General features: G+C 33.3%; 57 protein-coding genes (2 of these 57 cut by a window edge). 26 read left to right on the plus strand and 31 right to left on the minus strand.

Annotated elements, in window-relative coordinates:
• From fabV to BM289_RS20505, 9 genes are all read right to left on the minus strand, one after another.
• Positions 1-560, minus strand: partial view of an enoyl-ACP reductase FabV gene (fabV, locus tag BM289_RS20465; protein ID WP_091496992.1) — the 5' end (the start) only. It extends 631 nt beyond the left edge of the window; only the first 560 of its 1,191 coding nucleotides appear in the window; the start codon lies at positions 558-560; its stop codon lies beyond the left edge, outside the window.
• 22 nt (positions 561-582) lie between these two features.
• Positions 583-1,104: a tetratricopeptide repeat protein gene (locus BM289_RS20470; RefSeq protein WP_091496994.1), complete on the minus strand. Its 522-nt coding sequence runs from the start codon at positions 1,102-1,104 to the stop codon at positions 583-585.
• 9 nt (positions 1,105-1,113) lie between these two features.
• Positions 1,114-2,766 (minus strand): DNA repair protein RecN, encoded by a 1,653-nt coding sequence (gene recN, locus BM289_RS20475; protein ID WP_091496996.1) that lies wholly within the window; start codon positions 2,764-2,766, stop codon positions 1,114-1,116.
• Between the two features lie 63 nt (positions 2,767-2,829).
• Positions 2,830-3,714, minus strand: coding sequence for a type IX secretion system protein PorD (gene porD, locus BM289_RS20480; protein WP_091496998.1), 885 nt, complete (start codon positions 3,712-3,714; stop codon positions 2,830-2,832).
• A gap of 71 nt (positions 3,715-3,785) precedes the next feature.
• Entirely contained in the window at positions 3,786-4,997 is a 1,212-nt protein-coding gene (coaBC, locus tag BM289_RS20485; RefSeq protein WP_091497000.1) for a bifunctional phosphopantothenoylcysteine decarboxylase/phosphopantothenate--cysteine ligase CoaBC, read from the minus strand.
• Between the two features lie 7 nt (positions 4,998-5,004).
• Positions 5,005-5,322, minus strand: coding sequence for a DNA-directed RNA polymerase subunit omega (locus BM289_RS20490; RefSeq protein WP_008463064.1), 318 nt, complete (start codon positions 5,320-5,322; stop codon positions 5,005-5,007).
• Between the two features lie 9 nt (positions 5,323-5,331).
• Complete coding sequence (locus BM289_RS20495; protein ID WP_091497002.1) at positions 5,332-6,126, minus strand: outer membrane protein assembly factor BamD; 795 nt, start codon at positions 6,124-6,126, stop codon at positions 5,332-5,334.
• Between the two features lie 136 nt (positions 6,127-6,262).
• Positions 6,263-7,144 (minus strand): 4-hydroxy-tetrahydrodipicolinate synthase, encoded by an 882-nt coding sequence (dapA, locus tag BM289_RS20500; protein WP_091497004.1) that lies wholly within the window; start codon positions 7,142-7,144, stop codon positions 6,263-6,265.
• Positions 7,145-7,159: 15 nt separating this feature from the next.
• A complete protein-coding gene (locus tag BM289_RS20505) occupies positions 7,160-7,672 on the minus strand; it encodes a DUF6913 domain-containing protein (protein ID WP_091497006.1) in 513 nt (170 codons plus the stop codon).
• Positions 7,673-7,719: 47 nt separating this feature from the next.
• Here BM289_RS20505 and BM289_RS20510 point away from each other — a divergent pair, with 47 nt between their 5' ends.
• A complete protein-coding gene (locus tag BM289_RS20510) occupies positions 7,720-8,499 on the plus strand; it encodes a 5'-nucleotidase C-terminal domain-containing protein (RefSeq protein WP_091497008.1) in 780 nt (259 codons plus the stop codon).
• A gap of 43 nt (positions 8,500-8,542) precedes the next feature.
• Positions 8,543-9,454 carry a bifunctional metallophosphatase/5'-nucleotidase gene (locus tag BM289_RS20515; protein WP_091497011.1) on the plus strand — a complete coding sequence of 304 codons (912 nt, stop codon included), beginning with the start codon at positions 8,543-8,545 and terminating at the stop codon, positions 9,452-9,454.
• Here BM289_RS20515 and BM289_RS20520 read toward each other — a convergent pair.
• From BM289_RS20520 to rpsF, 9 genes are all read right to left on the minus strand, one after another.
• Positions 9,441-10,133: a hypothetical protein gene (locus BM289_RS20520; RefSeq protein ID WP_091497013.1), complete on the minus strand. Its 693-nt coding sequence runs from the start codon at positions 10,131-10,133 to the stop codon at positions 9,441-9,443. The two genes, BM289_RS20515 and BM289_RS20520, sit on opposite strands and share 14 nt — an antisense overlap.
• Entirely contained in the window at positions 10,120-12,126 is a 2,007-nt protein-coding gene (gene ligA / locus BM289_RS20525) for an NAD-dependent DNA ligase LigA (RefSeq protein ID WP_091497015.1), read from the minus strand. The genes BM289_RS20520 and ligA overlap by 14 nt, the downstream gene beginning before the upstream one ends.
• Before the next feature lie 235 nt (positions 12,127-12,361).
• A complete protein-coding gene (locus tag BM289_RS20530; protein ID WP_091497017.1) occupies positions 12,362-14,299 on the minus strand; it encodes an OmpA family protein in 1,938 nt (645 codons plus the stop codon).
• A gap of 12 nt (positions 14,300-14,311) precedes the next feature.
• The gene (locus BM289_RS20535; protein WP_091497019.1) at positions 14,312-15,244 is read right to left on the minus strand and encodes a PorP/SprF family type IX secretion system membrane protein; all 933 of its coding nucleotides are present in this window, start codon (positions 15,242-15,244) and stop codon (positions 14,312-14,314) included.
• A gap of 47 nt (positions 15,245-15,291) precedes the next feature.
• Positions 15,292-24,987: an Ig-like domain-containing protein gene (locus BM289_RS20540; RefSeq protein WP_091497021.1), complete on the minus strand. Its 9,696-nt coding sequence runs from the start codon at positions 24,985-24,987 to the stop codon at positions 15,292-15,294.
• 1,119 nt (positions 24,988-26,106) lie between these two features.
• Positions 26,107-26,580: a DUF6495 family protein gene (locus BM289_RS20545; protein ID WP_091497023.1), complete on the minus strand. Its 474-nt coding sequence runs from the start codon at positions 26,578-26,580 to the stop codon at positions 26,107-26,109.
• 127 nt (positions 26,581-26,707) lie between these two features.
• The gene (gene rplI, locus BM289_RS20550) at positions 26,708-27,148 is read right to left on the minus strand and encodes a 50S ribosomal protein L9 (RefSeq protein ID WP_091497025.1); all 441 of its coding nucleotides are present in this window, start codon (positions 27,146-27,148) and stop codon (positions 26,708-26,710) included.
• 64 nt (positions 27,149-27,212) lie between these two features.
• Positions 27,213-27,509, minus strand: coding sequence for a 30S ribosomal protein S18 (gene rpsR, locus BM289_RS20555; RefSeq protein WP_002987043.1), 297 nt, complete (start codon positions 27,507-27,509; stop codon positions 27,213-27,215).
• Positions 27,510-27,514: 5 nt separating this feature from the next.
• Positions 27,515-27,856, minus strand: a complete 342-nt coding sequence (gene rpsF / locus BM289_RS20560; protein WP_068842999.1) for a 30S ribosomal protein S6 — start codon at positions 27,854-27,856, stop codon at positions 27,515-27,517.
• A 178-nt stretch (positions 27,857-28,034) separates the two neighbouring features.
• Between rpsF and BM289_RS20565 the strand changes: the two genes are divergently transcribed.
• Positions 28,035-28,733, plus strand: a complete 699-nt coding sequence (locus tag BM289_RS20565; protein ID WP_091497027.1) for a LytR/AlgR family response regulator transcription factor — start codon at positions 28,035-28,037, stop codon at positions 28,731-28,733.
• Between the two features lie 6 nt (positions 28,734-28,739).
• Here the strand turns inward: BM289_RS20565 and priA are convergent, their stop codons facing one another.
• The 7 genes from priA to nadC form a co-directional block, all read right to left on the minus strand.
• Positions 28,740-31,190, minus strand: a complete 2,451-nt coding sequence (priA, locus tag BM289_RS20570) for a replication restart helicase PriA (RefSeq protein WP_091497029.1) — start codon at positions 31,188-31,190, stop codon at positions 28,740-28,742.
• Between the two features lie 46 nt (positions 31,191-31,236).
• Complete coding sequence (locus BM289_RS20575; RefSeq protein ID WP_091497031.1) at positions 31,237-31,641, minus strand: type II toxin-antitoxin system VapC family toxin; 405 nt, start codon at positions 31,639-31,641, stop codon at positions 31,237-31,239.
• Positions 31,641-31,877: a hypothetical protein gene (locus BM289_RS20580; RefSeq protein WP_091497033.1), complete on the minus strand. Its 237-nt coding sequence runs from the start codon at positions 31,875-31,877 to the stop codon at positions 31,641-31,643. Before BM289_RS20580 ends, BM289_RS20575 begins: the two co-directional genes overlap by 1 nt.
• A gap of 78 nt (positions 31,878-31,955) precedes the next feature.
• Positions 31,956-32,699, minus strand: coding sequence for a subclass B1 metallo-beta-lactamase (bla-B1-FLAV, locus tag BM289_RS20585; RefSeq protein ID WP_091497035.1), 744 nt, complete (start codon positions 32,697-32,699; stop codon positions 31,956-31,958).
• Between the two features lie 13 nt (positions 32,700-32,712).
• Positions 32,713-33,141: a DUF2147 domain-containing protein gene (locus tag BM289_RS20590; protein WP_091497036.1), complete on the minus strand. Its 429-nt coding sequence runs from the start codon at positions 33,139-33,141 to the stop codon at positions 32,713-32,715.
• 1 nt (position 33,142) lies between these two features.
• Positions 33,143-34,066, minus strand: a complete 924-nt coding sequence (locus tag BM289_RS20595) for a YihY/virulence factor BrkB family protein (RefSeq protein WP_091497039.1) — start codon at positions 34,064-34,066, stop codon at positions 33,143-33,145.
• 101 nt (positions 34,067-34,167) lie between these two features.
• Positions 34,168-35,025, minus strand: coding sequence for a carboxylating nicotinate-nucleotide diphosphorylase (nadC, locus tag BM289_RS20600; RefSeq protein ID WP_091497041.1), 858 nt, complete (start codon positions 35,023-35,025; stop codon positions 34,168-34,170).
• A 436-nt stretch (positions 35,026-35,461) separates the two neighbouring features.
• On the opposite strand from nadC, the gene BM289_RS20605 reads away from it, so the two are divergent.
• From BM289_RS20605 to rlmH, 7 genes are all read left to right on the plus strand, one after another.
• On the plus strand, positions 35,462-36,562 hold the full coding sequence (locus tag BM289_RS20605; RefSeq protein WP_091497043.1) for a DNA alkylation repair protein: 1,101 nt from the start codon (positions 35,462-35,464) through the stop codon (positions 36,560-36,562).
• 242 nt (positions 36,563-36,804) lie between these two features.
• Positions 36,805-37,686 (plus strand): pirin family protein, encoded by an 882-nt coding sequence (locus BM289_RS20610; protein WP_091497046.1) that lies wholly within the window; start codon positions 36,805-36,807, stop codon positions 37,684-37,686.
• Between the two features lie 2 nt (positions 37,687-37,688).
• Positions 37,689-38,084: an OsmC family protein gene (locus BM289_RS20615; protein ID WP_008463013.1), complete on the plus strand. Its 396-nt coding sequence runs from the start codon at positions 37,689-37,691 to the stop codon at positions 38,082-38,084.
• A 5-nt stretch (positions 38,085-38,089) separates the two neighbouring features.
• On the plus strand, positions 38,090-38,374 hold the full coding sequence (locus BM289_RS20620) for a GNAT family N-acetyltransferase (RefSeq protein ID WP_091497048.1): 285 nt from the start codon (positions 38,090-38,092) through the stop codon (positions 38,372-38,374).
• A 184-nt stretch (positions 38,375-38,558) separates the two neighbouring features.
• Positions 38,559-39,974 (plus strand): amidohydrolase family protein, encoded by a 1,416-nt coding sequence (locus tag BM289_RS20625; protein ID WP_091497050.1) that lies wholly within the window; start codon positions 38,559-38,561, stop codon positions 39,972-39,974.
• 159 nt (positions 39,975-40,133) lie between these two features.
• Positions 40,134-40,436 (plus strand): antibiotic biosynthesis monooxygenase family protein, encoded by a 303-nt coding sequence (locus BM289_RS20630; protein ID WP_091497052.1) that lies wholly within the window; start codon positions 40,134-40,136, stop codon positions 40,434-40,436.
• Positions 40,437-40,580: 144 nt separating this feature from the next.
• Positions 40,581-41,054, plus strand: a complete 474-nt coding sequence (gene rlmH, locus BM289_RS20635; RefSeq protein ID WP_091497140.1) for a 23S rRNA (pseudouridine(1915)-N(3))-methyltransferase RlmH — start codon at positions 40,581-40,583, stop codon at positions 41,052-41,054.
• Positions 41,055-41,091: 37 nt separating this feature from the next.
• Here the strand turns inward: rlmH and BM289_RS20640 are convergent, their stop codons facing one another.
• The 3 genes from BM289_RS20640 to folP are packed head-to-tail and all read right to left on the minus strand — an operon-like array spanning position 41,092 to position 43,040.
• Positions 41,092-41,724: a hypothetical protein gene (locus tag BM289_RS20640; protein ID WP_091497054.1), complete on the minus strand. Its 633-nt coding sequence runs from the start codon at positions 41,722-41,724 to the stop codon at positions 41,092-41,094.
• A gap of 23 nt (positions 41,725-41,747) precedes the next feature.
• Complete coding sequence (locus tag BM289_RS20645) at positions 41,748-42,203, minus strand: hypothetical protein (protein ID WP_091497056.1); 456 nt, start codon at positions 42,201-42,203, stop codon at positions 41,748-41,750.
• Positions 42,204-42,218: 15 nt separating this feature from the next.
• Positions 42,219-43,040, minus strand: coding sequence for a dihydropteroate synthase (gene folP, locus BM289_RS20650; protein ID WP_091497058.1), 822 nt, complete (start codon positions 43,038-43,040; stop codon positions 42,219-42,221).
• 217 nt (positions 43,041-43,257) lie between these two features.
• Between folP and BM289_RS20655 the strand changes: the two genes are divergently transcribed.
• The 11 genes from BM289_RS20655 to BM289_RS20705 all read left to right on the plus strand — a co-directional run bounded on the left by BM289_RS20655 (position 43,258) and on the right by BM289_RS20705 (position 51,643).
• Positions 43,258-43,797: a DUF1599 domain-containing protein gene (locus BM289_RS20655; RefSeq protein WP_091497059.1), complete on the plus strand. Its 540-nt coding sequence runs from the start codon at positions 43,258-43,260 to the stop codon at positions 43,795-43,797.
• Positions 43,798-43,877: 80 nt separating this feature from the next.
• Positions 43,878-44,978: a BT_3928 family protein gene (locus BM289_RS20660; RefSeq protein ID WP_091497061.1), complete on the plus strand. Its 1,101-nt coding sequence runs from the start codon at positions 43,878-43,880 to the stop codon at positions 44,976-44,978.
• 287 nt (positions 44,979-45,265) lie between these two features.
• Positions 45,266-45,793 (plus strand): alpha/beta hydrolase, encoded by a 528-nt coding sequence (locus BM289_RS20665; protein WP_317043582.1) that lies wholly within the window; start codon positions 45,266-45,268, stop codon positions 45,791-45,793.
• A 328-nt stretch (positions 45,794-46,121) separates the two neighbouring features.
• Positions 46,122-46,619, plus strand: a complete 498-nt coding sequence (locus tag BM289_RS20670; RefSeq protein ID WP_091497065.1) for a TlpA family protein disulfide reductase — start codon at positions 46,122-46,124, stop codon at positions 46,617-46,619.
• A gap of 87 nt (positions 46,620-46,706) precedes the next feature.
• Positions 46,707-47,459, plus strand: a complete 753-nt coding sequence (gene tpiA / locus BM289_RS20675; protein ID WP_091497066.1) for a triose-phosphate isomerase — start codon at positions 46,707-46,709, stop codon at positions 47,457-47,459.
• Positions 47,460-47,633: 174 nt separating this feature from the next.
• A complete protein-coding gene (gene prmA, locus BM289_RS20680) occupies positions 47,634-48,467 on the plus strand; it encodes a 50S ribosomal protein L11 methyltransferase (RefSeq protein ID WP_091497068.1) in 834 nt (277 codons plus the stop codon).
• 37 nt (positions 48,468-48,504) lie between these two features.
• Complete coding sequence (locus BM289_RS20685) at positions 48,505-48,780, plus strand: ATP-dependent Clp protease adaptor ClpS (RefSeq protein WP_091497070.1); 276 nt, start codon at positions 48,505-48,507, stop codon at positions 48,778-48,780.
• Positions 48,781-48,844: 64 nt separating this feature from the next.
• A complete protein-coding gene (locus BM289_RS20690) occupies positions 48,845-50,116 on the plus strand; it encodes a sterol desaturase family protein (protein WP_091497072.1) in 1,272 nt (423 codons plus the stop codon).
• A 9-nt stretch (positions 50,117-50,125) separates the two neighbouring features.
• Complete coding sequence (locus tag BM289_RS20695; RefSeq protein ID WP_091497074.1) at positions 50,126-50,809, plus strand: lysoplasmalogenase; 684 nt, start codon at positions 50,126-50,128, stop codon at positions 50,807-50,809.
• A gap of 16 nt (positions 50,810-50,825) precedes the next feature.
• Positions 50,826-51,275, plus strand: coding sequence for a 2-dehydro-3-deoxyphosphooctonate aldolase (locus BM289_RS20700; RefSeq protein ID WP_091497076.1), 450 nt, complete (start codon positions 50,826-50,828; stop codon positions 51,273-51,275).
• 2 nt (positions 51,276-51,277) lie between these two features.
• Positions 51,278-51,643, plus strand: coding sequence for a hypothetical protein (locus BM289_RS20705; RefSeq protein ID WP_143102110.1), 366 nt, complete (start codon positions 51,278-51,280; stop codon positions 51,641-51,643).
• Between the two features lie 64 nt (positions 51,644-51,707).
• On the opposite strand, the gene BM289_RS20710 is transcribed toward BM289_RS20705, so the two are convergent.
• Complete coding sequence (locus BM289_RS20710) at positions 51,708-51,965, minus strand: hypothetical protein (RefSeq protein WP_143102111.1); 258 nt, start codon at positions 51,963-51,965, stop codon at positions 51,708-51,710.
• Positions 51,966-52,232: 267 nt separating this feature from the next.
• On the opposite strand from BM289_RS20710, the gene kdsA reads away from it, so the two are divergent.
• The 5 genes from kdsA to BM289_RS20735 all read left to right on the plus strand — a co-directional run bounded on the left by kdsA (position 52,233) and on the right by BM289_RS20735 (position 55,600).
• Positions 52,233-53,051, plus strand: a complete 819-nt coding sequence (kdsA, locus tag BM289_RS20715) for a 3-deoxy-8-phosphooctulonate synthase (protein WP_091497082.1) — start codon at positions 52,233-52,235, stop codon at positions 53,049-53,051.
• 18 nt (positions 53,052-53,069) lie between these two features.
• A complete protein-coding gene (locus tag BM289_RS20720; protein ID WP_091497084.1) occupies positions 53,070-53,975 on the plus strand; it encodes a hypothetical protein in 906 nt (301 codons plus the stop codon).
• Positions 53,976-54,073: 98 nt separating this feature from the next.
• The gene (locus tag BM289_RS20725) at positions 54,074-54,748 is read left to right on the plus strand and encodes a YiiX family permuted papain-like enzyme (protein WP_091497086.1); all 675 of its coding nucleotides are present in this window, start codon (positions 54,074-54,076) and stop codon (positions 54,746-54,748) included.
• A gap of 88 nt (positions 54,749-54,836) precedes the next feature.
• Positions 54,837-55,289: a hypothetical protein gene (locus BM289_RS20730; RefSeq protein WP_091497089.1), complete on the plus strand. Its 453-nt coding sequence runs from the start codon at positions 54,837-54,839 to the stop codon at positions 55,287-55,289.
• Between the two features lie 5 nt (positions 55,290-55,294).
• Complete coding sequence (locus tag BM289_RS20735; protein ID WP_091497093.1) at positions 55,295-55,600, plus strand: hypothetical protein; 306 nt, start codon at positions 55,295-55,297, stop codon at positions 55,598-55,600.
• A 185-nt stretch (positions 55,601-55,785) separates the two neighbouring features.
• Here BM289_RS20735 and BM289_RS20740 read toward each other — a convergent pair whose 3' ends face one another.
• Together BM289_RS20740 and BM289_RS20745 are read right to left on the minus strand one after the other, a co-directional pair.
• Positions 55,786-57,177: a M20/M25/M40 family metallo-hydrolase gene (locus BM289_RS20740; RefSeq protein ID WP_091497096.1), complete on the minus strand. Its 1,392-nt coding sequence runs from the start codon at positions 57,175-57,177 to the stop codon at positions 55,786-55,788.
• 166 nt (positions 57,178-57,343) lie between these two features.
• Positions 57,344-57,671: the 3' end of a discoidin domain-containing protein gene (locus tag BM289_RS20745; RefSeq protein WP_091497098.1), read on the minus strand. Its footprint extends 1,592 nt past the window's final position; only the last 328 of its 1,920 coding nucleotides appear in the window; the start codon falls outside the window, past its right edge; the stop codon is at positions 57,344-57,346.

A 57,671-nucleotide genomic window follows, 5' to 3' on the forward strand; every position in this document is an offset into this window, starting at 1 on the left:
TCTTCTTCGTTTGCTGGAGCAATTGAAACTTCAGAAACTTTTCCTGTATGGAAATCAACTGTTTTATTTGTAAAAGTTTGTCCAATTGGTTTTAAAACTGAACGGTGCGTTACTCCTGTATTTGGATTTGTACGCACAGGAGAAGCTAAACTATAGATTACAAGATCAACTTGTCCTAAATCAGCTTTAATTAAATCTAAAGTTTCTCTTTTAATTTCATTTGAGAACGCATCTCCGTTAATGCTTTTTGCATATAAACCTGCTTTGTGAGCTTCTTTTTCAAATGCTGCCGAATTGTACCATCCTGGAGATGCTGTTTTTCCTTCAACTGGCGGTTTTTCAAAAAACACTCCAATTGTCGATGCACCAGAACCAAAAGCACTAGTAATTCTTGAAGCCAATCCGAAACCAGTAGAAGCACCAATTACTAAAACTTTTTTAGGTCCAGCAATTTCTCCTTTTGATTTTACGTATTCGATTTGATTTTTTACATTTTGCTCAGCTCCCGTTGGGTGGGCAGTCAAACAAATAAATCCTCTCATTCTAGGTTCTATAATCATCTTGCAATTATTTTTTTTTGTATTATTTCAATTTCAGTTTTAATTTTTCAAAAATAGACATTTTATCCTTAACCCTTTTCATATTGGTATTCATATTCTCAATAAAATTTGGGTTTAAAGCATTTTTCTTAGCCTCTTTATAATAATTATAAGACGCTCTATATTGCCCTTCATACTCCGCCATTCTAGCTAATTCACTGTTATAAGAAGAGTTATCAGCATTTTCCAAATTAGACAGCGTAAAATCTATATGTTGTTTTGCCTCTGCATATCTACCAATATCAATAAGCAGATAAGTATAATTTAAATATGGCGCAGCGTATTTGGGATCAAATTTCATTGCTAGTTTATAATGATAAATCCCTTTTTCATAATCACTTAACTTATTGTAGTAGATCCATCCTAAGTGATTATGAGCTTTTCCAAAATCGGGATATTGCGATAATATTTCTTCTAAAAGTTCTTTAGCATCGGCTGAATTCCCTTCAGAAATTAATGAGTCTGCTTTTATAAATTGATTTTCGTAAAAACTTAAACTTTCCATTGTGGTATTTTAATTCAACAATTCTTTTGCGTGATTCAGCGCCGAATCAGAAATATTAGCTCCAGACAACATTTGGGCAATTTCTAGAATTCGATCTTGTTGTGACAAAAGTTTTAACTCTGATTGTGTATCATCTCCAACGGTTGATTTAGAAACTTTGAAATGAGAATCGCCTTTCGCCGCAATTTGCGGTAAATGTGTAATAGCAAAAATCTGCATCGTATTACTCATTTCTTTCATAATTTCTCCCATTCTAATTGCAATTTCTCCAGAAACACCAGTATCAATTTCATCAAAAATCAAAGTTGGTAGTTTTGAATATTTAGCCAAAATCGCTTTTACAGCCAGCATAATACGAGACATTTCTCCTCCTGAGGCTACTTTTTTCAATAAACCAAAATCAGTTCCCTTATTGGCAGAAAATAAGAATTGCAACTCATCTTTTCCGTTTTGAAAATACGTTTCTGAAGTTGTTAATTCCATTTTAAAGCGAACATTCGGCATTCCTAAAGTTTCCAAAATCGAAATTAACTGCTCTGATAGTCTTGGAATAGCATTTATTCTATTTTGATGAATTTGATCTGCATAATTATCCAATTCAACCGCTTTTTGTTCAATAATTTTAGATAAAGAAGCTATTTCCTCATCCATATTATCCAATTCCAATAATGCATTTCCTAAATCGGACTGAATTTGAAGCAACTCATCAACAGAATCTACCTGATGTTTTTTCTGAAGATTATAAATCAATTGTAATTTTTGATTTACCAACTCCAACTGTGCAGGATCGTTTAATAATTTCTCTGAACAATTTTCCAATTCCTTTGAAACATCATCAAATTCAATAGTCAAACTTGATATTCTTTCAAATAAACTTTGATATTCTGCTGAAAAAGGAGCTACTTTTTGCAAAGCATTTTTAATCTCGTTTAGATTATGAAAAACACCAAACTGTTCTTCATTCGCAATGGCTAAAGATTTATCTAAAGATTCTTTGATTATTTCAACATTATTCAGCTTTTCATAATCGGCTTCCAGTTCTTCCTGTTCACCCGATTTTAATTGTGCCGCCACTAATTCATTCAGCAAAAATGTATTGTATTCCAGTTCTTTTCCAGAATCACTCTGCTTTTTAATCAAAGCATTCCATTTTGATTTATCTGATTTATAAGATTTCAAAAGCTTTTGATATTCTGAAATAATATCCGAATTAGCAGCAATAGCATCAATAATCTTAAACTGAACACTTTCGTCAGATAGTTCTTGTGTTTGCTGTTGCGAATGAATATCAATTAAATACAAACTTAAATCTTGCAGTTCCTGAAGATTAACCGGACTGTCATTTATGAAAGCACGGGATTTTCCAGATGGAAGAATTTCACGTCTAATGATTGTTTCGTCTTCATAATCCAAATCATTAGCTTCAAAAAAATCTTTTAGATTGTATTTTGAAATTTCAAATTGTGCTTCAATAACACATTTTTCTTCTTTATTTTTTAATGAAGTAAGATCTGCTCTTTTTCCCAAAACAAGACCGATAGCTCCTAAAATAATCGATTTTCCTGCACCTGTCTCACCTGTTATTATAGAAAAACCTTTAGAAAAATCTATGGCTAGCTTTTCGATAAGAGCATAATTTTTAATTGACAGCGATGTAATCATAGGGCAGTTTTGTAAAAATAAAAGTTATAGTGATAATAAAGATTGCAAAGACAGGAAACGAGATTAATATTTAATCTGTGACCATTTAGTAGAGTTTAACGGTGAAACTTTATTCAAAACATCAGTTAAATCTGTAATTGGAATACTTGGTCCACCAGAAAAAATAGAAACAATTTCATCTGATTTTGCGTCAAAGAAAACTCGAGTTATAAAAGCATTTGGTTTTACTGAATTTAGTTTTCCTATTAACAGTAAAGCATTTTTTATTTTTTCTTTTGCTGCTTTTTGATCCAAAGTCATTGCATCCAATCCTGTATGATAAGCATAAGTTGTTTGACGTAAATCACTATAAGTTGGAGCAATCATATCATTAATCAAATAGTAACGATTCTGAAGTCCGTCTGACTGATTCCATCCTCTAAATCCACCTTGCTGTGCAACATTGGCAATATTTTGCGCAGTTTGAAGATATTGATTGCCTGCTCCCATTTGAAAAGTATCGGCATCCATTCCTAAAATCAAATAACAATAAAAAGAGATAACAGAAACTAAATTAGAATCGTAAGTCGTCGGATTGAACAACAATGGTTCGTATTCAATATACCTAAAATTAAAATCTTTATCGTTGTAATTTAAAACAGGTGAAGAATAAGTAGAATTAAAAATCAATCGGGACGATTGAACCTGAATAGTTCCTGTAAACTGATCTGAGCTGTTCGAAGATAAAGTAATATACATGGAACAGTTTATTCTTTCATTTTGCTTTAAAGGAGATCCTGTCCAGTCTGTTTTATTTATAAATTCAGATAAAGAAGTCTGAAGTGTTTTAAAAACCTGATTATTGGGATTTGTAAGTCGCTCTGTATTAATAGTTACCGTACAGTTTAGCTGTTGTGCTTGCACAAAACCAAAGCTTAAAAACACCAATAGTGTAACTATCTTATTCATACTCATTTAAATATTTAATTTTACAAACACAAACAGTTCCCTATTTCTGCTTCCGGCGTATATTTTAAATTTTATTCTGAAAAATGCAACATCACCTTATTCAAAATATCAGCCGCTACCGATTCTTTTGATTTTAATTCCATTGGTTCTATTTCAAAATTCTTATCGATAAAGGTTACTTTATTCGTTTCTTTTTTAAAACCTGCTCCTTTATCTTGTAAGGAATTTAAAACAATCAAATCTAAGTTTTTTTTCTGAATTTTCAACTTAGCATTTTCAATTTCATTTTCAGTTTCTAATGCAAAACCAATCAAAAACTGATTTTTTTTGATAGCTCCTAAGGAAGACAAGATATCTTTTGTCTTTTCAAGTTCTATCGAAAACTCAGCGTCCGATTTTTTAATTTTTTGAGATGCAACAACTTTTGGCCTGTAATCCGCTACAGCCGCTGCAGCTATCGCCGCATCAACATCATTAAAATATAAATGACAAGCATCATACATTTCTTGAGCAGATACAACATCAACCACTTTAATTGAAGCGTTTTTTGCTTTATAATGTGTTGGACCGGCAATCAAAAAAACTTCTGCTCCCAGATTTGCTGCTTCATTAGCAATATCAAATCCCATTTTGCCTGAAGAATGATTTCCTATAAAACGCACAGGATCTATCGCTTCGTACGTTGGTCCAGCGGTAACTAGTATTTTTTTTCCTTTTAAAGGCAATTTGCTTTCTAAATCAGCTTCAAGAAAAGCGACAATATTTTCTGGTTCCGCCATTCGGCCTTCTCCAGACAAACCGCTTGCCAATTCTCCTGTTTCAGCAGGAATCATAATATTTCCAAAATGTTTTAAAGCATTAAAACTAGCTACTGTTGAAGGATGTTTGTACATATCCAAATCCATTGCAGGCGCAAAGTATACTGGACATTTAGCAGATAAATAGGCTGCGATTAAAAGATTATCGCAGTTTCCTGTAGTCATTTTAGACAAAGTATTGGCAGTTGCAGGCGCAATCAGCATAATATCAGCCCAAAGAGCTAATTCTACGTGATTGTTCCAAACTGCTTCTTCATCATCTTGATTAAAGAAACTTGAATGTACTGGATTTTTTGATAAGGTAGATAATGTAAGTGGGGTTACAAAATCCTTAGAAGCAGGTGTCATGATCACTTGGACATGTGCACCTGCTTTTATAAAAAGTCGTACTAAAGAAGCCGTTTTATACGCTGCGATTCCACCGGAAACTCCCAGTAAAACCTTTTTCCCGTTTAAAACTGACATTGTACTATTATTTGTTTGAACTTCTGTGGTAAGTTTTACCGTCTAACCATTCTTGAACAGCTAAAGCGTGTGGTTTTGGTAATTTCTCGTAGAATTTAGAAACTTCGATTTGTTCTTTATTTTCAAAAACTTCTTCTAGACTATCGTTATAAGTAGCAAACTCTTCTAATTTTTCAGTCAATTCTTTTTTAATCTCTGAATTAATTTGATTTGCTCTTTTAGCCATAATGGTAATTGCCTCATACACATTTCCTGTTGGCTCTTCAATAACCGTTTTGTTGTAAGTTATTGTGTTAACAGGAGCATTCGTCTTTTTTAAATCCATGACTTTTATTTATTTAGTAAATTTTTGTAAATCTGTTTCAACTCTAGCATACATTTCGTCTGCTTTTGCTTTGTATTTTGTATCGCTTTTAAACTTCATTAGGTTACCGTAAGCTACCTTAGCAACATTTAAACGCTCTTCCATTTTTGAAGGAACACTGTTAATTGCCAATTGATAAGCCGAATCATATTTGTAAAATAATGCATCTTCTTTAAAAGGCGTTCCAGGAAAATCAGCGATAAAATTATCAAATGCAACTAAAGCTGATTTATAATCTGAAATTGTATTATATCCTTTAGCATTTTCATATGCTTTTTTCTCCAATTTACCATTTAACATCTGAACTGTCTCATTTGCTTGAGCCAAATATTCCGAGTTTGGATAATTATCAATAAAAGCTTGTAATTTTTCTAATGCTTTTACAGTATCAGTTTGATCTAAACTATACACTGGAGCTAATTTAGAATAACTATATGCACCTAAAAATGCTGCTTCTTGTACTTTTTCACTTCGCGGATAACCCGAAACAAAACTTTCAAACTGATAACCAGCTAAATAATATTGCTTTGTTTTATAGTAAGACTGAGAAAACATATAAAAAAGCTTTTCTGCCTGCGGTTTACCTCTATAAGAAGGTGCTAACTGCTCAAAAAGACGAATTGCCTTGTTATATTTACCAGCATCATACATTTTAGTTGCCATCTCAAATTTAGCTGCAACATCTTCATTTTTTAAAGCTTTTTGATATTCTCCACAAGAAGCAAAAAGGGCAACAACAATTAACAATGATACTATTTTCTTCATTTATTTACTTTTATTATGATCTCTTAGACAATTTGCCAAAACAAAATCACACCGAAGTTTCGGTGGCAAATTTAGTTATTAATTTAGCGACTGCAAAATAATTTTTTAGTATCTTAAAATACTAACACTTTAACAATTATTTAATGCTGTTTTTTACAAACTCATTCAGTCGCTCTGCTAAAGAATCATCTACAGAAACTAATGGAAGTCGAACAGTATTATCAGCAATTCCAAGAGCTTGGAAGATTTGTTTGATTCCAGCTGGATTTCCTTGCTCGAAAATCATATCGATACTGTCTGATAAAAAGTAATGTGTTTTGAATGCATCTGCCACTTTTTTGTTTAGTCCTAAACGAATCATTTCTGAAAATTCTTTCGGAAAACCTTGACCAATTACAGAAATCACTCCTGCTCCACCTGCCAAAACGATTGGTAATGCCAGCATATCATCTCCAGAAATCACTAAGAAATCTTTTGGAGCATTTTTAATAATCTGCATTGCTTGAGCCATGTCTCCTGCTGCTTCTTTTATTGCAACAACGTTTTCAAAATCATTAGCTAAACGAATTACCGTTGAAGGAAGCATATTGCTTGAAGTTCTTCCTGGAACATTATATAAGATTACAGGAATTGGAGATGCTTCAGCAATTGCTTTAAAATGCTGATAAATCCCTTCTTGCGTAGGTTTATTGTAATATGGAGAAACAGACAATATTGCTTCAAAAGCACTAAAATCTCTTGTTTTTAATTCTTCAACAATCTGCATAGTATTATTCCCTCCAACTCCTAAAACTAGAGGTAATCTTCCCTTATTCACATCAATCACTGTCTTTATAACCAGCTCTTTTTCTTCTGATGTAAGGGTAGCATTTTCTGCTGTTGTCCCCATAACCACAAGATATTCAACCCCTCCATCGATAGAGAAGTTTACAATTCGCTGTAAAGCCTCGATGTCAACTGAAAAATCTTTTTTAAATGGTGTTACTAGCGCAACTCCAGTTCCTATTAATGATTGCATATTTTAATTTATAATTTATTGTATATTTTTTAAATACCTAAACAATTCCGACACGAACAGTTTATAGTTTTCTAATTCCGTATTAATCATCAAACGATTCAAATTATTATCTACAGAGGCAAATCCAACTTTGAATTGGGCCTTTGATTGGTTTGTAATCATCATTAAGAATCTATTCTCTTCATTATAATAACTCAGCAAAAGATCAAATTTTGAATTTACAAATTCATTCACAAAGTCTTCTGCAATTTCCCCCTTCCAATTAATATGACTTTTGCCAAAAGTAGGTCGCAAATACGTTTCTTTTTTCTTGAATTTTGCATTGTAAGCCAGAACTTTTATGTTTTCTGGAGCAATTCCTTGAAGTGTTAGCTCTTTTATCAACATTTCTGAATGACTTAAACTACTCTCATCTATCAATAAACCAATTGTTTGAACGTTCTTTGAAAAGTCCGTTTTTTTTTGATTACTCCAGTTATTTTTTAATGATTTTTTTACAAAAAATTCCTTTATATAATTCAAAAACATAGTACTTTTACCAGATTACAAAATTAATTATTTAAGTTTCATTTAAAATGGTAAAACTAAAAAAGTATAACGGATTTTTAAAACTTTTTGTTATATTCTTAACACTTTTTTCAATATTTTCTTGTAGCCCAAAAAACTACAACCTAACCAAGATAGAAGGAAAACAGCTTCCAGTTACTGAAAAAGCTGGCGAAACTCCCACAATCGAAGCTTTTATAAAGCCTTATCGCGATCATATCAACCAAGACTTAGACAACGTTTTAGCCTATTGTCCTGAAACGCTGGATAAGAGTACTGGAAAATGGCAGACCAACATTGGAAGTTTGTTGGCCGATGTGTGTTTACAAAGAGGCAATCTAGTTTTTAAAGCTCGTGAGAAAAAAGATATTGATGTATGCCTTTTAAATCACGGCGGTATTCGTGCTATTCTCCCAAAAGGAAATGTAACCACAAGAACGGCTTTTGAAATTATGCCTTTTGAAAACAATTTGGTTGTTATTGCTCTAAAGGGCGAACAAATCTTAGACATTGCTGCTTATATTATAAAGGAGAAAAAACCGCAACCTTTGTCTGGAATGACTTTTACAATTGCAAAAGACAATACGGCAAAGAATATTATGGTACAAGGAAAACCGCTTGACTTAAATAAAACGTATTATGTTGCTACAAATGATTATTTGGCAAATGGCGGCGACAGTATGACTTTTTTCGCAAAAGGAACTGAGAAATTTGATTTGAACTATAAGCTTAGAAATGTTTTAATCGATTATTTTAAAGAAGTGGACACTGTTGTAGCTCCTAAAAACGTCAGAATTACCGAAGAATAGATCAACAAAAAGAATATTAGCATTCCTGCAAAAAATATAAAAAATGAAAAGAAGAGAGTTTATCGAAAAAACAGCAGCGAGTACTGCCCTACTAAGTTTAGGATTGTCTTTGAGCAGTTTTGGAACAAACGATATTAAACATTTAACAATTCTACATACCAACGATGTGCACAGTCATATCGATCCCTTTCCTGCTGATGATCCGCGTAATCCAAATAAAGGAGGTGTTTCTCGTCGTGCGGCATTGATTGAATCTATTCGAAAAGAAAATCCTAATGTTCTTTTATTAGATGCCGGAGACATTTTTCAAGGAACTCCTTATTTTAATTATTACGGAGGCGAATTGGAGTTCAAATTAATGAGTATGATGAAGTATGATGCATCTACTATTGGAAATCATGATTTTGATAATGGCTTGGACGGATTATACGCTCAGCTTCCGCACGCTACTTTTGATTTCATCAACTCCAATTATGATTTCAAAAATACCGTTATGGACGGACATGTAAAACCTTATAAAATTTTCAATAAAAACGGAATTAAAGTTGGCGTTTTTGGTGTTGGAATTGAATTACAAGGTTTAGTAGATAAAAAATTGTATTTAGAAACGGTTTACAACAATCCGGTTGAAATCGCTCAGGATATGACCAAACTTTTAAAACACGAACAAAAATGTGATTTGGTAATTTGTCTTTCGCATTTAGGTTATAAATACAAAGATGATCCGGAAAAAATCAGTGACTTGAAATTTGCTGAGCAAACTCAGGATATCGATTTAATTATTGGTGGTCACACTCATACTTTCTTAGATAAACCAACCGTTGTAAAAAACAAAGCCGGTAAAGATGTTTTGGTAAATCAAGTGGGTTGTTACGGAATCAATTTAGGTCGTATTGATTTTTACTTTGATAAAGATAAAGCTCATACCAACCAAGGTACCACTATTGTTGTATAGGTTTCTTTTGAATTCTGGCTTTTTCTAAAAAGTATTCTACCATAAAGAAATAAGCCAGAATTTGGGTTACATCTCGTATTAAAACCAAAACGATAGAATACGAGAAATATTCGTTGAAAATATAAAAGATGTCTGAGAAAATGTAGCTTATCGCCATTAAAGACATTAATAGTGTAATATGAGTTCCTTTTGTGATGTAACTTACAAAACAGAAATAACTCATTATACTTAAAACAATACCATAAAAAGTATACAGCAAGTTGAATTTCTTCATATTATCAAGCTGTAAACTCAAAACAGAAATCAAAAGATAAACAATAAAAACTACCACTATAGAAATGGGCAGAATATCTCGTTTTGTCAATTTTATTCTGTCATGCTCAGTAATAAAAATTTTTACAATTAGAAGATAAACAATTAAGAAACTAATTACTGCTCCTAATTCAGAGCTTTCTATATCCATTAAATCGTAAACTTGTCCGATAAAGCAGAAAAAGAAAATTGCTCCCTCGGTTTTTCCAATTTGAAATTCACTGCTGATTAAAAAGTAGATAAAAATAGCCGGAAGAACAATCGCTTTGGCATAAGTCGCAAAAAAGTCCTGTTGTGCCCAATCAAAAATAATGGTACACAACAAGGCGAAAAAAAACAAAATTAACGACGGTTTATTCGCTTTCATTTAATTTGTTTATAAAATCTTCTTCCGATAATATAGGTATATTTAATTTAGTTGCTTTTTCTAATTTAGCTGGCCCCATATTATCTCCCGCAACGACAAAGTCGGTTTTTGCAGAAATAGAACTTCCTACTTTCCCCCCATTATCCTCTATCGCTTTCTTTAATTCATCTCTTGAAAATTGGCTGAAAACTCCTGAAACTACAAAAGTTTTACCAATAAATTTCTCGGTAGCATTTGGGTTGATTTTTTCTACAATTTCAAATTGTATTCCGTAACTTTTTAGGCGTTCTATAATGATTTTATTTTCTTCATTTTCAAAGAATTCGATAACGCTTTTTGCAATTCTTTCTCCAATTTCATCAACCAAAATCAAATCCATCAAAGAAGCTTGGCTTAAAGCATCTATATTTTTATAATGTTTCGCTAATTTTTTAGCTACTGTTTCGCCGACAAAACGAATTCCTAATGCAAACAGTACGCTCTCAAAAGGAATTTCTTTTGATTTTTGAACTCCATTCACCAGATTTTCAGCAGATTTCTGAGCCATTCTTTCTAAATGCAGAATGTCTTCTACTTTCAATTCATATAAATCAGCATAATTATGAACCAAACCATTCTTGAATAATAACGCAACGGTTTCTCCGCCAAGCCCTTCAATATCCATTGCTTTTCTGGAAATATAATGCTGAATTCTACCAATAATCTGCGGAGGACATCCGTAAAAATTTGGGCAATAATGATTCGCTTCTCCTACATTTCTAACCAATTCCGTATGACATTCAGGACAATAAGAAATATAATGCGTTGGTTCTGAATTTTCAGGACGTTTTTCTAAATCTACTGCAATAATTTTTGGAATAATCTCTCCTCCTTTTTCTACAAAAACAGTATCATTAATTCGGATATCTAATTTTTCAATTTGATCTGCATTGTGAAGAGAAGCTCTTTTTACAATTGTACCTGCAAGCTGAACCGGTTCCAAATTAGCAACGGGCGTGATAGCACCAGTTCTTCCCACTTGATATGAAATTGATTTTAATTTAGTTGAAGCCTGCTCTGATTTGAATTTATAAGCCATTGCCCAACGAGGCGATTTTGCTGTATATCCTAATTCTTCTTGATGCTGAATACTGTTTACTTTTATTACAACACCATCTGTTTCATAAGGAAGATTATGACGATGCGTATCCCAATAGTCAATAAAGTCAAAAACTTCATGCATATTATTGACTAATTTGGCTTCATTTGGTACTTTGAATCCCCAGCTTCTAGCCGATTCCAGTCCCTCAAATTGAGATTTAAATGGTAGATTATTTCCCGTAACAAAGTATAACAGACATTCTAATGGACGTTTCGCAACCTCAGCGCTGTCTTGTAATTTTAAACTTCCTGAAGCCGTATTTCTTGGGTTTGAATAAGGAGTTTCACCAATTTCAATTAATTCTTGGTTCATTTTTTCGAAACCTTTAAAAGGCAGAATAATTTCGCCTCGAATATCAAATTTATCAGGATAATTACCTTTTAAATGTAACGGAACCGATTTTATTGTTTTGATATTTGTTGTTACCTCATCACCCTGAAAACCGTCGCCACGTGTTAACGCCTGAACCAATTTTCCGTTTTCATAAGTAATACTGATAGAAGCACCATCGTATTTTAATTCGCAGGTATATTGCAAACTCACATTTCCTAAAACTCTTTGAATACGGTTTTCCCAATCCAAAAGGTCTTCTTTAGAATAAGAATTATCCAAAGAATACATTCTGTATTGATGTGCAATTGTTTTAAAATTCTTCGTAACCGCTCCACCCACTCTTTGTGTCGGCGAATTTTCGTCAAAAAACTCTGGATGCTTATTTTCTAAATCCTGAAGCTCTTTTAGTTTTATATCAAAATCATAATCAGAAATTGTGGCATTGTCTAACACATAATAGTTGTAATTGTGTTGGTTAAGTTCATTTCGTAATGTTTGAATGGTTTCTTGAATGCTCATAAAATTCTGCAAATTATAATTGTGATAAACTGATTATCAAAATTAGAATATTTTTTGTTCAAAAGCATAAAATATAAAAGTTTTAAAAAATCAAAAATCAGACTGCAAATTCATGCAATCTGATTTTCTCCTTGTCCATTATTCTTAAAAAAGAATTAAAAAAACCAACTTCCAAATGGTTTTGACGTTTTATATTTTTATCTGAAAATCAATAATTTACAGAACAAATATAAGACTATTTTTGAATAATGATAAAATCTGAACGTCTATTTAAAAGATGTTCTTCTTCTGTACATTTTACACCATTTTTACATTTATTTATTAATCGGCTTTCACCATAACCAATGGCACTTTCGATACGAGAAGAATCAATACCTTGTGACAAGATGTAATCTCTGGTTGATTTAGCTCTATTGTCAGACAATTTCAAGTTATAAGAATCTTTTCCTCTTGAATCGGTGTGCGATTCAATTTTGATTCTGATGTTTGGAAATTTCTGCATAATGAAAACTACCTTGGTCAATTCTTCAATTGCTTTTGGCGTAATATCGTATTTATCGTAATCAAAATAAATTGGATTAACATCTACTTTTTCTACTCCTTGTTTTTTTACAACTAAGTCATCGTAGTTGCTTAATTCGAAATTAACATTCGTAATCTCTCCTCCGTTATTCCCAGTCGTCTCAACTGTTTTGTCGTCACTGCTGTAATTTGGTTTTGCAGCAATCATTTTGACTACTTTATTACAAGGAACTTCTATCGCATATTTTCCATCAAAATTTGTTTTGGTTTCACCTAAAACTTCACTGAAAGAATTGTACGCTAATATTGTTACATCTGTCAAAGGCTTTTTGGTTTTACGATCTACAGCAATCCCGGAAATACTTTGGTTACAAACCGGTTTTCCTTTTACAAAAGAGTAAATATCATCATCACCTTTTCCTCCTGCTCTGTTAGAAGAAAAATAGCCGTAAGTACCTGCTTTGTTAATTATAAAAGAAAAGTCGTCTTTGTTACTGTTAACTGGTGCTCCCAGATTTTTAGGAACAGTGAAGTTTCCATCTGCAAGGAATTTACTTTCGTAAACATCTAAATCTCCCATTCCATAATGTCCATCAGACGAGAAATATAAAACACCGTTCTGATAAAATGGAAACACTTCATTACCAATTGTATTAATCGTTGGTCCTAAATTTAATGGAGAACTCATTGTTCCGTCGGCCGCAATTTTGACCACATACAAATCTGTTTCTCCAAATCCGCCTGGCATATCTGAAGCAAAGAAAAGCCATTGTCCGTCTTCACTTAAAGAAGGATGTCCAACTGAATAATCATCATTATCAAAAAATACTTTCTCTGGATTTTCTAACTTATTATCAACAATTGATCCTTTGATAATCTGGAAGTTGTTGATTTTTGCTTCATCTACAACCAATTTATTTTTCTTTACAATATTTGTTGAATAATAAATCGTTTTTCCCTGACTATCAAAACTTGCTGTTGCTTCATGATACTTCGTCATTACGTTTGGCATAAAAACAGTTTCGTTGAACAGACTTCCATCAGCAGGATTTCTTTCAGCGATATACAAGCTCAAAAAAGGCTGATTGTTCCAAGTATACAATTTTTCGCTAAACTTCGTGGTATCACGAGCTGAAGAAAATACAACCTGATCTTTGAAAAAAGTAGCTCCAAAATCTGATTTACTAGTATTGATGTCCAAATTTTTGATGGTATAAAGAGATTTTGCTTTGGCTAAACTGTCCATATATTGTTTTTGGGCAACATAGCGGTTGATTTCTTTTTTATCACCTTTTTTATCTAAATATTCTTTGGTAACTCTATCTGCTTCATCATAATCCATGACGGCTTTCATAGATTGGATGTAACGCAGATAGTAAATATCAGTCAAGTTGTTTCCTTGTGCTTCATATAACTTTCGATACCATTTTAACGCATTTCTGGAGTCTGAAATGAAATAATAGGAATCGGCGGCATTCTTTAAAGTCTGAGCTGATGGATTTTTGATGTTTTGCAAACATTCCTCATAAGCTTTGGAAGCATCTAAGTAGGCAAAGTTTCTAAACAAAGCATCAGCCTGCTTCAAATTAGTTTTTTGAGCGAAACTAAACGTAACGCTCAAAATTAAACTCAGGATATATAGTTTTCTCATAGGTTTTATTTTTTAGAAGAATCGAGGAGATTTGATTTTGCTTTGATTTTTCACGAATTGATAACGCAAGATGATCTCATGCGAACCATCATTGTATTTATTCAATTGACTTACAGTGTAATCAAATGCATATCCGAGATAAAAACTTGGTGCAATTTGAAAACCTGCCAGTATACTCACAGAATCATCTGTTCGATATGCTCCTCCTATGACAAATTTTTCCTGAATCATAAAATTTGCTGATATATCTGCGGAAATTGGTGCTCCGCTAACTGCTTTTACTAAAAATGCTGGTTTGAATTTTAAATTTGGATTCAAATCAAAAACATAACCTCCCATTAAAAAGAAATGCATACGATCATAATCAATAGATTCCTGAACATCGTCATAATAATCATTTCTAATAAAATTTGGAACAGAGGCACCTACATACCATTTATCTGTATAGTAATAAATTCCGGCTCCAATTGCCATTTTCATCTGATTATTAATATTTTGATTTAACAAAACATCATCGTTGTCATAATATCTTCCTTTTGACCAATCGATGTTCAGCATTCTTGCTCCTGCTTTTAAACCAAAAGCAAGTCTTTTTTCATATCCTAAAGGCAATGAATAAGAGAAGTTTCCATCAAAATAAAGCTCATTAGAAGGGCCTATTTTATCATTAACAACACTTAATCCCAAACCTACTTTTTCATTTCGGAGAGGTGAATGAATAGAAAATGACTGCGTTTCTGGAGCACCATCAATACCAATCCATTGAGAACGATACAAAAGTGCTGCTTCTATGGTTCCGGTAGATCCAGCATACGCTGGATTTACCGCCATAGTGTTATACATATATTGTGTATACTGAGGATCCTGTTGCGCTGTTGCACAAACCGTAATAAAAGAACATATTAAAATGAAATATGTTTCTAATGATTTTATATATAGTTTCATAACGATACTTATTTAGTTTAGTTAATTAGATGATTAATAGAAGTGGCTTATCTCATAATAGACAACCAGCCTTTTTTAACCGTTCCATCTCCGATGGTGATCACATAAAAATAAGTACCTGTTGGCAGCATATCCCCTCTATTAACAACTCCGGATACATTTGCAGTTCCGTTCCAATCATTTTCATAGTGTGTTTTACTGTACACTAATGCTCCGTATCTGTTAAATACTTTCAACTCATTATTCGGATAAGATTCGATACAGTCAATTCTGAACAGATCATTTTTACCGTCATTATTTGGTGTAAACTCATTGTAAACTGTCAAACAAATTGGCTCTAACGTAACTGAAGCTGAATTGTTTGATGCATCAACATCTAAAGGAGTTGAAGTTTCAACTGTTGCAACGCTAGTATAATTTCCGTTAGGCAATACTTCTGCAACGATTGTTAATACCACACTCTGTCCTGCATTTAATCTTGGAATTGTCCAAAGTTGCGTATTTGGATCGTATGTTCCTGAAGTTGTAGATGAACTTACCAATTCTAATCCGCTTGGAAGCAAATTACTCACAATTGTATTGATGAAATCGCCTTCTCCAACATTGTTAACCGTGATTGTAAAAGTTACTTTATCACCAAAATTTGGAGTTGGGTTATCAACTGTATGAGTGATGGTTAGATCAGAGCAACTTGTTACACTAACATTTAATGTTTTAGTTGTTCTTTCATCACAAGTATTGGTATAAGTAACACTAACTGTTCCAGGACCAACATCTGACCAAGAAACTGTAACAGATCCGTCTGCTGCACCTCCTCCAGTAACAATTGTGCCTCCGTTAATTGTCCACACATAATCAGATTTTCCATTTGCAATTGAGTATGTTACACCTTTGAATACACAAGGCGTATCATCTGTTGTTGCAATTTGATAAGCCGCATCATTTTCAAATGAAACAGTTATTGCCAATCTTGGTCCGTTGTCACAGCCATTAGTTGTATTTGCTAAAGCTCCAGCGTAATATGTTGTTGCTGTAAGTGGTGTATTAGCTGCTAATGGTGTTCCTCCTGTTGCTGCAGTATACCAAACTACATTTGCTTCATTCACTTGAATATTAGCTAATGTTGGCACCGCAGATAAACAGAATTTCTGAGCCGTGTTTGTTGTTGTAATTACGCTTGGCGTATTTACATTTACAGTAACAGCAAGTCTAACTGGATTTTCACAACCAATCGCACTAGAAACTGCTCCATAATAGATACCTGTTGTAAGCGTTGCAGTTGATGCAAGTGCCGTTCCTCCTGTTGCTGTAGTATACCAAACTACATTTGCTTCGTTCACTTGAATATTAGCAACGGTTGGTGAATTAAGCGTACAGAAGTTTTGAGTCGCATTATTCGTTGTTGGTGTCGCACTAGGATTAACAACTGTAACTGTTACCTGTAAACGTGTTGTACTTTCGCAACCTGTTGCTGCATCAACTATATTTCCGTAATAAACTCCAGAAGTCAATATTGTTCCTGCCGGAATCGCTGTTCCTCCTGTTGCAGCGGTATACCAAGTTACATTACTTTCGTTTACTTGAATATTGGCTATTGTAGGCGCTGCAGTAGAACAGAAAGTTTGCGCTGCATTATTTGTTGTTGGATTAATTGTGTTTCCAACTGTAACTGCCACTTGTAATCTTACACTGCTTTCACAACCCGTTGCTGGATCTTTTATAGCTCCAAAATATGTAGCTGTTGTTAATACAGCTGTTGAAGCTAAAGCAGTTCCGCCAGTTTGTGTCGTGTACCAAACTACATTGCTTTCATTTACCTGAATATTAGCAACTGTTGGGTTTGTACCAGAACAGAAAGTTTGTGTCGTTGCATTTGTTGTAGGTGTAGCCGGATCAGTTACGCTTACTGCAACTTGCAATCTTACTGAACTTTCACAGCCTGTCGTTGCATCTAATAATGCAGCGTAATAGATACCAGTTGTTAAAGCTGTTGTAGATGGAATTGCTGTTCCTCCTGTTGCAGTTGCATACCAAACTACATTGGTTTCGTTTGTCTGAATACTTGCAAATGTCGGTGCATTTACCAAACAGAAATCCTGTGTTGCATCTGCAGTTGTTGGTGTTCCCGGATCTGAAACTGTAACAGCAACCATTAATCTGGCTGCGCTTTCACAACCTGTAGCTACATCTGTTAAAGCGGCATAGTATGTTCCGCTTGTTAAGGCTGTTGTTGCAGGAATAGCTGTTCCGCCTGTTGCAGCTGTATACCAAACCACATTGGTTTCGTTTGTCTGAATACTCGCAAACGTCGGTGCATTTACTAAACAGAAATCTTGTGTTGCATCTGCAGTTGTTGGTGTTCCCGGATCTGAAACCGTAATGGTTACAGCTAATCTTACTGAACTTTCACAGCCTGTCGTTGCATCTAGTAAAGATGCGTAATAGGTACCGCTTGTTAAAGCTGTTGTCGACGCAATTGCTGTTCCTCCTGTTGGAGTATTATACCAAACCACATTGGTTTCGTTTGTCTGAATACTCGCAAACGTCGGTGCATTTACTAAACAGAAATCTTGTGTAGTATCTGTTGTTGTAGGTGTAGCCGGATCAGTTACGCTTACTGCAACTTGCAATCTTACTGAACTTTCACAGCCTGTCGGTGCATCTAATAATGCAGCGTAATATGTACCAGTTGTTAAAGCTGTTGTAGATGGAATTGCTGTTCCTCCTGTTGCAGTTGCATACCAAACTATATTGATTTCATTTGTCTGAATACTTGCAAATGTCGGTGCATTTACCAAACAGAAATCCTGTGTGGTATCAGCAGTAGTTGGCGTTCCCGGATCTGAAACTGTAACAGCAACCATTAATCTGGCTACGCTTTCACAACCTGTAGCTGCATCTGTTAAAGCGGCATAGTATGTTCCGCTTGTTAAGGCTGTTGTTGCAGGAATAGCTGTTCCGCCTGTTGCAGCTGTATACCAAACCACATTGGTTTCGTTTGTCTGAATACTTGCAAATGTCGGTGCATTTACCAAACAGAAATCTTGTGTTGCATCTGCAGTTGTTGGTGTTCCCGGGTCATTTACAATAACATCTACTGTCAATCTGGTAGCACTTTCACAACCTGTACTCAAATCTGAAATTGCTGCAAAATATTGTCCTGTTGTCAATGCTGTTGTTGACGGAATAAGTGTTCCACCAGTTAAAGCTGTATACCAAACAATATTACTTTCATTAGTCTGAATACTTGCAAACGTTGGTGCATCTTCTAAACAGAAAGTTTGAGTTCCTGCTGTTACCAATGTCGGTGTTCCTGGATCGTTTACAATTACATCTACTGTTAATCTTACAGCACTTTCACAGCCAGTTGTTGGATCTGAGATTGCTGCAAAATACTGTCCTGTTGTCAACACTGTTGTTGATGGAATCAATGTTCCACCAGTTAAAGCTGTGTACCAAACAATATTACTTTCATTAGTTTGAATACTTGCAAATGTCGGTGCATTTACTAGACAGAAGTTTTGAGTTCCTACTGTTACCAATGTCGGTGTTCCCGGATCATTTACTGAAATTGTAACAGCAAGTCTTACACTACTCTCACAACCTGTAACGGCATCTGTCGCCGCAGCATAATAAATACCATTTACCAAAGCTGTAGTCGATACCAAAGGAGTTCCTCCTGTTGCCACATTATACCAAATAACATTACTTTCATTTACCTGAATGTTTGCAATTGTAGGGTTATTTTCTAAACAGAAATCTTGTGTTGTATCTGTTGTGGTTGGCGTATTTGGATCACTAATCATGATTACTGCATCTTGAAGAGTACCCGCAAGATTTTCACATGTATTAGTACTTGCCACAGCCACATAATACGTAATCGGACTTACTGCTTTTGTTAATCCTACAGCTGTCAATACACCTGCAACATCAATTGTATAAGTTACTCCTGCTATAACAGAACCATTTGTAATTGGTTGTGTTTTATTAGCATCCAAATACCAGGTAAATACCGGACTAGTTAATGAAGGTGCCGTTGGCGTTAATGATGCAGGTGTACTGTGACAAACTGTTACATCATCTACCAAAATATCATTTACTGTTGAAGGAGGCAGAATAGTAAACGTAATTTGTTTTCTAGCTGCTTCTGTAGTTTCACAGAATTGATCAGAACTTACTCCAACATAATAAGTATAAGTTCCCGGAGCTAGTCCGTTTACAACTAATTGTGCAGTCGTTTCACCCGGAATCAACTGAGCAGTTGTTCCGTTCAGACTATACCAGTAGTAAACTGGATTAGTTAAAACTGGTGTTCCGCTTAAGCCAGTAGCTAATGTTACTGATCCTGAAACAGAACAAATAGAAGTTGTTGTTCCACCATTTAAAGTGATATCTGTTAAAGCATTTACCGGAGCAGAAGCTTTTACCTCAACGGTTACCTCTCCTCTTGCAAAAACTTCACATCCATAACGTACTGGCTGTACATAATATTTATAAATTCCTGATGCTAAATTTGCTGGCACCGTATATTTAATACCTGATGCTAAAGGGTTTCCTCCCGTTTCTGCATCATACCAAATATAGGTAGAACAAGCTTCTTCAGGAATCTGAAGTGTAATATCCGTTCTCGGACAAACTGTAATTTTGTTTTGAGGATCTGCTCCTATAACAGTTGTGTTAGCCGTTCTTTCTACTGTGTGAACTCTTAAGAAGTCCAATACTCCAAGAACACCTCCTAAACGAATTCTTACTCTATCATAAATTTCAGTTGGAGAAGATACTAATACCATTGCTAAGGAATTACCAGGAAGTAATTTCAAACTTAATAATGTACTTGTATTTTGAATTGGAGCTCCAACCGCAACATTACCTAAATAACGCTGAACTGTAAATCCAGTCAATAAATTAACGCTTAAAAGTGTTCCCGGTTTAGAAATTACAATTCTTAATGTATCACTTACAACCGATGGTGTTTTAAACTGAACAGTCAAATCTGCCGATGCTAAAGCACCGGCTCCACTATACATAGTTGCAAAAGTAGTGATATCATTATCTGCAATATTCCATGCATCACTCACACCTACCGCAGCAGTTAAGGCTCCAACAGGAAGCCCTAAATCTGTTGCTCCATAAAAAACATCCTGAATATCTCCTCCTGCACAAGTTACCGATGTAACCGGTTTGTTGTAATGTGCATCAAATACTTTTGTATTCTGAGCAACACTTAAAACTGAAGCAGACTGAATACGAATACCATTGTAATCCTGAGGGCCTGAGGCATCTGAAGGTACAAAAGTAAATTCGTATGTGTTATCACCTGAAACTAAGTTTAATAAAGATCCTGAAACTGACTGCATCGCTCCAATTGGAGTACCTCCATTCAATCCCACTACTGATAAGTTTTGTCCAACAGCCAATAAGCTATATTCTGATCCCAGTTTAACTGTAACTGGTGTTCCTTTTGCAATTGTTGTTGGCCAAGTCAAATCCTGCCATGTCGTTCCTATTCCTAAAAGTCCTAAGCCCGTAGTGATAGTTGAAAATGTTTGAGGGTTACCATCGATAGCATTTCCTCCATTTGTAACATTTCCGGTAATAATTGAACCTGATGTTTGTGCTGTTGCATAAACCCTTTCAGACAGTGTCTGACAACTTGTAAGGTCAATTACATTAATTATTTTAGTCGCTGTAGCAGTACATGTTCCATCAGTTGCTACTGCTGTATAAGTATAAACACCAGGAGTATTTAAAACCCCGGTTGTTCCACTTGGTAAAACATTTCCCTGAGGGTCATACCAGGTAACCGTTCCTGTAGAAACAGCTGATAAAGTTACATTTGAACCAACATTTACTGATTCTTGCGGATTAGTTATAACTAAACTCGGAAGCGCATTAATAGTCACTGTTACCGATTGTCTAACAGACGGACAAGCAGCAGTACTACTTTGAGCCTCAATTGAATAAACCCCACTTGTTGTAATATTAGCAGCTACATCTGCAGTTATTACATTATTTGAAGAATCATAGAAAGTATAAGTAGTAGCTCCTGTAGTATCGAAATTAGTTATGGCACTTCTTAAATTAGCACTTCCACAGCCAATTAAAGTTGAATTCACATTTAAAACAGTAGTAGAAGGGAAATTTACTGTAACTTGTTTTAATGTTCCATTCACATTTTCACAAGTTCCTCCATTCAAAATTGAAACATAATAATTGTAAGGAGTTCCTCCAGTATTCAATCCTGCAATTGTAAGTGCTCCTGTAGTAGCATCTTTTGTAAATGTTACTCCAGGTTGAGCTAAAACCGTTGTACCTGTTACAATTTCCTGAGTTTTATTTTGATCTGTATAATATTTAAACTGAGCTCCTGCAATAATTGTTGAAGGTGCTATAACTGCTCCTCCGGCACAAGTCGCTTCAATAGGAGTTGTAACTGATATGTCTGCATCAGTAGGAATTGGCAGCACAGTTACTGTAACTCCTTGGCGTAAACTATTATCACAGCCTACACGTGTTCCTTGTAAATAGTAGGTCGTTGTAGCGGATAAAGCTGGCGTTGTTAAAACTCCTCCAGGTGTAGGTGTTATTGCAGTTCCTCCTGTAGGAACAGTGTACCAAGTAAACGTTTCTGTTCCTGTTGAAACTGGAGTTAAAACAGCATTCTGTCCAACACAAATTGGATTTGCTACACCTGTTACAGCTGCATTTGGAAATCTATACGCAGCTTGATAAATATATAAATTACTTAGTAATGTAGCTGTACCGCCTAATCTAACTTCGACACGGTCAAATGGAGCAGTTGTAGCAAAACTAGCTTTGAATTTATTTCCAGATAACAATTGAATACTCAACAAACTATTATTTAATGCTGTTCTATCATTATTAAAAACAGCTCCATTATAAGTTGCTAAGGTAATATTAGACAAAAGACTTATATCTAATAGACCGCCCGGAACTTCTAAATCTACATCAATAATGTCTCCTGTTTGTCCTGGAGTAGCAAATATTAATTGTTGCTGAAGATACGCTCCAACGCCAACCGGCACAGTAAGATGAGAATATGTATTAATGTTTCCATCAACAGAATTATTTCCGTCCGTGATTGTACATAAAGCACATAATAGACCATCAGTAGATGTTGTCTGAGTACCAGCTTGCAAACAAGTACTAGCATTAGCAATTACAATAACATTTATTGCTCCTCTCGTAGGACTAACACAGTCTGTTGCATCGTTTACCGCTTCAACATAATATGTTTTATTTGCAGTTAAAGCGGGACTTGGTGTAAATGATGCTACACCAAAAGCAATCGATGTACCTCCTGTTGGAACATCATACCAATTATACGTAACACCTCCTACTGGATTTGAAACAGATAAAGTAACTGTTTGTCCTGATTGTATAATTACATCTGTAGAGGCAAAAGTTGGCACTGCTGGCAGGGGACTTACTGTCAGTGGCACTGCTGTACGAGTCGGAGTTGAACAACCGCCCACAACAGCTTCAACATGGTAAGTCACGTTTGCCGTTAAAGCAGGAGTTATAAAGGTAGTTCCTGTAAACACCAAGCCGCCTCCCGATGCAGCATCATACCAGTTATAAGTAGTACCAGCAACTGGTGCCTGAACTGTCAATGTTGTAGATTGCCCATTACAAATTGTTGATGGCGATGCAGAGACCGCAGGAAGGACAGGGTTTTCTATTAAAATCTGAACTGGGTTTCTTTCACTATTTACACAGCCATTTCTTGTGACCTCAACATAATAAGTCGTTGGTGCTGTGATAGCTGGAGTTGTAAATACAGCAGTAGAAGCTAATGGCGTTCCGCCAGTCGCGACACTATACCAATTAACAGTTTCACCAACAGCTAAAGATGCTGTTAAAGTAGTAGCTTGTCCACTACAAATCGTTGTGTTTCCAGTTATTATTGGTGCTTTATATCTATATGTAGCTTGATAAATATTTACAGTAGTCAACACTGTTGCTAAACCACCTAATCGAATTTCAACACGATCAAAGTTAGCGCCAGCAACAACACTAGCTCTAAAACGATTACCTGATAATAATTGCAAAGTAATTAATGGATTATTAACTGCAACTCTATCATTATTATATGTGGCTCCATTATAAGTAGCCAAACTTACAGCCCCTAATAATGATAAATCCGCTATTCCTCCTGGCAATTCTAAATCTACATCTACAATATCACCAGCTTTCCCTGGATTTGCAAATTGTACTGTTTGCTGAATCCATCCATTGATCAATCCAACTGGTACAGATAATTGCGTCGCTGTTGCAGAATTTCCATCCACAGAATTATTTGGATTTGCAGAACTACATAACAAACAGAAACCATTTTGAACTATTGCCTGACTGCCTGCTTCAAGACAACCTACTAGAGAAGCTGGCTGAACTGTGACAGTCACAGGGATTCTTGCGGCACTTGGACAGTTTCCATTTGGGCTTTCTGCTTCAACATAATACGTTTTTGTAGCTGTCAAAATTGGTGTAACAAAAGTTACTGTGTTAGTAGCAACTGGCGAACCTCCCGAAGCCACTTCGTACCAATTTAATTGCACTCCTGGTTCAGAAGTTGAAGCGTTAAGCGTTGCATTCTGACCTGACTGAATTGTAACACTTTGAGTTAAAACCGTTGGATTTGCTGGAACTGCTGTAGAAACAACATTTGTTTGAACTCTACTACTAACACAGCTTCCAATAGAAGCTTGTACAAAAAATGAAGTAGTTCCCAAAGGAACAGTTGGCGAATACGTTGTTCCTGTTGCTAAAGCAGTTGTAGCAGTTGCTGTAGCATACCATGAATAAGTTGTTCCTGGTACTGGATTTAAAACAGATAAAGTTGTTTGCTGTGTCGCTCCTGCAGAACAAACGTTAAGTCCAACATTGCTAATTGCTGGTGCAATTGGATTAGAAACATTTAAAACAACTGGAACACGAACATTTCCTTCACAACCTGCAGCTCTGGTTATTCCTATATAATATGTTGTATTTGCTGTTAAAGCAGGAGTTGTATAAGTATTTCCTACTGCTAAAGCTGTTGTAGAAAATTCAGAACTGTACCATGCTAATGTAGTACCAGCCGCTGGTGTTGCTGTTAAAGTTGTTGGAACTCCCGCACAAACAGTTTGTGATAAACCACCTGTTACAGTTGGCTGAGCAAATTCCAATCTAACATCATAAATTCTTAAGTTTACTAAAAGGCTTACTAAACCTCCAACCTGAACCTGAATTTGGTTGGTATCACCTGTTACTGGAAACTTTGCAACTGCAACAGTATTACCATTTAGTAAATTCAAATTCAAAAGCGGACTGTTTAAAGCCACACTTGAACCTACATTCGTTCCCGAATTTTTAGCCTGAACCGAAGCATTGGATAATAAACTTAAATCAAGCAAACCATTACCTGTACCAAAATAAATAGCAATTTGGTCACCGGCGCGGGCCGTTTGGTTTAAAGTCATTGTTTCTTCGGCGAAACATCCTAGCAATCCAACACCATTTGTTAGAGTTGCATAAGTAGATAAGCCAGCACTGTCATAAGCATTGGCCGGACTATTAACATCTAATCCAATGCACAAAAGCCCTCCTCCTGTACTATTTGTTTGAGACACAGGTCTACAAATAGTTTGAGAGAATGCATTAGTGCATAAAAAGAATAAAGTTAAAAGTCCTAATAATCTCATTTGATACTTGAGATTACAAAAAGTAAAGTTTTTTTTCATAATTTGGAAGATTAGAAAATGGACAATAAAACACCTCTTGCAGTAAGTGCAAGCACCTACGCAATTAAACAATCAGTTAAAAATCAAACAGTTAAAACAAAATCTTTAAACCTAAAATAAGGTCTGCAAATTAAGTTTCGTTAAAAAAATATTATGTTGAATTCGGCATACCAAAATATGCCAGAGAACAAACCTTACCTCTCTGAGGTAAAATCGTTCAGTCTTTTGCGAGAAAAATTGATTGTAGTCAATTTTCTCAGAGGAGTGATTTGTTGCAGGTCTAATTTTCATAATGAAAATTTTTAGTTGACGTAGAATTGGGGAAATTCTATTTTATATAGTTAGGTTCATTTTTTTAAAGAAAGTTGATTAGTCTTTCTCAAAATTACTCAAGAATAAATCTTAAGATCTGAACTCGTTTATATCAGCACAAACAATTTTGCTGTCTTTCATAAATGCGCCGAGCAGAATTTATAAAAAACAATAATTTGAAAAATAAAACTTTGGGTAATAAAATAGATTTAGAAATCGAATAACGATTATATCCATCATTGAGATGAATTAAGCTTAATAGAACAAAAAATAAAGCTAAAATAAAATTGATAAAAGTAATTGTCAATTCCATACGCAGACTTATTATAGGTTATAATTTGGTTTTTGGAAAAAAGTACAAACAAAACTTTGTTTAACTTTTCTATATTAAAATTAAAAAAATCCAAAACAGAAAACAAGGATAAAATTCCTATAATTTTTCTCTTAAATCCAAAATCAAAATTTAACAAGCCTCGAAAACATCAGAAAAACCTACTATTTTAACAAAATTAAGCGGTAAAAATTTTCTTAAATAAAAGTTCAATAAAAAGTGTTAAATATCAAAAAACAAAGTTAATTCCTACACTAATTAAAATTCTATCGACAAAAATATCCGTAATTCAGACCAAATACACAAAAAAAAGCACATCTAGAATTAATTTGCCAAAACTTTGAAAAATAAAAGGAAAACACGTAGAAATACCTGGAAGAAAATCAAAACAAACTTAAACAAAAGTTAAAATACAACAAAAAAGGCAAACAATTAACATTCAATTGTTTGCCTTTCAAAAAATGTCACAAACCTAATTATGACTCAATAATGCTATTAATTTGATTAAATAATTGTCCGTCACTTAAAAATGCTCCTTGTTTAATCAATTCAAAAATTGAAATGTTTCTTTCATCAGTGAACACTTTCTTACCTACTTTCATTTCAATATTATCTGTAAACATATTATCACTTAACCATTGAAGTCCTTCCTTAGTTAAAAAATCAGTTTCACCAGAAAGGGATTTTAAAACGATTGATTGTATGTAGGTATCAAAACAGTGAAACAAAAAGATATGATTCTTGGAAAAATGCTCCAAATACTCCGCTCTGGACAATACTCCTTCCCAAATTAAATCCGAGAATACATCCAGCTCTTGTTCTGCTACTTCAGGTTTATTTTCTTTAAGCTCTTCCCATTCTTTTCTATCAATTGCCTGTGTCGCTAAAAAACTTGCAAATTCAGCATGTAATTCATCGAACTGTTCTTTTGTTAATCTTGCGTATTTCATTAATTTTTGGATTTTAGATTTCAGATTTTAGATTTATTGCAGTACAAAAAATCTAATTATTCTAAAATTAGATAAAACAAAAAAATCCCGATTTTCATCGGGATTCTTATATAGATTTTTAAAACTATTACTTTTCAGCAACAATTTCGTAAGCTAACTCAACGATTACATCTCTGTGTAAACGAACTGAAGCATTGTATTTACCAATACGTTTTACAACACCACTAGTGATGAATTTTCTATCGATAGCATTACCAGATTTCTCTAAAGCTTCAGCAATATCGATGTTAGTGATAGAACCAAAAAGTTTCTCTCCACCAGCTTTTGCAGTAAGTTTAATTTCAAGAGCTTTCAAAGTTTCAGCCAATGCTTTAGCATCAGCAACAATTTTAGCTTCTTTGTGCGCTCTTTGTTTTAGGTTTTCAGCTAAAACTTTTTTAGCAGAAGGAGTTGCTAAAACAGCAAAACCTTGAGGAATTAAAAAGTTACGACCGTAACCAGGTTTTACAGATACTACATCATCTTTAAATCCTAAGTTTTGTACGTCTTGTTTTAAAATAAGTTCCATGTTGTTGTCCTTATATTTTAGAAGTTAGGTTCTATTATTAGAAACCAGCGACTAGAGTTTTTAATTATTTTAATAAATCGGCCACGTATGGCATTAAAGCTAAGTGACGAGCTCTTTTTACAGCTACAGAAACTTTTCTTTGGTATTTTAATGAAGTTCCAGTTAAACGACGAGGAAGAATTTTTCCTTGCTCATTTACGAATTTCAATAAGAAATCAGCATCTTTATAATCGATGTATTTGATTCCAGATTTTTTGAAACGGCAATACTTTTTAGTTTTGTTAGTTTCAATGTTTAAAGGCGTTAAATATCTGATATCTCCGTCTTTTTTTCCTTTTGCAGATTGCTCAATTGTAGACATAATAATTACGCTTTAGTAGATTTTAATTTTGCTCTTCTTCTCTCAGCCCATGAAATAGCATGTTTATCTAAACTTACAGTTAAGAAACGCATAACTCTTTCATCACGTCTGAATTCAGTTTCAAAAGCTAAAAGAACTTCTCCAGCTACTTTGAATTCGAATAAGTGATAAAAACCACTTTTTTTGTTTTGGATTTCGTAAGCCATTTTTTTAAGACCCCAATCCTCTTTCGATACCATTTCAGCTCCTCTACTAGTAAGAAATTCTTCAAATTTCGTTACTGTTTCCTTCACCTGAACCTCAGATAAAACGGGATTTAAAATGAAAACAGTTTCATAATGATTCATAAATACAATATTTATTTGTTAAAATTGGGTGCAAAAGTAATCATTAAATTTAAATACACAACACTTTTTTTCCTTTATTCGTCATAATGCAAAAAATATGCGTTCATTTTAGTTTTTTTTCCAAAAAAAACAATACATTTACTACTGCTATCCTGAATTTATTTTAAATTGACATGTTATGAAACTAAATTGTGTTGTTGTAGATGATAGTTCTATACAGAGGACAATTATTGCCAAATTGGTTAATAATCACCCAGGCTTGCATTTAATTGGTGACTTTTCTAATGCAATTGAAGCAAAAAGTTGTATCTCCCTGAATAATATTGACCTCATTTTTCTTGATATAGAAATGCCTGTTATCAATGGTTTTGATTTCCTTGACGGATTAAAATCGAAACCGCAAATTATATTTATTACTTCTAAAGCAGAATATGCTTTAAAAGCTTTTGATTACGACGCTACTGATTATCTTCAGAAGCCAATTGCTGTTGACCGCTTTAATGCTTCGGTTAAAAGAGCAATCGACATGCACTTGCTTAAAAAAGATGTCAAAGAAGAAGAAGGTGAACATATCTTCATCAAAAGTAATTTAAAAAAGCTCAAAATCTTCACTTCAAAAATAAAATGGATTGAGGCTTTTGGCGATTATGTGAGAGTAGTAACAGAAGACGACAGCAATCTGGTTCTTTCGACAATGAAATCTTTTGAAAATGATTTATCAAAAGACAAATTCATTCGTGTTCACAAATCATACATTATTAATATAGATAAGGTAGAGCGTTTTAATAGCAAATTTGCCGAAATTGGCATCACAAAAATACCTTTAAGCCGTAACAAAAAAGAAGACTTAGTAAAAGCACTTTCTACTCCTTCTTAATTACGACTAATAAAAATCGACATTCACAACAACTTTTATAGCTCTGTACTGAGCCACAGCTTCAAAACTATTCAGCATTTTCTGGATAGTTTTTTTTGTATTCCCCAAATGCTGGTTGTGTGGAATCTTAATCAAGATGCTTCTAATGTATTCATTTCGGATCCTGCTTATCGCTGGTTCTTCCGGCCCTAAAACCGGAATACCTAAATTCTGGCTCAAAACCTGATATAGCCACATCGACCCTTCTTTAAGTTTATCGTAATCACGATGTTTTAAAGTGAGTTTTATAATTCTGAAATAAGGAGGATATTTATAAATCTGACGATCGTATAACTGCTCCTTATACATACCTATATAATTATGATTTGTAACTTGCTGAATCGTATTATGATTCGGATTGTAAGTCTGAATCACAACTTTTCCTTGTTTTTCAGATCTTCCCGCTCTTCCGGCAACTTGTGTCATCATTTGAAAACTACGTTCAAAAGCCCTAAAATCAGGATGATGCAACATATTGTCGGCATTCATTATGCCAACCAGACTCACATTATCAAAATCTAAACCTTTAGCCAACATCTGAGTTCCTACCAAAACATCAATTTCTCTATTTTTAAAGGTATCGATAATCTTTTCGAAACCAAATTTACCGCGTGTTGTATCCTGATCCATTCTTCCGATTTTTGCTTTTGGAAAAATTGAGGAAAGCTCCTGTTCTATTTGTTCTGTCCCAAATCCTTTCGTTGTCAAATCAATACTGGAACAATTATGACAGTTGGTTGGCTTAGCAATAGAATAACCACAATAATGACAACGCAATTGATTTTTATGTTTATGATAAGTCAAACTTACGTCGCACTGCTGACAATGCGGAACATGTCCGCAAGTCATACATTCTATAACGGGAGAATATCCTCTTCTATTCTGAAATAAAATTACCTGCTCACCTACAGACAAAGCTTCCGCGATTTCTTCAATCAAAATATCGCTAAAATGTCCCGTCATTCTTTTCCTAAAATACTTGTCTTTTAAATCGACTAAAATAATTTCAGGAAGACGGACATTTTTATAACGTTCAGAAAGCGTTACCAAACCATATTTATCCTGCTGTGTATTAAAATAGGTTTCAATACTTGGAGTGGCAGATCCCAATAATACTTTCGCATTATGAAAATTCGCTAAAACTATTGCAGAATCTCTCGCATGATATCTAGGCGCAGGATCTGTTTGTTTAAAAGTCTGTTCGTGTTCTTCGTCAATAACTAATAAACCTAAATCGTTAAAAGGCAAAAATAAAGCCGACCTTGCTCCTATTACAATTTGTGCTTTTGGAGAATTTTCGAGCGTTTGCTTCCAAACCTCAACTCTTTCATTGTTGCTATATTTGGAATGAAAAACAGCCACTTTATCTCCAAAATGCAAACGTAATCTGGAAACCAATTGCGTAGTAAGTGCAATTTCCGGAAGCAGATACAAAACCTGCTTTCCTGTTTCCAAATATTCTTCGATTAACTTAATGTAGATTTCTGTTTTTCCACTTGAAGTCACTCCATGAAGCAGACAAACTTCTTTCTCTGCTAAACTTTCTTTAATAGCTGTAAAAGCTTTCTCTTGCGCTTCACTTAACTGAAGTTCTTTTTCCGATTTTTCCCCATTAAATGTAACGCGATCATGTTGCAAATAATATTCTTCGAAAATTTCTTTTTCTATTAAAGCTTTTACAACAGTTGAAGTCACTCCTGAAAACTCAGTTAATTTCTTCACTGTAACAGGCTTTTTTTCTGAAGCACTAATTTGAAAATAAGCCAAAACAATTTCTTTTTGTTTATTGGCATTTTTCAGTGTTTCAAGTAATTCTGCCAGACCATTATCCGATTCGTATTTCGAATGTAGTTTTACATATCGAACCAACTTAGGTTTATAGCTTTCTTTTATTTCTTCTTCTAAAAAAATAATATCTCTAGCTATTAATTTCTGTAGAATTGGAAGTATATTTTTTCTGTTTAATATAGAAGCTATTTCCTGAACCGTAAGTGAGCTTTGATGCTGTAACGCTTCATAAACTAAAAATTCATCATCCGAAAGTTCTGAATCATTGACTATGACATCTGGTTTATGCGAAACCACTGTTTCACTTTCCAATAATAATCCGCTTGGAAAAGCACCGCGATAGACGTCACCAATACCGCACATATAATAATTGGCAACCCAAAGCCAGTGTTTAATCTGAGTTTCGGTTGCGATTGGTTTTTCGTCTAAAATTTGATGGATTTCTTTGGCTTCGTACAATGTGGGCGCATTTTCATGCACATCTAATACAAGCGCCGTATAGATTTTGCTTTTACCGAAAGGCACCGCGACGCGCATTCCTTTTTGAATAAAATGGAATTCGGCTTCAGAAACACGATAAGTAAACGTTTTTGCTAAAGAAAGCGGTAAAATAACTTCGATAAAAAACATGTAGAAATTTTAAAAAGATTGAAGAATTAATTTGAACTGATAATGTTTAATTTCTTTCAAACCAATTCTCCATTTTAATTCCGTCCAAAAGCTTAAAATCTTTGACATTATCAGTAACCAAAATTAATTGATTCTCAACCGCTGTTACCCCAATTAAAAGATCAAATTCATCATTAATAGGTTTTCCTATTTTCCTAAGCCTAACCTTCTCAATTGCATATCTCTTAATTGACCCAAAAATTGGAAGTATTGTTAATCCTCTTAAAAAAACATCAACAGCTTTATTAGATTTTACTGGATCATCACTGTTTTCAGCACCAAAGCGAAGTTCTGCAACTGTTATCTCAGAAATATAACAATTTTCTAAACCTACTTGTTTCACCATTTTATCAAGATTAAGTTTTCCTCTTAAAAAGAATACACAAATACTTGTATCTAATAAATATCCCATTAAAACTTAATTTCTCTATTCTTAAAGTTTCTATTAGCTTTTATATCAGAAACTATTTCTTCTGGAGATTTTTCAGAAGCAAAGGCTCCAAAAGATTTATAGAAATCATTTTCTTTTGATTTATTGCTTTTTATAGATTTTGTTAGTCTTTCTATAAGTTCAATTTTATTTGAAAAACTAAGTCCTTCAAATAAATTTGAATAAGCCTCTAATATATTTTTATCCGTTACAGTCATCTTATCCCTCTTTACAATATAAATACAAATTTAAACTATTTTTCAACTCAAAACATACAAGGCTTTCATATTTGAGAACTACTTTTTCTTCAAAGAATTAGCCAAATAATCATTAACCAATTCGCTGGTATGATTTAAAGACTCTATATTTTTCCAATCATCGTGACCCGGAATAATGAACTTTGGATTCTTAAATTTTGTTTTGACTTTTCCAATAGATGTTTTCCATTCTTTCACATTTGCATCTCCTAAATAGCCTAAATCTTCTGCATCTGCACTTTTTACAAAACAGCCTCCGTAAAGCACTTTTTCTTTATCAAACCAAACTACAATATTGTCCGGCGCATGACCTTTTCCTGGATAATAAACTTCAAATTTATGCTGACCAACTGTAAATGTTGTATCATTCGGAATTATAAATTTTGCTCTTGGCTCTTTATTCTTTTTCAGAATATCGTCGGTCAGTTTTATTGAATACGTTTTGATTCCTTTTTTCTTGTAGAAATCAAATCCTCCTGCACGATCTTCATGAGAATGCGTTGCAAAAAGCATTACTACATCCTTATTATGTTTCGCTTTTATAGAATCTAATAAAGGCTGAAATTGTGTTTTATCCCAAGGTGCATCAAAAAGCACAACACCTTTATCTGTTACCAGATATAAGGCATTGGCAGAAATCTTGTTTCCTTTATAATCATTAAAGGTTCTATAAACATAAAAGTCACCTGTTAGATGACTTATTTGTAAAGGCGAATTCTTAGATTGTCCAAAGCTGTTTGAAACGATTGCTAAGAATAAAATTATCGAAGCTAATTTTCGCATTTAGATTTTAGAATTAATTTTTTACTCTTGTCCAGTATTGTGTTCTTCCCATCAAAGAAATCCCTACATAACCGCGAAGTTTTAATTTATCTGCCGATTCTAACGAAATATAACATTTGTATTTTTTACCGCTTGTTGGATCAAAAATTGTTCCTCCGTTATATTCCGAACCATCTTTTTTAAGTCCGTTTATAATCACCATTCCTAAAATTGGTTTGTTCTTTTCAGCACCATCACACTTTACACAAACATCTTTTTTATGGTTCTCGCGAAGTATATCTACAATCTTCCCGTATATTTTTCCTGACTTTTCGTAAATTTCTACAACCGATTTAGCTTCACCTGTTTCATCATCAATAGTTTTCCATTTTCCAATTACACTTTGGCTTTGCATGGTCAGCGCAAAGAAGAACACTCCGATAGTTAGCATCAAATTTTTCATATTATTTTTCTTTTTTTTGTTTTAATTTTCTGATAGAAGCATTCAATTCGAACCCTAAAAGCAGAATCATACAGTTTATCCAAATATAAAACATTAGAATTAATAATGTCCCAATTGAACCATAAAGTTCGTTATATTTTGAGAATTTTATAACCCAAATCCCAAAAAAGAACGAAGATATAACAATTAAAATGGTCGTAAAAACAGAACCGATGCTTATAAAAGATACTTTATTGTACTGTTTTGTACCATAACGTAATAATATTGAAGATGTTATCAAAATCATCAGAATAACAAATAAATATCGTCCTAAAATAATTAGGGGAATACGATCGCTTAAGACATCCTGAATAATTGTCTTTTGGATAAAGACCTCAAATACCACAATCGTTGCTACAGTTACAAACAATATAACGGTCATTACAAGTGAAATGGCAAGCGCGACCAAATATTGCCTAAAAAAACCTCTTTTATCAAAAACGTGTTTGGAAGATTCGAAACCGCTTAAAATTCCGTTGATGCCGTTTGCCATCAAAAAAATAGAAAGCAAGAAACCCGATGATAATAAACCAGAGTGACTATTATTCAGGATATCACTGATAATTTTACTAATAGCATCATAAGTATTTGGCGGAACACTCTGTTGGACAAACTGCAGAAAATCGTCCTGAAAATTATCGATTGGAATAAACGGAATTAAGTTCAGAATAAACAACGCAAAAGGAAATAAAGCCATAAAAAAGCTAAAAGAAACAGCACTGGCATGATAGGAGAATGCACCTTCAAGAATTCCTAAAGTGTACATTTCAAGCAAATCATACAGCGAAAAACCTTCTAACCAAGGTAACTTTATTGTTTTTAAAAGTCGGGCTAGATTGCGTATAACAGGCAATTTTTCAATCCGAGCTTCTATCTCTTGCGACATATCTTTCTGATTTTAGATTTTAGAGTTCAGATTTTAGATTTATACCTAAATTGAATATGTTTCAGAACCCAACTCATAACTCAAAACTCTTAACTCATCGCCTAAAAAGCTTTCAAACTCAAATCCATATTGTAAACAGAATGTGTTAAAGCTCCAGACGAAATATAATTTACACCGCACAAAGCATATTCACGAATGGTTTTTTCGTTGATATTTCCTGAAGATTCTGTCTGACATTTGGATCCAATAAGTTTTACGGCTTCTTTGGTATCTTCATAATTAAAGTTGTCAATCAAAATTCTGTGAACGCCGTCGCTTTGTAAAATCTCTCTAATTTCATCCAAATTACGAGCTTCTACAATAATCTTTAAATCAAGATTATTTGCCTTTAAGTATTCTTTTGTTTTAGCAATAGCACGGGTAATGCCACCAGCAAAATCAATATGATTATCTTTTAACATTACCATATCATACAAGGCAAAACGATGATTTTCTCCTCCGCCAATTTTTACAGCCCATTTTTCTGCTACTCTAAAATTGGGTGTCGTTTTTCTAGTGTCCAGAATTTTAGCTCCCGTTCCTTCTAAAAGTTGTGCGTATTGATTCGTCTTAGTAGCAATTGCCGACATTCTCTGCATCGTATTTAAAACTACTCTTTCGGCTTTTAAAATAGATTGTGAACTTCCCGAAACTTCAAAAACAACCTCTCCATATTCTACATGAGTTCCGTCTTCGATATATGTTTTTACCTTAAGCTTTGGATCTACGTATTCAAATATCATTTTAGCAAGTTCAACACCAGCAATAATTCCCTGATCTTTTACTAATAATTTTGCCTGACCATGAGCCGTATCTGGAATACAGGCCAGTGAACTGTAATCTCCTGTACCAACATCTTCTCTAATGGCATTGCTTATCAAAAGCTGTAATTCTGATTGAAACTGAACTTTACTTATCATTTTCTTATTTTTAATAATACGCTAAATTAGAACTTATTTTATGGAATTAAAAGTTTACTTTTTGCGAAAAGTTTATTATTACCTTAAATTCTGTTTTTAACAATACAGAAAATACATCTTTTTTCAAACACATAGAAACATAGTTTTACTTTGACTTTAAGAGGCGTTTCACTTGCATCAATGCACATAGTTTCAAGTGCAACCTATGTGTTGAAATCTAGATTTTTTCTAAATTCTAAATTGCTTTTACTATAAAATCTATGTTTCTATGTGTTTAAATTTTTCAAATCAAATCTGCTTCAACAATTAAAAACAGTAAATATCTCTTTTTTAACCCTTAAGATAGTGTGAAAAATAAAGTTACAATTCTTAACAAAACTTACTCTCTTAATAAGAAATCAATTAAATATCTTTGAGGTTTATTCAAACAAAAATCATGGGATTAATTAAAGATATTTATTCGGTTTCATTTTACGAAAATTTTAGCAAAGCTGTCGCTGAAGTCTATCCAACATTCGAAAAACAAAAATTCATTGAGGCAATTTTCGATGGAAATTTTGCCCAGAAAGAATGGAAAGAAAGAATGAAACATACTACTGTTGTTTTTCATCAGTTTATGCCTCAAAATTTCCCTGAAGCCGTTGCTTTAATTGATAAAATCATAGAAAACTTAAGAAAAAACAACTTTGCTGACAGCAATCTGGCTTTCGTTTTCTTTGCTGATTATATCGAAATGTATGGTTTAGACGATTTTGAAACTTCGAAGAAAGCCTTCGTTTCTATTACACAATTTATCAGTTGTGAATTTGCCGTTCGTCCTTTCATTTTAAAATATAAAGAACAAATGATCGACGAAATGATCAAATGGTCCTTGCATGAAAATCATCATGTTCGTCGGTTGGCAAGCGAAGGTTCACGTCCGAGATTACCTTGGGCAATGGCGATTCCATTTTTGAAGAAAGATCCGTCTTCTATTCTTCCAATTTTAGAAAATCTAAAAAACGATCCTTCCGAATATGTCCGAAGAAGTGTAGCCAATAATTTAAATGATATTGCCAAAGATAATCCGCAGATTGTATTGGAAATTGCTTCTAAATGGAAAGGTCATAGCAAAGAAACTGACGGAATTATCAAACACGGTTCAAGAACTTTATTAAAACAAGGACACCCAGAAATCCTGAGTCATTATGGTTTAGAAAGCAGTAATATTGAACTTTCGTCTTTCGAAATTAAAACACCGACAGTAAAAATTGGCGATTATTTGCAATTTCAATTTCATTTAAACAATAAAAACGAAGAACCTAAAACAGTACGTCTAGAATATGCTGTTCACTATAAAAAAGCAAAAGGACACCTGGCTAAAAAGGTCTTTAAAATCAGTGAAAAGATGTATCATCCGAATCAATTAACTAAGATCGAAAGAAATCAGTCTTTTAAATTGATTACAACGAGAGTTTTTTATACCGGAGTGCATCAATTATCTATTATAATTAATGGAACTGAGAGTGAAGTTTTGAAGTTTGAATTGATTGATTAAACCGAAAAGGTATTATCGAATATTGTCAGACTGAGCGAAGTCGAAGTCCCGCAAAGTGATTCAGCATGTGGGACTTCGACTTCGCTCAGTCTGACACAAAAACGCAACAAGTAATCGAATTTGAAAAAACACGCATTTTTATTACTTTTATAGTTAATACAAAAAGTAAGCTTTCTTAATCTAAATTAAGTTACAGATTTCCATCACAACTGTAATTTTGTTTTCAAATCAAATAATACCACATGTCAAATATCAGTTTAATTATCGAAGAACGTGCTGCCAATATTGGCAACTTTATGGTAGGTCGTTTATTGCCTTTCCGTGAAAAAAGAGCTGTCGGACCATTTGTATTTATCGACCATATGGGGCCTGCACATTTAAGTGACCACGAAAATATGGATGTTCCTCCACATCCGCATATCGGACTTTCTACTTTAACCTTTTTGTTTGAAGGAAGTATCATGCACCGCGACAGTTTGGGAACAGAATTGGAAATAAAACCGGGCGCTGTAAACTGGATGACAGCCGGAAAAGGAATCGTACATTCTGAAAGAACTCCTGAATATTTAAGACATTCAGATAAAATGCTTCACGGATTGCAAATCTGGGTGGCACTTCCAAAAGAATTAGAACAAATGGAACCAAATTTCACTCATGTTGAAGCAGATGACATTCCAGCTTGGGAAGAAGATGGTGTTTCTTACAAACTAATTGCCGGTGAAGCTTTTGGCAAAAAATCTCCCGTTCCGGTTTATAGTCCGCTGTATTTTATTGAGATTAAAAGCAAAGATGCTAAGAAAATCAATATTGGAAAAGATTTATTTGGCGAAAGCGGTTTATATATTTTAGAAGGAAGTATTAAAAATGGTGAACATGTTTATGACCCAAGACAAATTTTAATCACAACTGAAGCTTCTCTTTGTGAATTTGAAATTACCGAAAATTCAACTGTATATCTTTTTGGCGGTGAACCGTTTCCTGAAGAACATTTTATCTTTTGGAACTTTGTTTCTTCGGATAAAAACTTGATCGAAAAAGCAAAAGTTGATTGGACAAACCAAACTTTCCCAAAAGTTCCTGGAGAAACCGAATTTGTGCCATTACCTGAACCAAGAATCAAATAATTATGGATACACTTTCAGCAAAAATAGATACGCGTTTGTATCGCACAGAAATTACATCTGCCAGCGGAAATGTTTTAATTTCAGATGAACCACAATCTTTAGGCGGAAAAAATTTAGGACTGAATCCAACAGAACTTTTGGCTTCGTCATTGGCTTCTTGCACTTTAATTACTTTAAGAATGTACATTAATCGCAAACAATGGAACGTCGAAGAAATCAATATCAAAATTGATTTTGAAAGAGATTCAGAGCGAAATTGTACCTCATTTACCAGAAGAATTGAAGTAATCGGCGAAGTAGACGAAACGCAAAGACAACGTTTAGAAACAATTGCTAACAGCTGTCCTATTCATAAAACATTGACACATTCAATTGAAATCAAAACCACACTAATATAACAACCATGGAAATTCAACAAATAAACGATATAAAAAGAGGCTACTTTGAAGCAACAGAAGACGGAAAAGAAGCTGGAAAAATGACCTATACTTGGGCAGGAGATTCTAAATTCATCATTGATCATACTGAAGTAAGTCCGGAATTCAACGGAAAAGGTGTTGGAAAAAAATTAGTGATGGCTTCTGTAGAATATGCAAGAGCAAATAATTTGAAAATTATCCCACTTTGTCCTTTTGCTAAAAGCGTTTTTGATAAAGTTGAAGAAATTCGTGATGTACTTTTTTCTTAAGGGACAAAGTTTCAAAGAAACAAAGGGACAGAGGTTTTCTATCTTTGTCTAAAATTTTATTGTAGAGACGCACTGCTGTGCGTCTTTTTATTTAATAAATCATTTGAACTTTGTTCCTTTGTTTCTTTGCAACTTTGAACCTCAGATAAAAATCGTATATTTGCGCGTAATTTAATCTTAGAGTATGACAAGAATAATTACAATTTTCTGCATTTTGATAACACAAATCGGCTTTTCTCAATCGGCTGACAGTTATTTAGAAAAAATCAGAAATAATGAAGCGCTCTTAACCGCTTTCTTTCAACAAATGCCAAAAGGAGGCGATTTACACCATCATTTTTCAGGATCAGTTTATACAGAACCGCTTTTAGAAAGAGCAATTGCAGAAGACTTTTATTTGAATTTAGAAACTTTAGCGGTTTCTAAAACAAAACCTGCAAACGGAAATTGGGAGAACTTTTCATCTCTTAGAAACAAAGGAAAATTAGAGCATTACGAACAGCAGATTATGCAGACTTGGTCAATTAAAGATTATAATGGCTCTGTTCCGTCTGACGATCAGTTTTTTGATTCTTTTCAAAAATTCGAACCTACTATCAAAGGTCATTTTGCAGAAGGAATGCTGGAATTAAAAAAGCGCGCCATTGCTGAAAATGTTCTTTACATCGAAACACAATTATCAACGATTCCGTGCGATATGAATGTTTCTGATTTAGCTGATTTTAATTCCAAATTACGTCAGGCTTCTAAACAAAAAGACGAAAAAGCAGTTTTAAAACTTTTGGACGAACTGTACAAATCACTTCAGAAAAAAGAGGCTAAAAAATATGCTGAAGATTTCAATAACAATTTTCTGGCGAAACTTCATAAAGACTTAAAAATAGATGACGAAAAATTCACCATGCGTTATCAGAACTTTGTATTGCGCTTTATGGAACCGGTGGATTTATTCAAGAATCTGGTAATTGCTTTTATTTCGTCAAGCGAAAGCAAACTGACTGCTGGAGTAAATATCGTTTCTCCGGAACATGGCGAAAATTCTATGAAAGATTATTGGTTGCACATGGTGATGTTTAAATATTGTCATTCGAAATTCCCAGACGTAAAATATACGCTCCACGCAGGCGAATTGACTTTAGGTTTAGTTCAGCCAGAAGAATTGACTTGGCATATTAATGACGCGATTTATGTTGCTGGAGCAAACAGAATTGGACACGGAGTTGACATGGCTTATGAAGCAAATTCGTATGATTTATTGAAATATATGTCGAAAAATAATATTCCGATTGAAATCAATTTAGCGAGCAACGAATTCATTTTGAAAGTAAAAGAAAACAGACATCCGTTTACGCTTTATAAAGAGTTTAATGTGCCAATTGTAATCAGTACAGACGATGCCGGAATTTTAAGAAGCAATATGACAGAGCAATATGTTTTATTGGCAAAAAGATATCAGGATGTTTCATATTCAACAATAAAAAAATACGTTTACAACAGCATTAATTACAGTTTTATCCAAGACGAATCGGTTAAAAAACAATTGATTAAAGATTTAGATAATCGTTTTAAAATTTTTGAAGCGAAGTTTTCTAAAAATTAATATGTGTGAGATTTCACGCAGATTTTAAACAGATTTAAGCTGATTAACGCAGATTTTTTTCAAACTATAAATATAAAATCTGTTGAATCTGCAAAATCTGCGAGAGTATAATTTTCTCCCGCAGATTTTGCAGATCAAGCAGATAAAATTCATTTAATTATGATTTTAGAAGCCGCATTTCTATATGTAAAACCAGAATTGGCAAATCAATTTGAAGCTGATTTTGCAAAAGCTAGTCAATATATTTCGTCAATCGATGGTTATTTAGGACATCGTTTAGAGAAATGTCTTGAAGTCGAAAACAAATATCTTTTATTGGTTGACTGGAATATGCTTGAAGATCACACCATTGGTTTCAGAACTTCTGAAGCGTATTTGGAATGGAAAAATATTTTGCATCATTATTACGAACCATTTCCAATTGTAGAACATTTCGAAACGGTTTTTGAAAATAAAAAATAGTTTTTTGCCACAGATTTCAGAGATTTTCACAGATTACAAAATCCTTTATAATCCTTTTAATCTGTGGCAAAAGAAAATAAATTCGTGGCAAAAGAAAATAAATTCGTGGCAATTAGTGAAATTCGTGGCAAAAAAACTTTACAAATGAACATCAAGTTAATCGCAATAGGCAAAACAGACAATAAATCGCTTCAGACTCTGATTGACGATTATACCAAACGTTTGTCATTTTACATCAAATTTGATTTGGAGATTATTCCCGATATCAAAAGCGTAAAAAACTTATCTGAAAGCCAGCAAAAGGAAAAAGAAGGCGAATTGATCCTATCCAAACTTTCAGCAACCGACCAATTAATTTTATTGGATGAAAACGGAAAAAACTTCTCCAGCGTTGGTTTCTCTGAAGAATTGCAAAAGAAAATGAATTCTGGCGTTAAAACTTTGGTTTATGTAATTGGTGGGCCTTATGGATTTTCTGAAACCATTTATAAAAAAGCACAGGGAAAAGTATCGCTTTCACTAATGACGTTTTCGCATCAAATGGTTCGTTTATTTTTTATCGAACAATTGTACCGCGGCTTTACGATTTTACGAAACGAACCTTATCATCATCAGTAAAAATTAGTGTTCATTCACAGTTTTTTAGTATTCAGTTTTAGAAAATGTATTCTATCGGAAGTTTATCGAGATTGTAAGTCACTTCTTTTTGCAATAAAATCTTGTATCGAAGATATTCTTCATAGCTCATATTTTTATCAAACAAAAAGACTAAATCTGGAACTTTTTCAAATTTTATACTGTAAAATTGCTTTAATATTTCTGTTAATTTTATTTCTTGATTTCCCACAAAAACCTGTTGTTTTCCTTTTTTAAAGTAAACTACAAAACTTCCTTTGGCAGGTCTTTCCATTTTATAAAACACTTTCGTGAAAGGTAGAAAAGCTAAATTCTTTCCAATAGAATCTGCATAAGAATAATAGTTTTCAGATTCTTCATTCTGATGCATTTTTTCATTACGCTTTTTATCCTGCATTTTCATTACTTGCGGAATTACCAATTTCAAAGGAAGACGTTTGTCTATATTCACAATCCAATTCGTAGATATTATGGCGCTTTTTCGGTTTAAATCGGCTATTGTATCTTTTCCTTCGGTTTTAAAAAAGATATAAATAGGCGAATGATCTTGTACATCTTTTACAATTGTAACATTTGATTTTGGTAACAATACATCTTCTTTTTTTCCGCAGGAAAACAAAAAACAAACTATAGCTAAGGCAATGTATTTCATATCATTAATAACATTTTTAAAAATTATTCAGCTCTGTATTTTTCTTGTAACAATGAATAATATCTCTTTTCTAATTTAGTATAATCATTTTTCCAATCTTCAACAGTTTTTGGTACATTATACTTTGAATAATTCAAAATTAAAATCTCCTCATCCAAATCATCAAAAAAATTCCACTGTTCTTCATACTCATCTAGCTCTCCTTTCCAGATATTCATTTTATCTTTATCGATAGTTATAAGAAATTTTTCGCCAACAAATCTACGAGCTTTCCAATATAAACTAACCTTATCTGCATGATTCAAATTGAGATTTATTTTAAATACTTCATAAAAGTCAACCGGACCATTCATTCCTAGTCTAAATTCATTTATAGTCCAACTAGGTATATCTCCCAAATAAAATAGAATATCATTGTTTTCATCTATTTCAACTTTTTGAAGTACATTCAGAGTATTTAAAACATTAGGATTTTCCATAATTGTAACGATAAATTAATTAATCTTATCAAACAAAGTAACACATTCCACCGCTTCTTTCACATCATGAACACGAAGAATTTTTGCTCCTTTCATCAAAGCAATCGTATTCAGAAATGTTGTTCCGTTTAACGCTTCCTGCGGTGTAATATCTAATGTCTTATAAATCATTGATTTTCTTGAAATCCCTGCTAAAACTGGCAATTCCAACAAATTAAAAAGCTCCATTTTCTCCATTACTTCATAATTTTGGTCAGTTGTTTTTGCAAAACCGAAACCTGGATCTAAAATCAAATCGTTGATTCCTAAAGCTCTTGCTTGTTGTACTTTTTCAGAAAAATAAAAAAGCATTTCTTTTACAATATCATCATATTGCGTCAAACTTTGCATCGTCTGCGGATTACCGCGCATGTGCATCATAATGTATGGAACGTTGTATTTGGCAATCACTTCAAACATTTTGTCGTCCAATTCGCTGGCTGCAATATCATTTATGATTGTCGCACCGCTTTCTATACTCGCTTTGGCAACTTCAGCTCTAAAAGTATCAATGGATAATAATGCTTCTGGAAAATGCTTTAAAATCAATTCTATTGCGGGAACAATTCGGTCGATTTCTTCTTGTTCTGAAACAAATTCAGCACTTGGTTTACTGGAATAAGCGCCAATATCGATAAATGTAGCTCCTTCGGAAAGCATTTTATCGACTTGCAAAATAATTTCGTCTTCATTTTTATATTTTCCTCCGTCAAAGAAAGAATTTGGCGTTACGTTTAGAATTCCCATTACTTTCGGAATCGTTAAATCTACAAGTTCGCCTTTACAGTTAATAAACATTTGGTTTCAAGTTTTATTTGTTTAAGGTTTCAAGTTCATGCAGATTACACAAGTTTGGGAACTTGAAACCTGAAACCTGAAACATTTTTTCAGTTTCAAGTTCTCAGCGTTAACAATTTGTTTAGAAAAAACTTGAAACAAAGAAAACCTGAAACTTGAAACTCTTAAAAAATTATCCTTATTTTTGAAGAAATTTTAGCAAATATACAGCATATAAATGAAGAATACTTCCGAAGAGTTTGATAATGTTATCGCGGTTTGCCGTACATTGTTTATCAATAAAATGAAAGATTATGGTAGTGCATGGAGAATTTTGAGATTACCATCGCTTACTGATCAGATTTTTATAAAAGCACAAAGAATTAGAAGTTTACAGGAAAATGAAGTCCGCAAAGTGGATGAAGATGAAAAAGGAGAATTCATCGGAATTATCAATTATTCTATTATGGCTCTGATTCAGTTAGAATTAGGTGTCGTAGACCAGCCTGATTTGGACGTTGAAAAAGCAACTGAATTATATGATGCTAAAGTAAAACTGACGAAAGATTTGATGGAAGCCAAAAATCACGATTATGGAGAAGCGTGGCGCGACATGCGTGTAAGCTCTTTAACCGATTTGATTTTGCAGAAATTGCTTCGTGTCAAACAAATTGAAGACAACAAAGGAAAAACAATCGTTTCTGAAGGAATTGATGCCAATTATCAGGATATGATTAATTATTCTGTTTTTGCTTTAATACTTAATCCAATAAAATAATATTTAGCCACAAATTACACAAATTCCCACAAATCAATTCGTGTAGATTCGTGTAATTAGTGGCAGAAAAACTTTACCCCATGAAAAACATTATTACCCAATTCTCCCGATTATTTGTCGGCGTCCTATTTATCATTTCTGGATTAATCAAACTAAATGATCCAGTTGGTTTCTCTTATAAATTAGCAGAATATTTTAGCGAACCCGTTTTCAATATGCCATTTTTAGAGCCATTGGCTTTAGGACTAGCTATCTTTTTAGTAATTCTAGAAGTTGTATTAGGTGTAATGCTTTTAGTGGGTTACAAATCAAAATTAACGATTTGGGCGTTATTGCTTTTAATTGTTTTCTTTACCTTCCTTACCTTCTACTCTGCTTATTTTGATGTGGTAAAAGACTGTGGCTGTTTTGGAGATGCTTTACATTTAACGCCTTGGCAATCCTTTACAAAAGATGTTGTTTTACTTTTCTTTATTTTGATTTTATTCATCAATAAAAAATTAGTAAAACCTTTATTCTCAAAATTAGTAACCAACATTATTACTTTAATTGCCATTATTCTATGTGTATTTATGGCGGTTTGGGTTTTAAATCACAATCCGATAAAAGATTTCCGTCCGTATAAAGTGGGAACAAACATCGAAAAAGGAATGGAAATTCCGGAAGGCGCTCCAAAATCGGTTGTAGAAATGATTTTCATCTACAAAGTAAATGGTGTTGAAAAAGAATTTACGGAAAAAGATTTAATGAATATCCCTGAAGGAGCAACGTTTGTTGACCGAAAAGATAAAGTGATTTCTGAAGGTTATGTACCGCCAATTCACGATTTCACTATGACTAAAGACGATTCTGATTACAAAGATGAATTGCTTAAAGAACCAAAACTATTAATTTTTGTTACTTACGATTTGAATCTATCAAATCCAGAAGGAATGAAAAAATTAGCAAAAGTAAGTGCTGATGCAAAAGCTAAAGGATATAAAGTGATTGGAATGACTGCTTCTGGAGCAGATGAAATTGCAAAAGCTAAAAAACAATATAACTTAGATACTGAATTCTATTTCTGCGACGGAACAGCTTTAAAAACCGTTGAAAGAGCAAATCCAAGTATTGTGGTAGTGCAAAATGGAACTATTATTCAAAAGGTACATTATAATGATGTGGATGATTTGAAATTGTAATTTTCAAATTAATAAATTTTAAAGCGCCAATTCAACTAAATAGGATTGGCGCTTTTTTTATCAAATTATTAATCGTAAGAAAGATATTAAGTCACATCTTATCTTTTATATATTTGTTTCAACCAATAAAAAATACAAACTAATTAATGAAATAAATCTCAAAGTCATTCCTGACCTTTTTACTAATTGTTTTCTTAATTCAAACAAGTTCTGGCCAATCCGAAACATTAAAAAAAGACCAACGTTATATCTTTTTCCTTCACAATAAGTTTATAGAAGAAAATCCTTTGGATGTTGCACATCCAGAATATGGAAAAGCTGAATACAATGAAATCTTAGCTTCTTTTCGAAAAGACGGTTTCATTGTCTACAGCGAAATCAGAAAGAAAAATACAAATGCCTATGATTATGCCGAAAAAATAACAAAACAAATCAAAAAACTTCTAAAACAAGGAATTTCTCCAAATAAAATTACCGTAATCGGAACTTCAAAAGGCGGTTATATTGCACAATACGTTTCGACTTTTGTAGCCAATCCAGACATGAATTTTGTTTTTATTGGATGTTTCAGAGATATTGACATAAAAGAAATTCCAGATATTAATTTCTGTGGTAATATTTTAACGATTTACGAAAAATCAGATATTTATGGCGTTTCAGCAGTTAGACGAAAAGAGACTTCAAAACTTAAAGTCAATCATTTTAAGGAAATTGAATTGAATACCAATCTTAAACATGGTTTTTTATACAAAGCTTCAGACGAATGGATTGTTCCGAGTAAAAAATGGGCAAATGGAAACTATGAACTGAGATAAAATTTCAAAAAAATAAAATAATTAAGTCTTCAAATGATTCAGTTTATTTGGAGACTTTTTTATTGAAATCTGACGTTTTTTTGCTCTCAATTTTATTCCTTAAATCAAAAAATCAGTCTTTTTTTCTGATTCGAAAAGTAAAGATTAGAAAATCATCCCAATTTCTCCTCTACTATTACGATTTCATTCTCGTATTTCTAACTGAAATATAACTTATTGTTACAAAACAAACGAGTCTTCAAATTTTGTTAATCTCCATTTGGCTTTCAAATTGTTTGTTTAACTTTGTGAATTCAGTACTTAATTTTAAAAATAATTTATTTTACATATGAAACAAATTGCTTTAGTAGTAATTGCATTTATTACCTTTTCTTGCTCTCAAGCTCAAAAAACAGCTTTTTCAAAAGAGGCTTTAGCTGAAAAATTATTAGGGACAGACGATAGTCAAACTACATTTAAAAACATCTTAAAAAAATACAAAGGCAAAACTTTAGTAATTGAAGTTTGGGCTTCTTGGTGTGGTGATTGTGTAAAAGCAATGCCAAAATTAAAAGAATTACAAGCTAATAATCCTGATGTATCTTACTTATTCATTTCTGCTGACAAAACGGCTGACAAATGGAAAGCTGGAATCGAAAAACACGAATTAAACAAAGGCGATCATTATATGATGAATGACGGAATGAAAGGTCTTTTCGGAAAAGCCATCGATTTAGACTGGATTCCAAGATACATTGTTGTAGATAAAACAGGGAAAATTGTACTTTATCGCGCTATCGAAACTGATTTTGCTAAAATCGATGAAACTTTAAAATCATTGAAATAATTTTCAATTACAATAACAATGTCAAAATTCAATTTCAATTTTGACCCTTCAAAAACAAAAAATTAAAAAATAATAAAACTACCAAAAATGAGAAAATCGATTGTTGCAGGAAACTGGAAAATGCATAAAAATGCGGCGCAGACTGAAGAATTATTAAACGAATTAGTAGCTAAAATTCCAGCTAAAACAAATGCACAAGTAATTGTAGCTCCAACTTTTGTAAACTTACAAGCTGCTGTTGCAAAATTAAAAAATACCACTATCGGCGTTTCTGCTCAAAACGTTCACCAAGCTGAAGGCGGTGCGTTTACAGGAGAAATTTCTGCTGATATGTTAACTAGCATTGGTGTTAACACTGTAATTTTAGGTCACTCTGAGCGTAGAGCTATTTTCCATGAAACAGATGCTTTAATCGCAAACAAAGTAGATACAGCTTTAAAACATGATATGACTGTTATTTTCTGTTTCGGAGAAGAATTAAAAGACCGTCAATCAGGAAATCACTTTAACATTGTAGAGAACCAATTACGTGACGGATTATTCCACATTGCAAAAGAATCATGGTCAAAAGTGGTCTTAGCTTATGAGCCAGTTTGGGCTATCGGAACTGGAGAAACAGCTTCACCAGAACAAGCACAAGAAATGCACGAATTTATTAGAGAAACTATCCGTAAAGCTTTTGGAGCTGAAATCGCTGACGAAGTTTCAATCTTATACGGTGGTTCTGTAAAACCAGAAAACGCAAAAGAAATCTTCTCTAAACCAGACGTAGACGGTGGTTTAATTGGAGGTGCAGCTTTAAAAGCTGATGATTTCTTGGCAATTGTAACGGCTATCTAAATCTTTTTTTAGCCACAGATTAAAAAAAATCCTATTAATCTTTTTAATCTGTGGCTAAACAATATAAAGTGATGTATTAAACATCGCTTTTTTTATGCTTTAAATTATCAATGTTCTTGTAGATTTTCAAGCAACTTTTACTTTGTATTCTTACCTTTGCAAAAATTTTTATTTATGTCAAACATCTATTTAGGATATCATTTTACTATTGAGCCGAAAGAATTGGGTTCTGAAATTTTAGTGGCAGAATTAGGCGAAAAAGCGTTTGAAAGTTTTACAGAAACGGAAAACGGAATTTCGGCTTTTGTGAAGAAGGATTTATGGGAGGAGAATATTCTGGATGATATTTACATTTTACAATCAGAAGAGTTTAAGATTGAATATACCATTGAAGAAATCGATCAGGTAAACTGGAACGAGGAATGGGAAAAGAATTTTGAACCCATTGATGTTGACGGAAAATGCCATGTTCGAGCACCTTTTCATGAAAAAACGGATGCCGAATTTGATATCGTAATTGAACCTAAAATGAGTTTTGGAACGGGTCATCATGAAACCACCCACATGATGATTCAGCATTTACTCGAAATGGATGTAAAAGGCCTTAAAACTCTTGATATGGGATGTGGCACTGCCATTTTAGCTATTTTAGCAGAAATGAAAGGCGCTGAACCAATCGACGCTATCGATATTGATAACTGGTGTTATTTAAACTCTATCGAAAATGCAGAACGCAATAATTGCAAACACATCAGCGTTTATGAGGGCGATGCTGCTTTATTGGCAGGTAAAAAATATGATTTGATTATTGCCAATATCAACAGAAATATTTTATTGAATGATATGCAGGCTTATGTTGATGCTTTGAATCCAAAAGGGATTATTCTTTTTAGCGGTTTCTATGAAGAAGACATTCCGTTTATCGATGCTTCAAGCGTTGAGAAAGGTTTAACTTATGTTAAAAAGCTTCAGAGAAACAACTGGGTATCATTAAAATACGTAAATTAGATATTGATAATCAAATCAGTACAAAAACTTAAACAAAATGAGTACTAAAGAAAAAGTTAGAGAAAGAATTCGCGAGAAAGAAGCAACGGGTTTCAATAACGAAATTATCGTTTACAATGATGACGTAAACACTTTTGATCACGTAATTGACACTCTTATGCGTGTTTGCAGCCACACAGCCGAACAAGCTGAACAGTGTTCTTTAATTGTACATTACAACGGGAAATGCACTGTAAAAACAGGCCCGATTGAGAAATTAAAACCACAATGTACGCAACTTTTAGAAGCAGGACTGAGCGCTGAAATTGTTTAGTTGAAAATAATTCAAAAGGCATTCTATTTTATTCTATATTTGGATGAAATAGAATGCTTTTTTTATGGAGGAATATGGAAAGATATTGATTATTGCAATGCCTATATTTTTGACCTTAATTATCATCGAAAAAATATACGGCATCTATACTAAAAATGATACGGCACCTCTAATTGATAGTGTATCCAGCATTAGCTCTGGAATTACGAACTCCGTAAAAGATGTTTTGGGTCTCAGTATTACTTTTCTTTCCTACGAATGGCTTGTTTCCAAAATTGCCTTACAGCATTTAGAAGCAAACGTCCTGTCCTACTTCATTGCCTTTTTTGTCATTGATTTCTATGGTTACTGGAGTCATCGTTTAGCACATCAAATCAATTTTCTTTGGAACAAACATGCGATTCATCACAGCAGTGAAGAATTTAATTTGGCTTGCGCTCTTCGTCAGCCCATTGCGAGTTTGGTTAATCTATTTACCTTTTTGTTAATTCCTGCCGCTTTGTTAGGCGTTCCAGCTTCTGTAATTGCCATTACACTTCCTATTCATTTGTTTTTACAATTTTGGTATCATACCAAACATATTAAAAAAATGGGATTTGTGGAGCATATTTTAGTTACTCCATCTCATCACAGAGTGCATCATGCCATAAATCCAGAATATTTGGATAAAAACCATTCTCAGATTTTTATTTTCTGGGATAAACTTTTCGGCACTTTTCAGGAAGAATTAGATGATGTCCCGCCAGTTTTCGGAATCACAAGGCCTGCTAACACTTGGAATCCGATTAAGATTAATTTCCAGCATTTAACTTTGCTTATAAAAGATGCTTGGCGTGCCCCAAAATGGAAAGACAAATTCACTATTTGGTTTAAGCCAACAGGATGGCGTCCTGAAAACTTTGAAGAAAAATATCCTGTAAATAAAATTGAAAACGTTTTTGAATTTGAAAAATATGGAACACAGAATTCCAAAAGATTAATATATTGGTCTGTTGTCCAAGTTTTAATAACCTTATTGTTTGTGAGTTTTCTATTTGACAATATTGCAAAAATTGGACTTCCAAATATCTTTATTTATGGCTTTTTTATTTTTGTAACTATATATAGTTACACCGAATTAATGGATAAAAGCAGGTTTGCTGTTTTGTGGGAAATTTCACGATTAGGGATCGTAATCTGCATTATAAGCTATTCTGGAGACTGGTTTGGTTTAAATAATGTAATTCCAATTGGTAATTATATTATTTTTACATATTTAATACTATCAAGTATAACGACAGTATATTTTGTTCGTTATGAATTTAAAAACCAACCTAAACCATTATATAATTCATAATCCCCTATTATGAGAAACTCTTCATTTTTTAAACTTTTCATAGCTTTCAGCATCGTTTATCTCGCCCTCCTGTTGCTAGGTCATGACCGTTTCGATTTATTTTTAAAACCCATTTTAATACCAATTCTTGGGTTTACAGTTTATTTCTACAGAAAATTTCCAACTCAAAATACTTTATTAATTGCGCTTCTATTTTCTTGGATTGGAGATGTAATTTTGCTTTTTACTGACCTTGGAGAAATTTATTTCATACTAGGTTTAGTCTCTTTTTTAACAGCACATATTCTCTATTGCATATTATTTAATAAGCAGAACAGAGTTAGAAAAAAACAGAATAAAACCTTTTTTGTCATTGGAAGTATTTTAATTGCAGTATATTTGATCGGAATGGTTTCAGTATTAATACCACATTTGGGCGATCTTGAAATTCCAGTATCTGTTTATGCTACAGTAATTTCGATCATGCTTTTGTTTGCTTTTAACGGACTTTTGGTTTGGGAAAGACCTGGAAATATATTAGTGTTTTTAGGAGCTTTTTTCTTTGTGGTTTCTGATAGTATTTTGGCTGTAAATAAATTTTATGCACCTATTCCAAAAAATTCATTTTTTATAATGATTACCTATCTTCTGGCACAATATCTGATTGTTCTTGGTGTTTTGAAACTAAACCCAAAAAAAGTAAAAGAATCTTAGTTTATAGTATTACCTCATGAAAAAAATAACTCTTTTTATTATTTTATTAATTACTGCGACATCTTGCGTAAGCACCAAATCAACTTTAAAAAATGTAGATGACAATGCGCCTGATTTGGTTTTAAAAAAGGACAATACCTTTGTCATTACTCAATTTGCAAAGGATAAAAAATATGGCTACGACCCTGATTATCCTGTAAATATTTTTTTTCAGAATACTAATAGCGAAACGCTAAACGAAACTCGTTTTCTAAATGCTCTTGCTGGGCCTAGCGGCGAAAAAATCACTTATACCAAGCTTGAAACCTGCTGTCCGTTTCCAACCAAAAGGAGCAATATGGGCGCTGGTTTTTTGAATGTTTACGAGTTGAAATGGGAAGGACAAAAAAAGCCTGTTAAGCTGTATTTAAATATTTATGAAAAAGGGATTTTAATGGTTCCTATGGGATTGAGGTTAAAACAATAAACATGTTAAGAAAAATACCGCTCATATTACTTCTATTACTTTTCTGTGCAGGGTTCATTATGTGGGGACTTTATTTAATGGAAATTGAAGATCATTACGGTGATTTGCAAGAAATCTATTTTGAATCTGAAAATGGTGATTTGATTTTAAATAAACAAAATCAAACTTTTGGCATAATTTCAAAAAACTGGAAGAGGGCAAATGTCATTACAAAACAAAAAGATACTTTAGATTTATATGACTTTGTTAATGAGAATAGATATGAAGTCCTTAGAAGTGAAACAAAGCTTAATTTAAGTGATTTGACCTTTGAAAAACTTATGAAACTAAAAAACGAAGAATCGGTAAAATCTATCTTAAATAATTAATTTATGATAGGGACAAAGTTTTATTTTAGAATACTATTGCTTTTATGTATCTATATTTTCCCTATCATATAGCTATTTTCCTTATTAATTCGGATTCTTTATCTTCAATAGTTCCCGGTTGGAATACTACTATTATTCCCGTAAAGATTCTTTCTAATTCGATTAAATTTCTTGCCCTTCTTGCGACTGCAATTTGTTGCTGGAAACTTTCTAAGATTAAAAATGGCAAATCCATTTGTAGGTTTAAAATAAAAACAGAAGGTTGTAACAAAACATGATAAATATCATTTAGTACTTTCTTTTGATATCCTAATATTGCCACCGAATTATCCAATATGATTTTAGATGAATTATTGTAATTCCACTAAAGTCCTAGCCCTGATAGCAGCGGAAATCATTTTTCTCTAAAACTTATTTTTTCCTGGCTGGGCAGAGCGACCGAAGGAAGCTCCTGAACAGACATTGGAAAAAAAAGTTTTAGAGAAAAATATTGAAGCGAATAGCAGGAATGGCTTCATAAAATAATCTTAAATCTTAATCTGGTATTCATAAATCATGACTACCTTTGCAGTGCAAAAAAATAAATTTTATGAACATACAACATATTCCACAAATTAAACATACTGACAGCGGAAATTTCTTTTTATTAGCGGGGCCTTGCGCCATTGAAGGAGAAGAAATGGCACTGAGAATTGCTGAAAAATTAGTTGGTATTACCGACAATCTTCAGATTCCTTATGTGTTTAAAGGATCTTTTAAAAAAGCTAACCGTTCTAGAATTGACAGTTTCTCTGGAATTGGTGACGAAAAAGCTTTAAAAATCTTAAGAAAAGTATCTGAAACTTTTCACGTTCCGACTGTTACTGATATTCATACAAACGAAGATGCTGACATGGCTGCGCAATATGTAGACGTTTTGCAGATTCCTGCTTTCTTAGTACGTCAGACAGATCTTGTTGTTGCAGCTGCAAATACTGGAAAAACGGTAAACTTGAAAAAAGGACAATTTATGAGTCCAGAAAGCATGAAACATGCCGTGCAAAAAGTGTTGGACTGTAATAACGAAAATGTTATGGTTACAGATCGCGGTACCATGTTTGGCTACCAAGACATGATTGTTGATTTTAGAGGTATTCCTACTATGCAACAATATGCTTCTACTGTTTTGGATGTTACGCATTCATTGCAACAGCCAAACCAAACTGCAGGAGTTACTGGTGGAAGACCTGATATGATTGAAACCGTTGCTAAAGCTGGTATTGCTGTTGGCGTTGATGGAATCTTTATTGAAACGCATTTCGATCCTGCAAATGCAAAAAGTGATGGGGCTAACATGTTACACTTAGACTATTTTGAAGGTTTAATGAACAAGTTGGTTGCTATTAGAAAAACAATTAACGCATTTTAATTTATAATACTAAGTTCTTTGAAAACAAAAATTTTATTTTTCTTACTGACCTGTGTTTCTCTAAACACTTTTGCTCAGGAAGAAATACCAGTACAAAAATACGCCGCACACAATAAAGGAAAATTCTTTGTAATGTGGGGTGGTAATAGAGAAAGTTATTCAAAATCTGATGTAAACTTTAGAGGTAAAGATTACAATTTTACGGTTGAAGATATGAAAGCGCATGACAAACCAAAAGGATGGCATGTTGATTATATCAATCCGGCTAATATGACGATTCCGCAAACCAATTTAAGATTGGGTTACTTTTTTAGCGATCATTACAGTGTTACAATTGGTGTAGACCACATGAAATACGTAATGGCACAAAATCAAATTGCAAATGTTACCGGAAACATCAATTTGCCTGCAGATGATCCTGCATCAATTTACAATGGTAATTACAACCATACTCCTGTTGATATGTCTCAAGGAGGAGCACAAGAAGGTGGTTATGGCAATGGTGAAATAAATGCAAACGGACCAGCTTTTTTAATGTATGAGCATACAGATGGCTTAAACTACATTAACACAGAAGTTGCAAGATTTGATGATGTTTCTAAATGGTTTGGTTTACCAAACATTGACAAAGTTCAGATTAATTTAACTGAAGGATTGGGAGTTGGAGTTTTATATCCAAAAACCAATACTACTCTTTTAGGAAAAGAACGTCACGATGATTTTCATGTTTCTGGTTACGGTGTTTCTGCAAAAGCGGGTCTTAACATTACTTTTTTCAAACACTTCTATATTCAGGGAGAGTTAAAAGGAGGTTATATCAATATGCAGGATATTAAAACGACAACAAGTCCTGAAGATAAAGCTTCGCAGCACTTTACTTATTTTCAACGAATTATTGCTGTTGGAGGAATTTTCAGAATCTAAAAAACTTCTCAAATATTTAGAAAATAGCTGTCATTTTATTTGGCAGCTATTTTTTTTATTATTTACTTTGCAATTCAAAGTACTTTAAATTGTATTTTATGAAAAGTAAAAAGTTTTTATTTCCGTTGATCACATTCATCATCAGTTTTGGATGTGCTTTGTTTATTAGTCTAAAAGTTTTTCCAAATAATCCGTTTACCGGAAATAAACAGGAAAAGAAAGTTGCTAGTAAATACAAAGATGGCGATATTATTTTTCAGACTTCTGAATCGAAACAATGTGAAGCGGTTCGTATTGCAACGAATTCTAAGTTTTCGCATTGCGGGATTATTTATGATATTGACGGAAAATGGTTTGTTTTTGAAGCGGTTCAGCCGGTCAAACTAACACCGCTTGAAGATTGGATCAAACATGGAAGAGATAGTAAATATGTGGTGAAAAGATTAAAAAACGATGCTGTTTTAAAACCGGAAGTTTTGCAGAAAATGAAAGACTACAGCCAACAGTTTGATGGTAAAGAATATGATGCCTATTTTGAATGGACAGACAATAGGATTTACTGTTCTGAACTGATTTGGAAGATTTATAAAAATGCTGCAGGAATTGAATTGTCAAAACTTCGTGAATTGAAAGAATTTAATCTAACGGATCCAAGGGTTCAAAAAATATTAAAAGAACGTTATGGCGCTGCTATTCCGCTGGAAGAGAAAGTCGTTGCTCCTTCTGACCTTTCTGATTCTAGTTTACTGAAAACTGTTATAGACACTTACTAAATAGTAAAAAGCTAGTTGAGTTATTATGCCTAGCTTTTTTATTTATCAATTAACTTTGAATTTCAAAGAACTTTTAAAACTATAACTTATGAGAGATTACTTGATTGAAAAACTTTATGAATCTTCTAAAAAACCGTATCAAAAATATTTCAAGAAAAATGAACCTTGGAAAATTGATAAAACTAAATTGTTGGATTATCCTCAAGAAAGCTTAGGGTTGGGTTTGGGAAATTTTCTTTATACCAATCATTTTGATATTCAGGAAAAACTGGAAGATCATGATATTATTCATGTACTGACCAATACGGGAGTTTCGGTTTATGAAGAAATCGGAATGCAGTATTATCTTTTCGGAAACGGAAAAAGAAGTTTGTATTTGTATATGGTTATTTTAACGGGAACTCTCTTTTATCCAAAACGAATCAAATATTTCATTGAACAATACAAAAAAGGGAAAAAGGCACTTCCGTTTCATTATCTGGACTTTTCGAAAATGCTTTTAGTTCCAATTCCATCTATTCAACAAACTTTTAAAATTTAATTTCTATGAAAACTATTCAGGATAAACCTTTTAAAGAAAAACAATCTATCGAATTAGCCGTTGGTTCTTTTATAATTACTACTGTATTGTTTAGTTTATATATTATTTCAAATGAAAGTCCAAACGTTTTGGTTATTGCCTGGCCGTTTGCTTTGTTTGCAATAATTGTAAACCTCATCATGTTTGTTCATTTGACAGATAGATTCATTCATTTACCACAACAGCGAAAAGAAATTGGAATTAAGATTTTAGTATTGCTTTCTAATATTCCAATAACCTATTTGTATTATTTAATTGTCATGAAAAATTGATTATTATATGGATCGTTCCGATGGAACTTTTTGTAGCCTACATAATCTCACAACGGATTAAAATCCGTTGCTACAATATGAATCATTCCTACGGAATTTTTATGCCAAAAATGCTTTATCGTTTTTGGCATAAAAAAAAAGCTGTCAAAAATGACAGCCTATTTTCTATGTCGATTTTAAAAATCTTAGTTCGCTTTTGGCAATTCAATTCCAGTTTGGTCAATTAAATAAACCAAAGAAGTCATGGTTGCAGCGCCCAATTCTAACTCTCTTTTGTTGATGGCATCAAATTTATCGTTTGCTGCGTGGTGGTAATCAAAATAACGTTGTGAATCTGGTTTTAAACCTGCTTTTACAATCGCTTTAGAAGTTAAATGACTAATATCTGAACCTGCATGTCCAATAGTGAAACTATGCACTAAATAAGGCTCAAAAAAGTCTTTAAATCCTTGGATTTTTTTCAGGTTTGCATCGTCAGCTTCAATAGAAAATCCTCTTGGAGAAAATCCGCCTGAATCACTTTCTAAAGCAAAAATGTGGTTTTCATTCTTTTGTTTTGAAACTTCTTCATATTTAGCACCACCTTTTCCGCCGTTTTCTTCATTCATGAATAGAACCACTCGAATCGTATTTTTAGGTTTGTAATTTAAATTCTTAAGAATTCTGATTACTTCCATACTCTGCACTACTCCTGCTCCATCGTCATGAGAACCATCGGCTAAGTCCCAAGAATCTAAGTGACCGCCTACAACCATAATATTGTCAGGATTTACACTTCCTGTTAACTCTCCAATTACGTTATGCGACAATACATCTGGTAAGGTTTCACAAGATTGCTTGAAATAAAATTTTAAAGACGGATTTGCTTTTAAAGATTTACTCAATAATTCCGCTCCATTTGTACTAATTGCTGCCGTTGGAATATATTGTTCCTTTGGTAAATCGCCATAACTTTGGTTTCCTGTATGAGGAAAATCGTCTAAACGAAGTCCCATTGAACGTACAATCGATCCTACTGCTCCTAATTTTGCGGCTTCTTTTGCACCAGCATATCTTTGGTCAACACATGCTCCGTAAGATGTAAAAGTTTCAATGTTTTCAGGATTCATGGGTCTGTTATAAAACACAATTTTGCCTTTTACTTTGTCTGCTCCAAGTTCGTTTAGTTCTTTTATACCTTGAACTTCGATTACTTCAGCAGTAAGACCTGTTTTTGGAGTCGCAATAGAAGCTCCTAAAGCGCAGATTGGCACATTTGTTTTTACTTTTCCATCTAAGATATAAGCTGTTTCTTTTTCTCCTCGAACCCAATGAGGCACCATTACTTCTTGAAGATAAACTTTATCTAAACCTAATGATTCTAACTGTCTTTTGGTATATTCTACCGCTTCTGCAGCGCCTTTAGAACCAGATAAACGAGCTCCGATATCATTAGACAAATATTCTAACCAAGTGTAGCATTTTGCTTCGGTTAAAGCTTTTTTATAAAATAATTTGATGTTTTTTTCGTCATTTGTCTGAGCAGATGACAGCAATCCGTTTAAAACTAAAGCAGTTAAAAGAATCGTTTTTTTCATAGTTTCTATAGTAATTTTGGAGTTTATTCTGCCAATGGCGTATTCACAAAGGAACAAAATTTCAGACAGTTCGAAAGCTTTTTCTTCAACCTTTTCTCAAAAAAAAGCTCTGATTACAAATTCTTCAATTTGCAATCAGAGCTTTTTATTATTCCTAAAATAAAATCTATTTTACTTCGATAATCTTATTTTTAACACCACTTCCATTTTCATTAAAAGGTTCGATAGTGAAATAATATTTTGTTCCTTTATCTAAACCTCTAAAATCATATGTATTGTCTCCGTAAACCATAATGCTGTTGTATAATTTATCTGGAGTAATTCCATAATAAATATTGTATCCAATCGCATCATTTTGTTTTTTCCATGAAATCATAGCATTTCTAGAATCTGCTTTGTTTCTGTCAACTTTAAATGAAGTTACTGCTTTTGGTTTTGAAGCCAATCCGTTTCCGAAAACTCTGAAATCTGAAATGGCAAATAACCCAGAAGCA

This window comes from Flavobacterium phragmitis (assembly GCF_900112575.1).
Taxonomy (GTDB): Bacteria; Bacteroidota; Bacteroidia; order Flavobacteriales; family Flavobacteriaceae; genus Flavobacterium; species Flavobacterium phragmitis.

Excerpts from the sequence above, each read along its gene's own strand:
- BM289_RS20470 (WP_091496994.1), bottom strand. The coding sequence starts at position 1,104 with ATGGAAAGTTTAAGTTTTTACGAAAATCAATTTATAAAAGCAGACTCA.
- recN (WP_091496996.1), bottom strand. The coding sequence starts at position 2,766 with ATGATTACATCGCTGTCAATTAAAAATTATGCTCTTATCGAAAAGCTA.
- porD (WP_091496998.1), bottom strand. The coding sequence starts at position 3,714 with ATGAATAAGATAGTTACACTATTGGTGTTTTTAAGCTTTGGTTTTGTG.
- coaBC (WP_091497000.1), bottom strand. The coding sequence starts at position 4,997 with ATGTCAGTTTTAAACGGGAAAAAGGTTTTACTGGGAGTTTCCGGTGGA.
- BM289_RS20490 (WP_008463064.1), bottom strand. The coding sequence starts at position 5,322 with ATGGATTTAAAAAAGACGAATGCTCCTGTTAACACAATAACTTACAAC.
- BM289_RS20495 (WP_091497002.1), bottom strand. The coding sequence starts at position 6,126 with ATGAAGAAAATAGTATCATTGTTAATTGTTGTTGCCCTTTTTGCTTCT.
- dapA (WP_091497004.1), bottom strand. The coding sequence starts at position 7,144 with ATGCAATCATTAATAGGAACTGGAGTTGCGCTAGTAACACCATTTAAA.
- BM289_RS20505 (WP_091497006.1), bottom strand. The coding sequence starts at position 7,672 with ATGTTTTTGAATTATATAAAGGAATTTTTTGTAAAAAAATCATTAAAA.
- BM289_RS20510 (WP_091497008.1), top strand. The coding sequence starts at position 7,720 with ATGGTAAAACTAAAAAAGTATAACGGATTTTTAAAACTTTTTGTTATA.
- BM289_RS20515 (WP_091497011.1), top strand. The coding sequence starts at position 8,543 with ATGAAAAGAAGAGAGTTTATCGAAAAAACAGCAGCGAGTACTGCCCTA.
- BM289_RS20520 (WP_091497013.1), bottom strand. The coding sequence starts at position 10,133 with ATGAAAGCGAATAAACCGTCGTTAATTTTGTTTTTTTTCGCCTTGTTG.
- ligA (WP_091497015.1), bottom strand. The coding sequence starts at position 12,126 with ATGAGCATTCAAGAAACCATTCAAACATTACGAAATGAACTTAACCAA.
- BM289_RS20530 (WP_091497017.1), bottom strand. The coding sequence starts at position 14,299 with ATGAGAAAACTATATATCCTGAGTTTAATTTTGAGCGTTACGTTTAGT.
- BM289_RS20535 (WP_091497019.1), bottom strand. The coding sequence starts at position 15,244 with ATGAAACTATATATAAAATCATTAGAAACATATTTCATTTTAATATGT.
- BM289_RS20540 (WP_091497021.1), bottom strand. The coding sequence starts at position 24,987 with ATGAAAAAAAACTTTACTTTTTGTAATCTCAAGTATCAAATGAGATTA.
- BM289_RS20545 (WP_091497023.1), bottom strand. The coding sequence starts at position 26,580 with ATGAAATACGCAAGATTAACAAAAGAACAGTTCGATGAATTACATGCT.
- rplI (WP_091497025.1), bottom strand. The coding sequence starts at position 27,148 with ATGGAACTTATTTTAAAACAAGACGTACAAAACTTAGGATTTAAAGAT.
- rpsR (WP_002987043.1), bottom strand. The coding sequence starts at position 27,509 with ATGTCTACAATTGAGCAATCTGCAAAAGGAAAAAAAGACGGAGATATC.
- rpsF (WP_068842999.1), bottom strand. The coding sequence starts at position 27,856 with ATGAATCATTATGAAACTGTTTTCATTTTAAATCCCGTTTTATCTGAG.
- BM289_RS20565 (WP_091497027.1), top strand. The coding sequence starts at position 28,035 with ATGAAACTAAATTGTGTTGTTGTAGATGATAGTTCTATACAGAGGACA.
- priA (WP_091497029.1), bottom strand. The coding sequence starts at position 31,190 with ATGTTTTTTATCGAAGTTATTTTACCGCTTTCTTTAGCAAAAACGTTT.
- BM289_RS20575 (WP_091497031.1), bottom strand. The coding sequence starts at position 31,641 with ATGGGATATTTATTAGATACAAGTATTTGTGTATTCTTTTTAAGAGGA.
- BM289_RS20580 (WP_091497033.1), bottom strand. The coding sequence starts at position 31,877 with ATGACTGTAACGGATAAAAATATATTAGAGGCTTATTCAAATTTATTT.
- bla-B1-FLAV (WP_091497035.1), bottom strand. The coding sequence starts at position 32,699 with ATGCGAAAATTAGCTTCGATAATTTTATTCTTAGCAATCGTTTCAAAC.
- BM289_RS20590 (WP_091497036.1), bottom strand. The coding sequence starts at position 33,141 with ATGAAAAATTTGATGCTAACTATCGGAGTGTTCTTCTTTGCGCTGACC.
- BM289_RS20595 (WP_091497039.1), bottom strand. The coding sequence starts at position 34,066 with ATGTCGCAAGAGATAGAAGCTCGGATTGAAAAATTGCCTGTTATACGC.
- nadC (WP_091497041.1), bottom strand. The coding sequence starts at position 35,025 with ATGATAAGTAAAGTTCAGTTTCAATCAGAATTACAGCTTTTGATAAGC.
- BM289_RS20605 (WP_091497043.1), top strand. The coding sequence starts at position 35,462 with ATGGGATTAATTAAAGATATTTATTCGGTTTCATTTTACGAAAATTTT.
- BM289_RS20610 (WP_091497046.1), top strand. The coding sequence starts at position 36,805 with ATGTCAAATATCAGTTTAATTATCGAAGAACGTGCTGCCAATATTGGC.
- BM289_RS20615 (WP_008463013.1), top strand. The coding sequence starts at position 37,689 with ATGGATACACTTTCAGCAAAAATAGATACGCGTTTGTATCGCACAGAA.
- BM289_RS20620 (WP_091497048.1), top strand. The coding sequence starts at position 38,090 with ATGGAAATTCAACAAATAAACGATATAAAAAGAGGCTACTTTGAAGCA.
- BM289_RS20625 (WP_091497050.1), top strand. The coding sequence starts at position 38,559 with ATGACAAGAATAATTACAATTTTCTGCATTTTGATAACACAAATCGGC.
- BM289_RS20630 (WP_091497052.1), top strand. The coding sequence starts at position 40,134 with ATGATTTTAGAAGCCGCATTTCTATATGTAAAACCAGAATTGGCAAAT.
- rlmH (WP_091497140.1), top strand. The coding sequence starts at position 40,581 with ATGAACATCAAGTTAATCGCAATAGGCAAAACAGACAATAAATCGCTT.
- BM289_RS20640 (WP_091497054.1), bottom strand. The coding sequence starts at position 41,724 with ATGAAATACATTGCCTTAGCTATAGTTTGTTTTTTGTTTTCCTGCGGA.
- BM289_RS20645 (WP_091497056.1), bottom strand. The coding sequence starts at position 42,203 with ATGGAAAATCCTAATGTTTTAAATACTCTGAATGTACTTCAAAAAGTT.
- folP (WP_091497058.1), bottom strand. The coding sequence starts at position 43,040 with ATGTTTATTAACTGTAAAGGCGAACTTGTAGATTTAACGATTCCGAAA.
- BM289_RS20655 (WP_091497059.1), top strand. The coding sequence starts at position 43,258 with ATGAAGAATACTTCCGAAGAGTTTGATAATGTTATCGCGGTTTGCCGT.
- BM289_RS20660 (WP_091497061.1), top strand. The coding sequence starts at position 43,878 with ATGAAAAACATTATTACCCAATTCTCCCGATTATTTGTCGGCGTCCTA.
- BM289_RS20670 (WP_091497065.1), top strand. The coding sequence starts at position 46,122 with ATGAAACAAATTGCTTTAGTAGTAATTGCATTTATTACCTTTTCTTGC.
- tpiA (WP_091497066.1), top strand. The coding sequence starts at position 46,707 with ATGAGAAAATCGATTGTTGCAGGAAACTGGAAAATGCATAAAAATGCG.
- prmA (WP_091497068.1), top strand. The coding sequence starts at position 47,634 with ATGTCAAACATCTATTTAGGATATCATTTTACTATTGAGCCGAAAGAA.
- BM289_RS20685 (WP_091497070.1), top strand. The coding sequence starts at position 48,505 with ATGAGTACTAAAGAAAAAGTTAGAGAAAGAATTCGCGAGAAAGAAGCA.
- BM289_RS20690 (WP_091497072.1), top strand. The coding sequence starts at position 48,845 with ATGGAGGAATATGGAAAGATATTGATTATTGCAATGCCTATATTTTTG.
- BM289_RS20695 (WP_091497074.1), top strand. The coding sequence starts at position 50,126 with ATGAGAAACTCTTCATTTTTTAAACTTTTCATAGCTTTCAGCATCGTT.
- BM289_RS20700 (WP_091497076.1), top strand. The coding sequence starts at position 50,826 with ATGAAAAAAATAACTCTTTTTATTATTTTATTAATTACTGCGACATCT.
- BM289_RS20705 (WP_143102110.1), top strand. The coding sequence starts at position 51,278 with ATGTTAAGAAAAATACCGCTCATATTACTTCTATTACTTTTCTGTGCA.
- kdsA (WP_091497082.1), top strand. The coding sequence starts at position 52,233 with ATGAACATACAACATATTCCACAAATTAAACATACTGACAGCGGAAAT.
- BM289_RS20725 (WP_091497086.1), top strand. The coding sequence starts at position 54,074 with ATGAAAAGTAAAAAGTTTTTATTTCCGTTGATCACATTCATCATCAGT.
- BM289_RS20730 (WP_091497089.1), top strand. The coding sequence starts at position 54,837 with ATGAGAGATTACTTGATTGAAAAACTTTATGAATCTTCTAAAAAACCG.
- BM289_RS20735 (WP_091497093.1), top strand. The coding sequence starts at position 55,295 with ATGAAAACTATTCAGGATAAACCTTTTAAAGAAAAACAATCTATCGAA.
- BM289_RS20740 (WP_091497096.1), bottom strand. The coding sequence starts at position 57,177 with ATGAAAAAAACGATTCTTTTAACTGCTTTAGTTTTAAACGGATTGCTG.